This is a genomic window from Niveispirillum fermenti (genome assembly GCF_052474395.1).
The window spans coordinates 921,297-978,967 of sequence record NZ_CP156678.1 but is presented as its reverse complement, the minus strand read 5'-3'; the positions used below and the strand labels follow the sequence as shown (position 1 = coordinate 978,967).

General features: G+C 66.2%; 47 protein-coding genes and 1 pseudogene (2 of these 48 cut by a window edge). 23 read left to right on the top strand and 25 right to left on the bottom strand.

Annotated elements, in window-relative coordinates:
* From ABC728_RS03740 to ABC728_RS03725, 4 genes are all read left to right on the top strand, one after another.
* Nucleotides 1-1,091, top strand: partial view of an acetolactate synthase large subunit gene (locus ABC728_RS03740; protein WP_416619564.1) — the 3' portion only. It extends 460 nt beyond the left edge of the window; the window shows 1,091 of its 1,551 coding nt (coding positions 461-1,551); its start codon lies off the left edge, out of view; the stop codon is at nucleotides 1,089-1,091.
* A 184-nt stretch (nucleotides 1,092-1,275) separates the two neighbouring features.
* Complete coding sequence (locus ABC728_RS03735) at nucleotides 1,276-2,655, top strand: FAD-binding oxidoreductase (protein ID WP_416619565.1); 1,380 nt, start codon at nucleotides 1,276-1,278, stop codon at nucleotides 2,653-2,655.
* Nucleotides 2,656-3,046: 391 nt separating this feature from the next.
* Nucleotides 3,047-5,269: a TonB-dependent receptor gene (locus tag ABC728_RS03730; RefSeq protein ID WP_416619566.1), complete on the top strand. Its 2,223-nt coding sequence runs from the start codon at nucleotides 3,047-3,049 to the stop codon at nucleotides 5,267-5,269.
* A 107-nt stretch (nucleotides 5,270-5,376) separates the two neighbouring features.
* The gene (locus ABC728_RS03725) at nucleotides 5,377-6,555 is read left to right on the top strand and encodes an alpha-hydroxy-acid oxidizing protein (RefSeq protein WP_416619567.1); all 1,179 of its coding nucleotides are present in this window, start codon (nucleotides 5,377-5,379) and stop codon (nucleotides 6,553-6,555) included.
* 127 nt (nucleotides 6,556-6,682) lie between these two features.
* Here the strand turns inward: ABC728_RS03725 and ABC728_RS03720 are convergent, their stop codons facing one another.
* Nucleotides 6,683-7,879 (bottom strand): carboxymuconolactone decarboxylase family protein, encoded by a 1,197-nt coding sequence (locus ABC728_RS03720; RefSeq protein ID WP_416619568.1) that lies wholly within the window; start codon nucleotides 7,877-7,879, stop codon nucleotides 6,683-6,685.
* Between the two features lie 349 nt (nucleotides 7,880-8,228).
* On the opposite strand from ABC728_RS03720, the gene ABC728_RS03715 reads away from it, so the two are divergent.
* A complete protein-coding gene (locus ABC728_RS03715; RefSeq protein WP_416619569.1) occupies nucleotides 8,229-9,863 on the top strand; it encodes a fatty acid--CoA ligase in 1,635 nt (544 codons plus the stop codon).
* 26 nt (nucleotides 9,864-9,889) lie between these two features.
* On the opposite strand, the gene ABC728_RS03710 is transcribed toward ABC728_RS03715, so the two are convergent.
* The 9 genes from ABC728_RS03710 to ABC728_RS03670 all read right to left on the bottom strand — a co-directional run bounded on the left by ABC728_RS03710 (nucleotide 9,890) and on the right by ABC728_RS03670 (nucleotide 20,688).
* Nucleotides 9,890-10,792: an SDR family NAD(P)-dependent oxidoreductase gene (locus tag ABC728_RS03710; RefSeq protein ID WP_416619570.1), complete on the bottom strand. Its 903-nt coding sequence runs from the start codon at nucleotides 10,790-10,792 to the stop codon at nucleotides 9,890-9,892.
* A gap of 72 nt (nucleotides 10,793-10,864) precedes the next feature.
* Nucleotides 10,865-11,341 (bottom strand): PaaI family thioesterase, encoded by a 477-nt coding sequence (locus ABC728_RS03705; protein WP_416619571.1) that lies wholly within the window; start codon nucleotides 11,339-11,341, stop codon nucleotides 10,865-10,867.
* Nucleotides 11,338-12,303 carry an NAD(P)H-dependent flavin oxidoreductase gene (locus ABC728_RS03700; RefSeq protein ID WP_416619572.1) on the bottom strand — a complete coding sequence of 322 codons (966 nt, stop codon included), beginning with the start codon at nucleotides 12,301-12,303 and terminating at the stop codon, nucleotides 11,338-11,340. The genes ABC728_RS03705 and ABC728_RS03700 overlap by 4 nt, the downstream gene beginning before the upstream one ends.
* Nucleotides 12,300-14,012 carry a class I adenylate-forming enzyme family protein gene (locus ABC728_RS03695; protein WP_416619573.1) on the bottom strand — a complete coding sequence of 571 codons (1,713 nt, stop codon included), beginning with the start codon at nucleotides 14,010-14,012 and terminating at the stop codon, nucleotides 12,300-12,302. The genes ABC728_RS03700 and ABC728_RS03695 overlap by 4 nt, the downstream gene beginning before the upstream one ends.
* A gap of 35 nt (nucleotides 14,013-14,047) precedes the next feature.
* Nucleotides 14,048-15,289, bottom strand: coding sequence for a thiolase family protein (locus ABC728_RS03690; protein ID WP_416619574.1), 1,242 nt, complete (start codon nucleotides 15,287-15,289; stop codon nucleotides 14,048-14,050).
* Entirely contained in the window at nucleotides 15,286-17,001 is a 1,716-nt protein-coding gene (paaN, locus tag ABC728_RS03685) for a phenylacetic acid degradation protein PaaN (RefSeq protein ID WP_416619575.1), read from the bottom strand. The genes ABC728_RS03690 and paaN overlap by 4 nt, the downstream gene beginning before the upstream one ends.
* A 2-nt stretch (nucleotides 17,002-17,003) precedes the next feature.
* Entirely contained in the window at nucleotides 17,004-18,182 is a 1,179-nt protein-coding gene (locus ABC728_RS03680; RefSeq protein WP_416619576.1) for an acetyl-CoA C-acyltransferase, read from the bottom strand.
* 20 nt (nucleotides 18,183-18,202) lie between these two features.
* The gene (locus ABC728_RS03675; protein WP_416619577.1) at nucleotides 18,203-19,618 is read right to left on the bottom strand and encodes a carotenoid oxygenase family protein; all 1,416 of its coding nucleotides are present in this window, start codon (nucleotides 19,616-19,618) and stop codon (nucleotides 18,203-18,205) included.
* Between the two features lie 113 nt (nucleotides 19,619-19,731).
* Nucleotides 19,732-20,688 (bottom strand): DUF1295 domain-containing protein, encoded by a 957-nt coding sequence (locus ABC728_RS03670; RefSeq protein WP_416619578.1) that lies wholly within the window; start codon nucleotides 20,686-20,688, stop codon nucleotides 19,732-19,734.
* Between the two features lie 152 nt (nucleotides 20,689-20,840).
* Here ABC728_RS03670 and ABC728_RS03665 point away from each other — a divergent pair, with 152 nt between their 5' ends.
* The 6 genes and pseudogenes from ABC728_RS03665 (at nucleotide 20,841) to ABC728_RS03640 (ending at nucleotide 27,253) form a co-directional block, all read left to right on the top strand.
* Entirely contained in the window at nucleotides 20,841-23,213 is a 2,373-nt protein-coding gene (locus ABC728_RS03665; protein WP_416619579.1) for a TonB-dependent receptor, read from the top strand.
* A 7-nt stretch (nucleotides 23,214-23,220) separates the two neighbouring features.
* Complete coding sequence (locus ABC728_RS03660) at nucleotides 23,221-24,126, top strand: SDR family NAD(P)-dependent oxidoreductase (RefSeq protein ID WP_416619580.1); 906 nt, start codon at nucleotides 23,221-23,223, stop codon at nucleotides 24,124-24,126.
* On the top strand, nucleotides 24,123-24,629 hold the full coding sequence (locus tag ABC728_RS03655; protein WP_445376265.1) for a nuclear transport factor 2 family protein: 507 nt from the start codon (nucleotides 24,123-24,125) through the stop codon (nucleotides 24,627-24,629). Before ABC728_RS03660 ends, ABC728_RS03655 begins: the two co-directional genes overlap by 4 nt.
* Nucleotides 24,517-25,607 (top strand): annotated as a pseudogene (locus tag ABC728_RS03650) (AMP-binding protein); the annotation flags it as partial. The gene ABC728_RS03655 and the pseudogene ABC728_RS03650, both read left to right, overlap by 113 nt.
* Before the next feature lie 45 nt (nucleotides 25,608-25,652).
* The gene (locus ABC728_RS03645; RefSeq protein WP_445376326.1) at nucleotides 25,653-26,093 is read left to right on the top strand and encodes an AMP-binding enzyme; all 441 of its coding nucleotides are present in this window, start codon (nucleotides 25,653-25,655) and stop codon (nucleotides 26,091-26,093) included.
* Nucleotides 26,094-26,335: 242 nt separating this feature from the next.
* Entirely contained in the window at nucleotides 26,336-27,253 is a 918-nt protein-coding gene (locus ABC728_RS03640) for a winged helix-turn-helix transcriptional regulator (protein WP_416619582.1), read from the top strand.
* A 16-nt stretch (nucleotides 27,254-27,269) separates the two neighbouring features.
* Here the strand turns inward: ABC728_RS03640 and ABC728_RS03635 are convergent, their stop codons facing one another.
* The 4 genes from ABC728_RS03635 to ABC728_RS03620 all read right to left on the bottom strand — a co-directional run bounded on the left by ABC728_RS03635 (nucleotide 27,270) and on the right by ABC728_RS03620 (nucleotide 30,683).
* The gene (locus tag ABC728_RS03635; RefSeq protein ID WP_416619583.1) at nucleotides 27,270-27,566 is read right to left on the bottom strand and encodes a hypothetical protein; all 297 of its coding nucleotides are present in this window, start codon (nucleotides 27,564-27,566) and stop codon (nucleotides 27,270-27,272) included.
* Between the two features lie 206 nt (nucleotides 27,567-27,772).
* Nucleotides 27,773-28,090, bottom strand: coding sequence for a hypothetical protein (locus ABC728_RS03630; RefSeq protein WP_416619584.1), 318 nt, complete (start codon nucleotides 28,088-28,090; stop codon nucleotides 27,773-27,775).
* Nucleotides 28,091-28,184: 94 nt separating this feature from the next.
* A complete protein-coding gene (locus ABC728_RS03625; protein ID WP_416619585.1) occupies nucleotides 28,185-29,375 on the bottom strand; it encodes a M20 family metallopeptidase in 1,191 nt (396 codons plus the stop codon).
* A 45-nt stretch (nucleotides 29,376-29,420) separates the two neighbouring features.
* Entirely contained in the window at nucleotides 29,421-30,683 is a 1,263-nt protein-coding gene (locus ABC728_RS03620) for a Zn-dependent hydrolase (RefSeq protein ID WP_416619586.1), read from the bottom strand.
* A 160-nt stretch (nucleotides 30,684-30,843) separates the two neighbouring features.
* Between ABC728_RS03620 and xdhA the strand changes: the two genes are divergently transcribed.
* From xdhA to ABC728_RS03590, 6 genes are all read left to right on the top strand, one after another.
* Nucleotides 30,844-32,346 carry a xanthine dehydrogenase small subunit gene (gene xdhA, locus ABC728_RS03615; RefSeq protein ID WP_416619587.1) on the top strand — a complete coding sequence of 501 codons (1,503 nt, stop codon included), beginning with the start codon at nucleotides 30,844-30,846 and terminating at the stop codon, nucleotides 32,344-32,346.
* Nucleotides 32,343-34,670, top strand: a complete 2,328-nt coding sequence (gene xdhB / locus ABC728_RS03610; protein ID WP_416619588.1) for a xanthine dehydrogenase molybdopterin binding subunit — start codon at nucleotides 32,343-32,345, stop codon at nucleotides 34,668-34,670. Before xdhA ends, xdhB begins: the two co-directional genes overlap by 4 nt.
* Nucleotides 34,667-35,503, top strand: a complete 837-nt coding sequence (xdhC, locus tag ABC728_RS03605) for a xanthine dehydrogenase accessory protein XdhC (RefSeq protein ID WP_416619589.1) — start codon at nucleotides 34,667-34,669, stop codon at nucleotides 35,501-35,503. The genes xdhB and xdhC overlap by 4 nt, the downstream gene beginning before the upstream one ends.
* A gap of 199 nt (nucleotides 35,504-35,702) precedes the next feature.
* Nucleotides 35,703-36,086, top strand: a complete 384-nt coding sequence (locus ABC728_RS03600) for a hypothetical protein (RefSeq protein WP_416619590.1) — start codon at nucleotides 35,703-35,705, stop codon at nucleotides 36,084-36,086.
* A gap of 221 nt (nucleotides 36,087-36,307) precedes the next feature.
* Nucleotides 36,308-36,691, top strand: coding sequence for a hypothetical protein (locus tag ABC728_RS03595; protein ID WP_416619591.1), 384 nt, complete (start codon nucleotides 36,308-36,310; stop codon nucleotides 36,689-36,691).
* A 228-nt stretch (nucleotides 36,692-36,919) separates the two neighbouring features.
* Nucleotides 36,920-38,566: an alpha-glucosidase gene (locus ABC728_RS03590; RefSeq protein ID WP_416619592.1), complete on the top strand. Its 1,647-nt coding sequence runs from the start codon at nucleotides 36,920-36,922 to the stop codon at nucleotides 38,564-38,566.
* 32 nt (nucleotides 38,567-38,598) lie between these two features.
* On the opposite strand, the gene ABC728_RS03585 is transcribed toward ABC728_RS03590, so the two are convergent.
* From ABC728_RS03585 to ABC728_RS03550, 8 genes are all read right to left on the bottom strand, one after another.
* Entirely contained in the window at nucleotides 38,599-39,885 is a 1,287-nt protein-coding gene (locus ABC728_RS03585) for a virulence factor family protein (RefSeq protein ID WP_416619593.1), read from the bottom strand.
* Complete coding sequence (mprF, locus tag ABC728_RS03580) at nucleotides 39,882-42,473, bottom strand: bifunctional lysylphosphatidylglycerol flippase/synthetase MprF (RefSeq protein ID WP_416619594.1); 2,592 nt, start codon at nucleotides 42,471-42,473, stop codon at nucleotides 39,882-39,884. Before mprF ends, ABC728_RS03585 begins: the two co-directional genes overlap by 4 nt.
* Nucleotides 42,474-42,711: 238 nt before the next feature.
* Complete coding sequence (locus ABC728_RS03575) at nucleotides 42,712-43,824, bottom strand: 2OG-Fe(II) oxygenase family protein (RefSeq protein ID WP_416619595.1); 1,113 nt, start codon at nucleotides 43,822-43,824, stop codon at nucleotides 42,712-42,714.
* Nucleotides 43,825-43,852: 28 nt separating this feature from the next.
* Nucleotides 43,853-45,034: an OpgC family protein gene (locus ABC728_RS03570; RefSeq protein ID WP_416619596.1), complete on the bottom strand. Its 1,182-nt coding sequence runs from the start codon at nucleotides 45,032-45,034 to the stop codon at nucleotides 43,853-43,855.
* 79 nt (nucleotides 45,035-45,113) lie between these two features.
* Complete coding sequence (locus tag ABC728_RS03565) at nucleotides 45,114-45,896, bottom strand: anti-sigma factor family protein (RefSeq protein WP_416619597.1); 783 nt, start codon at nucleotides 45,894-45,896, stop codon at nucleotides 45,114-45,116.
* Entirely contained in the window at nucleotides 45,886-46,422 is a 537-nt protein-coding gene (locus ABC728_RS03560) for a sigma-70 family RNA polymerase sigma factor (protein ID WP_416619598.1), read from the bottom strand. The genes ABC728_RS03565 and ABC728_RS03560 overlap by 11 nt, the downstream gene beginning before the upstream one ends.
* 109 nt (nucleotides 46,423-46,531) lie before the next feature.
* Nucleotides 46,532-47,527 (bottom strand): inorganic phosphate transporter, encoded by a 996-nt coding sequence (locus ABC728_RS03555; protein WP_416619599.1) that lies wholly within the window; start codon nucleotides 47,525-47,527, stop codon nucleotides 46,532-46,534.
* Nucleotides 47,528-47,558: 31 nt separating this feature from the next.
* Entirely contained in the window at nucleotides 47,559-48,212 is a 654-nt protein-coding gene (locus tag ABC728_RS03550; RefSeq protein ID WP_416619600.1) for a DUF47 domain-containing protein, read from the bottom strand.
* Nucleotides 48,213-48,408: 196 nt separating this feature from the next.
* On the opposite strand from ABC728_RS03550, the gene ABC728_RS03545 reads away from it, so the two are divergent.
* On the top strand, nucleotides 48,409-48,837 hold the full coding sequence (locus tag ABC728_RS03545) for an NUDIX hydrolase (RefSeq protein ID WP_416619601.1): 429 nt from the start codon (nucleotides 48,409-48,411) through the stop codon (nucleotides 48,835-48,837).
* 262 nt (nucleotides 48,838-49,099) lie between these two features.
* Here ABC728_RS03545 and ABC728_RS03540 read toward each other — a convergent pair whose 3' ends face one another.
* From ABC728_RS03540 to ABC728_RS03530, 3 genes are all read right to left on the bottom strand, one after another.
* Nucleotides 49,100-50,131 (bottom strand): Rieske 2Fe-2S domain-containing protein, encoded by a 1,032-nt coding sequence (locus ABC728_RS03540; protein WP_416619602.1) that lies wholly within the window; start codon nucleotides 50,129-50,131, stop codon nucleotides 49,100-49,102.
* A 155-nt stretch (nucleotides 50,132-50,286) separates the two neighbouring features.
* Nucleotides 50,287-51,372, bottom strand: coding sequence for a LacI family DNA-binding transcriptional regulator (locus tag ABC728_RS03535; protein ID WP_416619603.1), 1,086 nt, complete (start codon nucleotides 51,370-51,372; stop codon nucleotides 50,287-50,289).
* A gap of 128 nt (nucleotides 51,373-51,500) precedes the next feature.
* The gene (locus ABC728_RS03530; protein ID WP_416619604.1) at nucleotides 51,501-52,856 is read right to left on the bottom strand and encodes a GH1 family beta-glucosidase; all 1,356 of its coding nucleotides are present in this window, start codon (nucleotides 52,854-52,856) and stop codon (nucleotides 51,501-51,503) included.
* Nucleotides 52,857-53,145: 289 nt separating this feature from the next.
* Here ABC728_RS03530 and ABC728_RS03525 point away from each other — a divergent pair, with 289 nt between their 5' ends.
* The 5 genes in view from ABC728_RS03525 to ABC728_RS03505 are tightly spaced (at most 46 nt apart) and all read left to right on the top strand, a layout consistent with a single transcriptional unit that may run on beyond the window.
* A complete protein-coding gene (locus ABC728_RS03525; protein ID WP_416619605.1) occupies nucleotides 53,146-54,327 on the top strand; it encodes an ABC transporter substrate-binding protein in 1,182 nt (393 codons plus the stop codon).
* 46 nt (nucleotides 54,328-54,373) lie between these two features.
* On the top strand, nucleotides 54,374-55,243 hold the full coding sequence (locus tag ABC728_RS03520) for a carbohydrate ABC transporter permease (protein ID WP_416619606.1): 870 nt from the start codon (nucleotides 54,374-54,376) through the stop codon (nucleotides 55,241-55,243).
* 2 nt (nucleotides 55,244-55,245) lie between these two features.
* The gene (locus ABC728_RS03515) at nucleotides 55,246-56,085 is read left to right on the top strand and encodes a carbohydrate ABC transporter permease (protein ID WP_416619607.1); all 840 of its coding nucleotides are present in this window, start codon (nucleotides 55,246-55,248) and stop codon (nucleotides 56,083-56,085) included.
* 5 nt (nucleotides 56,086-56,090) lie between these two features.
* Nucleotides 56,091-57,182 carry an ABC transporter ATP-binding protein gene (locus tag ABC728_RS03510; protein ID WP_416619608.1) on the top strand — a complete coding sequence of 364 codons (1,092 nt, stop codon included), beginning with the start codon at nucleotides 56,091-56,093 and terminating at the stop codon, nucleotides 57,180-57,182.
* A 7-nt stretch (nucleotides 57,183-57,189) separates the two neighbouring features.
* Nucleotides 57,190-57,671: the 5' portion of a gluconokinase gene (locus ABC728_RS03505; RefSeq protein WP_416619609.1), read on the top strand. The gene runs 34 nt beyond the window's last position; 482 of the gene's 516 nt are visible here — the first part of the coding sequence; its start codon is at nucleotides 57,190-57,192; the stop codon falls past the right edge of the window.

The window sequence follows — 57,671 nt, the reverse complement described above, 5'->3', positions numbered from 1 at the left end:
CCACGGTGATCGTGCCGGCCGACCATGCCTGGACCGACGGGGCGGCCCCGGCCGGCCCCCCTGCCCTGCCCGTGCCGCCGCGCAGCCCGCGGCCGGTGATCGGGCAGGCGGCCGATGCCCTGCGCGCGACATCTGGCCCCTGTTGCTTGTTCCTGGGCGGGCGGGCCCTGCGGGAGGATACGCTGGTACAGGCCGGTCGCATCGCCGCGGCCACCGGTGCCCGGCTGGTCTGTGAAACCTTTCCCGCCCGCCAGGCGCGCGGCGCCGGCCGCGTGGCGGTGGAAAAGCTGCCCTATTTCGGAGAACAGGCGGAGGCTTTCCTCCGGCAGTTCGACACCATTCTGTTCTGTGGCGCAGAACCACCGGTTTCCTTCTTCGCCTATCCCGGCAAGCCGGGTTGGCTTTCTCCCCCACAGGCACAATTGATCCGTCTGGCCGGGCCGGCGGAGGATGTGCATGCGGCCCTGGCGGATCTGGCGACGGCCCTGGACGCACCGGCTGATCCGGCCCTGGTCCAGCCGCCGGGCGAGCATCCGCCCCTTGAAGAGGGCCCGCTGACGCCGGCCAGTCTGGCGGCGATCCTGGCCGGCCTGATCCCGGAAAATGCCATCATCTCCGACGAGGCGGTGACGGCCGGCGTTGCACTGCAGGCCATGACGGTGGGCGCCCGGCCCCATGAGTGGCTGTCCTTGACGGGCGGCTCCATCGGTCAGGGACTGCCCGTGGCGGTGGGGGCCGCCGTGGCCTGTCCGGACCGGAAAGTCATTGCGCTGCAGGCCGACGGGTCCGGCATGTATACCAACCAGGCGCTGTGGACCATGGCGCGGGAAGGGCTGGATATCGTCACCATCATCCTGAACAACGGTTCTTATGCCATCCTGAACATCGAGCTGGCGCGCGTCGGCGTACGCGATCCGGGACCCAAGGCGCTGTCGATGCTGGACCTGACGCGGCCGGCGATCAACTGGGCGCAACTGTCCGAAAGCCTGGGCGTCCCCGCGACCCGCGTCGCCACCACCGGCGCATTCCGCGAGGCGCTGGCGCATTCCTTGGCGACGGGCGGGCCCCGCCTGATCGAGGCACTGCTCTGACGGGGTCCGGCAGGCCCCGGCAAATCCCTGATGCCAGTTCCCGGTTGAGAAACCGGGGTTTGGTAAGGCGGTGACCAATGCCATGCCGCCTGTGCGGCGCACGCCCGGGGCCAACGGATGGTGGCCCGGGCATTCAAGGCCGGTGATCGGTTCCGATCACCGCGATGTGGTATGAGGTGCTGAAATGACCCTTCTGGAACAGATACGGGCAATAGTCGGCGATGTCGGTCTGGTCACGGGCGCGGATGTCGCGCGCCGCCCGGCAGATTGGACGGGATCAACGCCGTGCCGGGCCAGGGCCGTGGTGCGGCCCCGGACCACGGCCGAACTGGCTGCCGTCATGAAGCTTTGCCACGCCGCCGGCCAGCCCGTCGTCCCCGCAGGCGGGCTGACGGGGCTGGTCCGTGGTGCGTCGGCGACGGATGAAGAACTGCTGGTCTCCTTTGAACGCATGCGGACGATCGAGGCCATCGACCCCGTCGGCCGGACCATGGTGGTCCAGGCCGGCGTCCCGCTGGAAGCCGTTCACGACGCAGCGGCGGAACATGGGCTGATCTACGGCGTCGATCTGGGGGCCCGCGGTTCCTGCACCATTGGCGGCAACATCGCCACCAATGCCGGTGGCAATACGGTGATCCGCTATGGCATGACCCGTGACAATGTCCTGGGGCTGGAAGCGGTGCTGGCCGACGGCACCATCCTGTCATCCATGAACGCCCTGTTGAAGAACAATGCGGGCTATGACCTGAAGCATCTGTTCATCGGCAGCGAGGGGACGCTGGGACTGGTCACGCGCGCCGTGCTGCGCCTGCATCCCGCACCGTCCAGCGAGGCGACGGCGATCCTGGCCATCGATGGGTTCGACGCGCTGACCGGCTTTTTCGCGCTGGCCGGGCGGCGGCTGGACGGCGGCCTGAAATCGTTTGAGGTGATGTGGAGCAGCTATTACGACCTGATCGCGATCCAGAGCGGCCGTCACCGGCCGCCGCTGCCCACGGGCCATGATTTCTATGTGATCGTGGAGAGTGCCGGCACCGACCCGGAGCGCGACGAGGCCCTGTTCGCCGGGATGCTGGGCGAGGCGCTGGAGCAGGGGCTGGCCCGCGACGCGGTGATCGCTGCATCCAAGGCGCAGCGCAACGCCATATGGGCCATCCGGGAGGATGTGGAAGGCCAGATCAAGATGCTGATGCCGGGCATCTCCCTTGATGTCAGCCTGCCCATTACGAAGATGCAGGAATATGTCGATGGTCTGTGCCGCTCCCTTCCCGATTTGTGCGGGAAGGACGCGATGATGGTCGTATACGGCCATATCGGTGACAACAACCTGCATCTGCTTGTCGCCCCACGCCCCTGGAACGCGAAGGCGAAGCACAATGCGGAGATCCTGGTCTATGGTCCGCTGGCCGTGCTGGGCGGGTCCGTTTCCGCCGAACATTGCATCGGGCTGGACAAGCGCGAATGGCTGCCCCTGTCGCGCTCGCTGGAGGAACTGGCGATGATGCGGCGGCTGAAGACGGCACTGGACCCGAAGGGCCTGCTGAACCGCGGCAAGGTCCTTTAAGAACCTTCAGGCAATCCCGGCCGTATCCAGCGCCCGCGCACGCCTGGTGGCGGGGCGGCCGAATTGTTCCCATGCGCCTGGACAATCCAGCAGCCGCCCTATACTCCGGCCGAATTGTTACAGTCGGTTTTTCGATTGGAGAAAGAATTCGCCGGCAACTATTTCGTTATGCGCGGGCACCGCTGATTGCCCAACGTTCCTGGAACGCACTGACAGACCACAACGCTGTCGGCCGGCCCGGTGATCACAGAATACGGCTGCAAAAGCCGGAGAAAGTCGGGGCCGGACACGGTCGTCCCCGCCGCAAACAGAGGAAGGCATGATCCCCGGCCGGGGATGTTCCGGGTCATGCCCTACCCGTTCATTCAAAATAACATGGGGAGGAAAAATCATGTCACGCGAAGGGATAAGGAGCCGCCGGCTTCTCGGCGCCTCCGTTCTCGCCCTTTCCTGCGTCGCCATGCCGGCGGCCGCACAGGATGCCGGCGGCAGGCAGGCCGGTGATGTGCTGTCGGAAATCATCGTCACGGCGCAGCGCCGGGCGGAAAACAAGCAGGATGTGCCCGTCACCGTGACGGTGCTGGGCGGCGATTTCATCCGCGATGCACGCATCCAGTCGGTGCAGGATATCGTGGCGCGCACGCCGGGCTTCGGCTTCGATACCTATCCGGCCAGCGAACCGCGCCTGTCGGTCCGGGGCATCGGCTCGTCCGCGCGTGGTGCCGGCGGCGACCCCAGCACCGCCATCTTCATCGACGAGATCTATTACGGCCGTCCCGCCGCGATCATCTTCGAAACCTATGATGTGCAGCGGGTGGAGGTGCTGAAGGGGCCGCAGGGCACCCTGTTCGGGCGCAACGTGGCCGGCGGCGCGGTCAGCACGGTCACCAACCCGGCCGATCCGCGCGGTTTCGACGCCGGTGCCGAGGGCACCTACGGCAATTACGACCGGGTCGATCTCGCAGGTTTCGTCAATGCGCCCATCGCGGACGGCAAGGGCGCCATCCGCGTCACCGGCACGCTGCACCGCCATGACGGCTATGTGGATCGTGTGGTGAACGGCGTGAAGGACGGCGATCTGGACGATCAGAACGCGAAGTACGGCCGTGCCCAGATTTACCTGGAACCGTCCGACACGCTGCGTCTGGACGTGAAGGCCGATTACGCACGCGACCGGGCCCATGGACCCGGCAACCGCCCCGTGATCGACCTGGGCGATGGCGGGTTGTCCGGCCTGCTGGCACCGGGCACGAAGCGGGGAGAGAACGCAGCCACGTTCAACGGCATCCAGGACCGTGACACCTGGGGCGTGCGCGGCAAGATCGAGAAGGACCTGGCCTTCGCCAGCATCAGCTATCTGGGTTCTTACCGCGAACTCGACTATGAGAGCTTTTACGATTTCGACGGGGCGGACCCGTTGCCCGGCCGCCCGACTTTCGATATCGATGGCGGCAACAGCGAGCGGACGGAGTTTTCCAGCCACGAGGTTCAGTTGCGTTCGCTGCCGGAAAGCGACCTGCGCTGGGTCGTCGGTCTCTATGCCTACAAGGCCGACACGTTCCGCGATTCCACGACCGACCTGCGCGTTGCCGGTGACGTCGCCGTGTCCGACTATGTCGTGCAGGACGCCACGACCGACAGCAAGGCGATCTATGCCGACGTCACGGTACCGGTGACCGACACCATCAATATCTTCGGCGGCGCGCGCTACACTTGGGACAAGAAGCGGTTGTCCGGCAGGGGTGAGACGAACGATCCCGGCACCTTCTTCACGGTCGGCGACCCGGATGAGGATGGCGATCCGTCCGGCTTCTACGAGGCGGCGGCCCGTAACAGTTGGGGGGCTTTTACCTGGCGGGCCGGTGCGGATTGGCACCCCACGTCCGACATCATGCTCTATGCATCCGTGGCCCGCGGCTTCAAGAGCGGCGGATATCAGGACACACCCACCGATTCCGCCGATGTCCGCGCCGGCATCAACCCGGAATATGCCACCAACTTTGAAATCGGACAGCGCGGGACCTTTCTGGATCGGCGCCTGATCTGGAACAATTCGGTCTATTTCACACGCTATACGGACCTGCAGACCCGCATGCTGACGGGCTTCGGCTATCGCGCCGACAATGCATCGGCAGAGATCTACGGGCTGGAATCCGAGCTGACCTGGCGGATGGGCAACGGTTTCGCCCTGGCTGGAAGCTATGCCTACACCCATACCCGCTACACCAAGTTCATCACCGTGGAGAATGGGGCGAACGTGGATTATGCCGGCAACCGCCTGACCCGCGTGCCTGACCACAAAGTGACCCTGACGCCGTCCTATACGCATGATCTAGAGTCCGGGGCCACGCTGGAACTGGCCGCGGACTATACCTATGAAAGCCGGATCTACGACGATCACAACAACAAGCCACCGGCCATCCGGGAACCAACGCATTTCATCGATGCACGGATGATCTATACGACACCGGATGGCAACTGGTCCGTCTCACTCTGGGGCAAGAACCTGACGAATGAGAAGACGGCCACCTACCAGGCGGTGTTCGGCGGGGTGATGTTCGCCGCCTACAATCCTCCCACGACCTATGGCGCCACCGTGCGCTGGAGCTACTGACCAAGGCGCCGGCCTTGCCGCCGGCGCGACATCCGGAAGAAAGGACGCCAGCGCCCCCAGGGGTCGCTGGCGTACTCCATTGCGCAACCCCATCAGGGAAGCAAGGCATGCCTCAATTCGGAGATTATCAGCTTGATATCTATTTCGCGGGCCTGAGCGGTGTCACACCCCGGCTGCCCGTGGATTTCGCAACCCTGGAAAGGCGGGCGGCGGCGGCGCTGCCCCCCGCCATCCTGAAATATGTCCAGGGTGGCTGCGGCGATGAACATACCCAGCGCCGGAATGTGGATGCCTTCCGGGAATGGGGCATCGTGCCGCGCATGATGGTCGATTGCACGACCCGTGACCTGTCCGTCGACCTGTTCGGGATGAGGCTGCCCAGCCCGCTGTTCATGGCGCCGGTCGGTGTCACGGCGCTGTGCGCGCAGGACGGCCATGGCGACCTGCAGGCCGCGCGGGCGGCGGCGGCCACGGGGGTGCCGTTGACCGTTTCCACCCTGACGAACGACCCGCTGGAGGATGTGGCCGCCGTCATGGGCGGCACGCCCGGCTTCTTCCAGCTTTACACGCCCAAGGACCGGGAACTGGCTGAAAGCCTGGTCCGGCGGGCGGAAGCGGCCGGATACAAGGCCATCATCGTCACGCTGGACACCTGGGTCACGGGCTGGCGGCCACGCGACCTCAATGACGCGAATTTCCCGCAACTGCGCGGCCATGTCCTGTCCAACTACACGTCCGACCCGCGCTTCCGCACCATGCTGGGCGCCGAGGCGGCGGGCCATGTTCCGGCCGTCGTGAAGACCTGGGCCGGCACCTTCGGGAAGGTGCTGACCTGGGCGGATATGCCCTGGCTGCGGTCCCTGACCAGACTGCCGATCATCCTGAAGGGCATCTGCCATCCCGATGATGCGCGGCGCGCCATCGATGAGGGGGCGGACGGTATCTATTGTTCCAATCATGGCGGGCGGCAGGCCAATGGCGGCATCGCAGCCATCGACCTGCTGCCGGGCATCGTCGAGGCCGCCGGTCCCGTGCCCGTCCTGTTCGACAGCGGCATCCGGTCGGGTACGGACGTGGCCAAGGCCCTGGCCCTGGGCGCCACGGCCGTAGGCGTGGGCCGCCCTTATCTCTATGGCCTGGCATTGGATGGAACCGCCGGCGTGGTGCACGTCCTGCGCTCCCTGCTGGCGGAGGCGGATCTGCTGATGGCGGTGGACGGCTTCCCCGATATCGCCACCTTGCGGGCCGCCGGGGCGGTCAGGATGACCGGCCGCAGCACGGGATAAAGGCAGCGCAGAAAGGCGCGGCCCGGTCTTCCGAACCGCCGCGCCCCTTGCCGTCGCACCCTGTCGCCGGTATCGCCATCCCGGCCGCCACCGCCACAGCCGGGGTGGCAACCGGGATGGCGAGTGGTCAGCGTTGCTGGCCGGCCCGCAGCGGTTCCAGTTCGGGCAGGTAGCCCAGGGAGTTCGGCTCCAGCGTCGTGCCGAAATTGCGGGCGACGCAGGATTGGATGATGTACAGCCCATAGACCAGCATCAGGTCCGTCACCCCCTCCGGTCCGAACTGGTCGAACTGTCCCCAATGCGCGTCGGACAGCCGGTTCTGGTAATAAAGCTCGTCGATGGCCGCCACCACCACCCGGTCGAAGCCGTTGAGCCGGGTGCTCCGCGGCCCCTCTGCCACACCCAGCAGATCCTCGTCCGTGACGCCCAGCTTCAGGCAGGCCTTGCGGTGCTGCGACCAGAGATATTCGCTGTCGCACAGCCAGACGGTGCGCATGCACGCCAGTTGCCAGACCCGGGGCGGCAGCGATGTATCATCGATGGCGCGCTTGCCGAAAGGCGCGATGGCCTTCAGGAAATCGACATAGTTGATCATGCATTTCTGCAGCTTCGATGTCGAAGGCAGGCCGCGGCGGCCCATGCGGTTGGCCTGTTCCTGCTGTTCTGGCGTCAGGGCGGCGTAATCGGCCTCCGTCACCCGCCCGGGCAGCGGTGTGCCCGGCTGTGGGGGCTTGTGGCCGGTCTGGTCTGCGGCCTTCAATGACAGCAGCGCGGGGGACCAGCCGGCAAAGCCATCTTCCAGCGCGACACCCGTACTGTTGCAGAACGCTGCCATGGTGACATAGAAGCCGTAGGTCGACATGACATCCATGACGGCGTTGGGGCCGAACCGGTCAAAGCCCGTCCATTTCCCGTCCCACAGGTAATGGGTGTAGTGCATCTCATCGACCGCTTCGATGATCAGCCGGTCCAGCCCCTGCAGCGTGCCGGTGACCGGTCCCAGCGCCACCTGGTGAAGTTCATCTTCGGTGATGCCCAGCGCCAGGCATTCATCCCGATGCCGCGCCCACAGATATTCGCTGTCGCACAGCCAGACGGTGCGCATGCAGGCCAGTTGGTAAAGCCGGGACGGCAGGCTGGTGGTCAGCGTCACACGGGTGGAAAGGCGACCGATCGAACGCGCGAATTCCGGATAATTCAGCATCGTCCGCATCAGGTTGGAGGCATCCGGCGTGCCGAATTTCCCCATCTTGGCACTGACCACGGTCTGCCGCGGCGATAGGTTTCTGTGATCGACGGGGCTGACGCGCGTCGGGTGTGTCATCGGTCTCTCTCCTTGGTTGACGGCGCCGGCCGGCAGACCGCCGGCGGCCGGGACCCACCCCCGTTCTCCGGGGGCTCCGCCTGTGCCGGGATGGCTCCTGCGGACCTTGTCGGCCCTCGCTCTCTTTGCTCCTCCCGGTCGGGGCCTCGGGGGCACCGACCGTGGACTGGAGATAGGTCCCGCCGCCCCGGCGCGCTAATGCTTTCATCAAATCGTTGGATACATGGGCGGCATGATCGGCGGTGTCCCATGGGCAGCCCGCATGGAATGATACGTTCTGTGAATTGGTGCTTCCGTCCCGCGGTTGCTACTCGATACAGCCTCCCCCGCCGTCGACCAGGAGAGGAAGATGCCCCTGCGCTTTGCGCCACCGACAGCCGAGGCCTACCGGTATCCGCTGACCATACGCCATCTGCTGGCCAATGTGCTGCTGACCGCCGCATCGCGGGAAATCGTCTATCGCGACAAGGTGCGCCTGACCTATGCCGATCTTGTCGGGCGGGTGGGGCGGCAGGCTTCCTTCCTGGCGGGGCTGGGCGTGGAGGCTGGCGCCACCGTGGCCGTCATGGACTGGGACAGCCACCGCTATCTGGAGGCCTATTTCGCGGTGCCGATGATGGGAGCGGTGCTGCTGACCGTGAATATCCGCCTGCCGGCGGCGCAGGTGGCCTACACGCTCGCCCATGCCGGGGCTGAGGTGCTGCTGGTCCATCGGGATTTCTTCCCCCTGGTGGAGGCCATCCTGCCGTCCCTGCCGGATGTGAAGGCGGTGGTGGCGATCCTGGATGGGGAGGAAAGCCCCCTGCCCGCTTGGGCGACCGGCGAATATGAGGCGCTGTCTGCCGCCGCCGACCCCGGCTTTCCCTTCGCCGATTTCGACGAGAACGCCATCGCCACCAGCTTCTACACAAGCGGTACGACGGGGGACCCCAAGGCCGTGTGCTTCAGCCACCGGCAACTGGTGCTGCACACGCTGGCGGCATCGGGACCGTTCGGCGCCTCCCCCGTGGCACCCCTGTTCGGCTATGGCGATGTCTATATGCCGCTGACGCCGATGTTCCATGTCCATGCCTGGGGGGCACCCTATGTCGCCACCATGCTGGGGCTGAAGCAGGTCTATCCCGGCCGGTATGAGCCGGAGATGATCTGCCGCCTGCGTCAGGAGCATCGCGTCAGCTATTCGCATTGCGTGCCCACCATATTGCAGATGGTGCTGGATGCGGCCGCCCGCACCGGCGCCGACCTTTCGGGCTGGAAGATGGTGATCGGCGGATCGGCCCTGACGCGGGCCCTGTGCGTCGAGGGCCGCCGGCGCGGCATGGTGGTGGTCGCCGGTTACGGCATGTCGGAAACCGCCCCCATGATCGCAATGGCCCGCCCGGCGCCGGACGGAGAGGAGCAGGAGGAACGGGCCGTGGAGGCGCTGACGGCGGCCGGTGTGCCGGTGCCGCTGGTCCATGCGCGGATCGTGGATGCGGACATGCGCGACCTGCCACATGACGGCGTGGCACGTGGTGAGCTGGTGCTGCGGGCCCCCTGGCTGACCCCGTGCTACGTCGGCAACGACCAGGCCTCCGCCGACCTGTGGCATGGCGGCTGGATGCATACCCAGGATATCGCCACGATCGATGCCGATGGCCGCATCCGCATTCGCGACCGGTTGAAGGATGTCATCAAGACGGGCGGTGAATGGATCGATTCCATCCATCTGGAAGAACTGGTCGCAACGGCCCGCGGCGTGGCCCAGGCCAGCGTCGTCGCCGTGCCGGACGAAAAATGGGGGGAACGGCCATTGGCCGTGATCGTGCCGGATGCGGGCGCCAGTCCGGACCTTGCCGACCTGAACGCCCCCATCGAGCAGGCCATCGCCACGGGGGTCATCACCCGCTTTGCCCGGCTGGACCGGTTCCGGATCGTCGATGACCTGCCCAAGACCAGCGTCGGCAAGATCGACAAGAAACGCCTGCGCGCGCTGTTCGCCTGAGGAGGATCGGGACGGCCGCGGCCGCCCTATCCCCGGTCGATGGCGGCCAGCACGTCACGGAAGGCGGCCTCCCCATCGGTGAACGGGCGTAGCCCGTCCAGGTCGGCCGCCGCCGCCGCGATGGCGCCGCCGTCCCGCGGCCCGAACGCCGGCACGGTGGTTCCTTGCGTCTCCACCGTCATGGCGCGACGAAAATGTCCGCCGCCGGCAATCCACATCTCCCCGGTCGCCTGACATTGCGGGCTGGTCAGCCACAGTGCCGCGGGTGCCACCTTGTCGGCGGCGAAATGCGCCATGACCGCGGCCCCGACATCTTCCGTCATTGCCGTATCGGCATAGGGCAGCAGCAGGTTCACGCCGATGCCCCTGCGCCGCAATTCGGCCGCCAGGGTCAGGGCGAAGGCGTTCATGGCCCCCTTGGAGGCGGCATAATGCGCCCGGCCGTAGAGCCCGTGCAGTCCCGCGCTGGACGAGACGAACAGGATGCGGCCGGCCGCACTGCGTTCCAGCAGGGGCAGCAGGGCCTGGACAAGCGCCACATTCGCCGTGAAGTTCACCGCCATGACCTGGGCGAATGCCGCCGGGTCCATGCTGGCGATCCGGCTGGCGGTGCCGTTGATGCCGGCATTCAGGACCAGCGTGTCAAGCCCGCCATACCGTTCCTCCAGCGCGGAGCGGATGCCGGCCGCGGCGTCGGGCGCGTCGATGGCGTGCAGGTCGGCGGTGGCATCCCACCCTTCCGCGCGCAGGCTGCGCGCCACCTTTTCCGCTGACGGTTCCCCCTCGCGGCGGTGGCGGTTGTTGACCATCACCCGCGCGCCGGCCCCGGCATAGTGCCGGGCGAGCGTGGCGCCCAGTCCGGCACCGGCACCCGTGACCAGCACGGTGCGGCCGCGATGCAATTCCGTCCAGTCACCGGTATCATCCATTCCGGTTCCCTCCCTGTTGCGCGTCGACATGTCGTACCGTTCCCGGAGAGTTCTATTCACCGGGAACGGGCATCAAAGGCCTGGCGCCGGCGGGCGTATCGATACGCCCGCGGTTCCCATGACCACGATCTCCGTGCCCAGGCGCACGCAGACATCGGCCACGACCTTCCGGTTGTCATGGTGCAGCACCCGGCCTTCGGCCAGCAATTCACCCCGGCCGGTGTGAACCGGCCGCAGGAACCGGACATTCAGGTCCGTGGTCAGCAATGTCTCTCCCGGTTTCAAGCAGGACATGGCGGCCGCACCGCCGACAATATCGATCAGCGCCGCCCCCACCCCGCCATGCACCAGGCCGACGAAATTCACATGCCGGTCGTCGGGCCGGCAGGCGAACAGCACCCGCCCGAATGCGGCTTCCAGCGGATAGGAGCACAAGGTGCCGTTCAGGCCGGCCACCGGCCCCATCTCGATCCAGCGATGCAGCAATTGCAGGCCGCTTTGTGACCGGTCCAGCGGAAAGACCGGCAGATTGCCCGGGCCGTCCATCATGCCGGCCCCCGCGCGAAGGTCTGGAACCGGCGGCATGCCGCCTCGTACTGATCCGCCAGCCCATCCACGATCCCGGCCACCGGCTGCACATCCTTGATGGATTGCAGCCCCTGTCCGGCCGCCCAGACATCCTTCCAGCGCTTCTGGCTGCCTGCTCCCGACGTGTAATTGCGTTCACCCGCCGGCTTTTGCATGTTGTCGGGGTCGAAACCGCAGGCGATCAGGCTGGGCCGCAGCCAGGAGGCGGGCGTGCCGGTGACGGCATCGCTGACGATCAGGTCGTCCGGCCCGTGATCAACGATCATCTGCTTGTACGCATCGGCCGCCAGACTTTCCCGGGTCGCGATGAAGCGCGTGCCCAGATAGGCCAGATCAGCCCCGGCCGCGATGGCACCCGCGATCCCGGCCCCGTCGCTGATCCCCCCGCCTACGACGATCGTGCCGTCAAACATCGACCGCACGGCGGACACGAAGGCGAACGGTGACAGATAGCCGGTATGCCCTCCGGCCCCGGCCGACACGCAGACCAGCCCGTCCACCCCCGCTTCCACGGCCTTGCCGGCCAGCCGCATGTTGATCACATCGGCGAAGACGCGGCCGCCATAGCCCTTCACCACCTCCATCACGGGCTTGGGCGAGCCCAGCGCCGTGATCACGATGGGGGGGCGGTATTTTTCCAGCAGACGCAGTTCGTCACCCAGCCGTGCATTGGAACTGTGGGTCACGACATTGGCGGCCCAGGGCCCCACAGCCCGCGGGCTGGACGCGCGGGCCCGGTCCAGCCGCGTTGTGATGTCCTGCATCCAATGGTCGAGGTCGTCGATGGTGCGGCAGTTGGGCGTGGGGAAACTGCCGACGATGCCGGCCTCGCAGGCCGCGACCACCAGATCGGGGCCGGACACCAGAAACATGGGTGCCGCAATGGCGGGCACCCGCAGGGAAGAGAAAAGAGGCTCGGTCATTCGTCACCATTTTCAGAAAAGACTGCGCGCAATTCACGTTTGAGAAGCTTGCCCACCGGGTTGCGCGGCAGTTCGTCGAGCAGTTCCAGGCGTTCGATCTGCTTGAACAGGGCGATCTTCTTCTCTTCGACCAGGAACCGGTTCAGTTCCTCCATCGTCGGGCCGTCGCCGGCCGGCACGATACAGGCCAGCAGTTTCTCCCCCAGGATGTGGTCGGGATAGCCGATGACCGCCACGTCGCGCACGGCGGGATGTTCGATGAGATAGCGTTCGATCTCCTCGGCGGAGATATTCATGCCGCCGCGGATCACGATATCCTTCAGCCGGCCGACGAAGCGGTAATACTGGTTGTGGTTGCCCGCAATGGCAAACAGGTCGCCCGTACAGAACCATCCCTGCTCGTCGAAAGACCGGGCCGTGACCTCCGGCGCCTGCCAGTAGCCGGAAAAGATCCCCGGCCCCTTCACGCGCAGTTCCCCCGGCACGCCGGGCGACGATATCTCGTGACCGGTATCGGGATCGACCAGCCGCGTCCAGGTACGGTCGGCCAGCGCATAGGTCCAGGTGAAGCCATGGTCGCCCAGCCGCGGGAAATGGATGGCCCGATCCCTGGGGTCGGGCACATCCTCCAGGCAGGCCGCGAAGGAGGCGCCCTCGTTGGAGCCGAAGATATTGATGACCTCCACCCCGTGGCGTTCATGGAAGGTCCGCACCATCCAGTCCGACAGGGGCGCCGAACCGGACCCCATGCGCCGCAGCAGCCCGAAATCGATGCCTTTCAGCAACTGGTCATTGGACAGCAATGCGGTCAGAAGGGCCGGTGGGGCCACGGTATAATTGATGCGTTCCTCCCGGATCTGGGACAGGAAGACCGGCAGGTCGAACGGATGGTGCTGGACCAGGGTGCCGCCGAATTCCAGCCAGGTGCAAAGCCCCGTGGAAATGCCGGCCATGTTCACCATGGGAAACGGATTGAGGGTGCGATCGCCCGGCCGCAGTTTGGCGCAGGCCATGCACCCCTGCCCCATCACGATCCATTCATTGTGGTTGCGCGGCACGCCCTTGGGGTCTGCCTCCGTACCCGATGTCCAGCAGATGGTGGCGACATCGTCCGCCGTGGGCGGATCCTGTGCGACGGCCGCCTGCATGGAGGCCACATCCGCCGGCACCACCGCCGCCAGCGCCTGGGCAAGGTTGATCCCATCCCCGCCGCCGGGGCCGACCAGGAAACAATGGCGCAAGCCGGGAGAGCAGGCCCGCACCGCTGCCATCAGGGCTGCATGGTCATGCCGGCCGATCCGTTCGGCCATGATGAGGCCCGACGCCCCGGTGCGGCGGACGATGCCGGCCAGTTCGTTCTGCCGGTATTGCGCCGGGGCGGGCGAGGCGATCACGCCCAGCCGGAAGCAGGCAAGCAGGGCCAGGGTCAGATCGACGCTGTTGGCAAGCTGGATGACGATCACGTCATCCTTGCGGAACCCGTGCCGGTAAAGCAGGGCCGCCCGCTTCTCCACCCCATCACGCACTTCCTGCCAGGTCAGGCGGCTGGGCGTGATGCCGGCGATCTCCGCCAGATTGGGCGGATCGACAAGCGCCTCTTCCTGCGGCCTGGCATCGGCATGGGCGTTCATCTTGTCGATGAGCGTCGTGTCGCCCCACCAGCCCCTGGCCTTGAATTCCGCGATGCGTGCGGCCTCGACGATGATCATGACTGCCTCCCTTCGGCGCTCTGCGGCGCCTGTCGCTATGCTGAAAGACGTTCCAGGATGGTAACCGCTGTTGCCCCTTCCTCGCCCCCCAGAAAGCCGCCGCCATTCTCGGCGATGCCGATACGGGCGCCGTCAACCTGTGCCGCTCCCGCCTCGCCGCGCAACTGCTCGCACAGGTCGTGAAGCTGGATCAGGCCGGTGGCACCCACCGGATGGCCCTTGGCCAGCAGGCCGCCGGATGCGCTGACCGGCTGGCGGCCGCCCAGCGCGAAATCGCCGCGGCGCAGCCGCTCCCCGACCGTGCCGGGCTCGGCCAGGCCCAGATTCTCGATCTGCTGCAGCTCGGCATAGGCGGTGGCGTCGTGGACCTCGGCCAGGTCGACATCCGCTGGCCCCAGTCCCGCCGCCTCATAGGCGGCCCGCGCCGTCAGCCGGCCGATATGCCGGTCGAAGGCCGCTGGCGCGCGCACCGTGGCGGAACGCAGCACACTGGCCCTGATGCCCACCGCCCGCCCGGCCATGCCCGACAGCCGCCGCAGTCCCGCCGGAGAGCAGACCACGGCTGCCGCGGCCCCGTCGCTGACCGGGGCGCACATGGCGCGGGTGAAGGGATAGCTGATCAGCCGGTCGGCCATCACCTGTTCCACGCTCATGGGCGTGCGGAACTGGGCACGCCTGTTGTGCCGGGCATGGGTGTGGTTCTTGGCGGCAATGCGGGCGAAATCCGTCTGCGCCGTGCCGAAATGCTGCATATGCAGGCGGGCCTGCGCGGCGTAAAGGTCCATGAAGATGCTGCGCCGCCCGTTGCTCTCGTCATCTACATCGACACCAAGCGCGCGGGCATATGCCTTGGTATTTTCCAGGTCGTGGATGTCGGTGCCGCCCAGAAACGCGGCGGCAACCGCATCGGGGCGGTCGGGAAAGACCATCTTCTCCGCCCCCACCACCAGGGCGATGTCCACCATGCCGGCCCGGATGGCGGTCATGGCCTGGATCAGGGCGCTGGAGCCGCTGGCGCAGGCATTCTCGATATTCACGACCGGAATGCCGCAAAGGCCCAGCGGGCGCAGCGCGATCTGCCCCCGAATGGCGTTCTGGCCTTCCAGCATCGGCTGCCGGGTGTTGGAGAACCAGGCCGCCTCGATCTGGTCGGCCCGCGCGCCGGCGTCGCGCAATGCTGCACCGACGGCTTCGGCCACGAGATCCTTGACGCTGTGCGCCGGGCGCTTGCCCAGCGGCGTGCAGGAGATGCCCGCGATGAGGACCGGGACCGTCATGCCACGGCCGCCGGCCAGCGCCGCTGGACAATCCGGAACCGTGACGCCACGAAGGCCAGATCGGCCAGGCAGGCATTGCCGGCGGGGTTCAGCCCCGTGACATGATAATCACTATAGGCGGCCGCGAAGTTGATCCACATCGCCCCGTGCAGGTTGATGGACAGGTTCGCCCCGGCCGCGGCATAGGCATCGACCGATCGTTCGACGAACGCCTCGTCGGTGGAATAAAGATAGGCGGAGATGGTGCCTTTTTCCTTGGCCAGGGATGTGGCCAGCCCTACCGCCTCATCCGCGTCCGCCGTCTCCACGATGAAAAGGACGGGGGCGAACTGTTCCTCCGCATAGATATGGCTCAGCGCCGCGGGCACGACCGCCACCAGCGCGGTCATCGTGCGGGCATCGGGATGGTCGGGATGGGCATAGGGGCGGGCGTCACGCAGGATGGAGACGCCGGGCTGTTGCGGCAGGGTCTGCCGCAGCGTCTCGATCACCTTGATGCTGACCTCTCCCTGGATGGCGCCCATGATGCCCGCGGCCGTGGCCGGGTCATCGGCGATGGCATCGATCTCCGCCGCGACGGCCCGGGCGAAGTCCATCGCCCCCATCGGGCCGGCCGGCGTGCGCACACCACCGGCCGGGATAAAGATCGTCTGCGGGCTGGTACACATCTGGGCGGAGAAAAGCGAGGCCGACCGGGCAATGGCGCGCACGGTGGCGGTCGCATCATCGGTGGATTCCACCACCACGCTGTTCAGGCCGGCGGTTTCCGTGAACAGAAGCTTGCCGACGATGGTCCGTTCCAGCACGGCGCCATAGCGCGGGCTGCCCGTGAAATCGATGATCTGGACGGCCGGATCATCGATGAAGGCCTGGGCCACCGGTGCGTCCGGCGTATCGACGGCCAGGGTCACCAGATCGGGGTTCTGGCCATATTCGGCCAGAACCTGGCGTGCCACATCCACCACGATGGCCATGGGCAGGATGGCGATGGGGTGCGGCTTCACGATGGCGGCATTGCCCGTGGCCAGATTGGCGAAAATGGCCGGATAGGCATTCCAGGTCGGGAAGGATGCACAGCAGATGACCAGCCCGATGCCGCGCGGCACCAGGGTATAGCGCTTTTCCAGCCGTACATCGTCCCGGCCGAACGGCCGCCGCCACTGCACCCTCGGGGTCACGTCGCGCATGGCCTTGGCGGCATAGGCCAGCGCCTCGATGCCGCGATCCAGCGCGTTCGGGCCGCTGCCGCTGAAGGCCTGGACATAGCTTTGCCCGGCCACATGCATGACCGCATGCGCCATCTCGAAATTGCGGTCGTAAAGGCGCCGGGCCATTTCCAGGCAGAGGGCGATGCGTGCCTCCGGATCGACATGCCGCCATGTCGCCATAGCCCCCTGCGCCGCCGCGACCAGCGCGTCGGGGGCGCTGCGCGGATAGGTGATGCCCAGCGGCTGGCGCGTGAAGGGGGAGGTTTCAGCGCCCACCCAATCCACGATGCCCGGCTGTTGCAGGTCGAAGCGCCGGCCCAGCCGGGCTTCGAACGCCGCCTTGCCGGCCACCGGCTTTTCAGCGCCATGGATCTTGGTGGAAGGGCTGTCGGCAAACGGGCTCCAACTGTTGCGCGTCTCCACCGCCTTGATGGCATCCGCCAGCGTGCCGGCATGGGCGGCGACCAGTGCTTCCAGGGCCGGGTTCGGGGAATGCGTAGCCATGGTCAGAAATCTCCCCGTTCGATCAGGATCGCGGCCCCGACGCCGGACCCGCCGGCCCCCACGGCCAGACCATACCGGCCATCGCAGGCCTCCAGCGCATCCAGCAGCGATGACAGCAGGACACCGCCGCTGGCCCCCAGCGGATGGCCGCGCGACAGGGCGCCGCCGGCCACATTGACCCTGGCGGCATCGACGGGATAATCGCGCAGGAACCGCGCCACGGTCACACCGAACGCCTCCATGAACTCGATCCGGTCCATGTCGGCCAGGGTCAGGCCGGCTTGCGCCAGGCACTTTTCCATGGAAGCGAAGCCGGCGGTCAGCGAGGCGTGCGGATCGCCACCCGCCTCGGCGAAGGCGACCACGCGGGCCCGTGGCGCCACGTCGAAGGCATCCCGCGCGCCGACCAGCGCCAGGGCCGCCCCGTCGCACATGGGCGGGGTGTGGGCGATGGTGTGAACCGGCGCCACGTTCTCCCCCTCCAGGGCGGCGGCGAAGGTCCGGGCCAGGTCACCGAAGGCCGGGGCCAGGCCGGCCAGCTTTTCCGGCGTGGTGGGCCGGATGCATTCATCGACCTGCAGGATCACGGCTCCCGTCGTGTCGCGCACGGGAATGCGGGAACGCGACAAAGCCGGATCGTCCTCCGCCGCCACGGCCCTGGACTGGGATGTCAGGGCCGCGGCGTCCAGCAGGTCCCGCCCCACGCCCCAGGTGGCGGCCAGCCTGTCGGCACCGATCGCCACGGGCACGAACCGGCTTTTCACGGGATAGGTCATGTCGCGGTAATAGCTGGCCTTGTCGCCCATCATGGGGACCAGCGACATATGTTCCACACCCCCGGCCAGCACGGCGCGGTCATTGCCCAGGGCAACGCGGGCCACGGCCATGCCGATGGCCGAAAGGCTGGAGACACAGAAATTATTGACCGAGATGGCGGTGGCCGCGTCGGGCAGGCCGGCCCGGAACTTTGACAAGAGGGCAACATGGCCGCCCTGCGCCCCCGTCTGCGTCACACAGCCCAGGATCAGGGCGTCGGCCTTGCCGACGGCGCCGGCGACCCGCCCGTCCAGCGCCTGGGCCAACTGTGCTACCAGCCCGGCCGGCTCCACCCCGGCCAGCGGGCCGTCGGGCCGGACCTTGCCGCGCGGCGAGCGGACGGCATCGAAGATGAAAGCTTCCATCGGAATATCCCGCCCTTCGTTCAATTGCGGATCAGGTCGCCGGCCGCCCAGGTACCGTGGAACCCGGCCGGTACGCGGCCCGGCAGGGGGATGCGGGCGATGGGACCGTCGGCGAAGTTCTTCGCGGCGATGACATGCACCTCCGACCTGCCATTGACCGGATCGGTGACGAAGGAGATGACATAACCGTCATCCTCGTCCACGGCGCCGATGCGCGGCGCGAAGCCCGCCTCCGACCCGCCCCAGCCGGCCGGGTGCATGCACACCTCGCTGTCGCCCGTCTCCAGGTTGTATTTGATCAGGCCGTCGAAGCGCTGAAGCTCCTCCGGCGCCATGGAGACATTGTATGACCACCGGCTCTTCCGGCCTGTATATTCCTGGTTGATGATGGGAAATTCACCCAGCCGGTCATCAAGCTGGCGCTGGCGGATCTCGCCGGTCGCCATGTTCATGCGCCATTCGAACGGCACGGCATGCAGCGCCATCACCGTCACCATGGTGGCATAGGCACCATAGGCCGGATTGGGCTTCAGCCCGTTGGGCACCATGCGGCAGGCATGCATGACCACCTCGTCGCCTTCCTCCCAGGCATTGGCGACATGGTAGATGTAGCAGGGATCGGTTTCGAACCAGCGGACCTGATCACCGCTTCCGTTGCGTGGCACGACGCCGAAACGCGCCCCCCGGTTCTGCGTCTGGATCTGCCACATGCTGTTACGCAGCCCCGATTCCGTGAATACCACGGGCAGGTCATGCAGGATGATGTAGTTTTTCGTCAGGCCCATGTCGTGGGGCAGGCGCGGGCCCGGCAGATCGACTTTCGCGAAATGGGTCAGCTCATTGTCCTTCGACACCACGCCGAAGCTCATCCACGGCTCGTAAAGCGAATAATCGAAGAAGACGAACTCTCCGGTCAGCGGATCGACCTTGGAATGGGCAGAGACATGGCGCGGAAGGTGGCCGCCGAATGTCTCTTCCCCCAGCGTTTCCAGCGTGCGCGCGTTCAGGCGCACCGGCGTGCCGGAAATGTACCACAGCGCCATCAACTGGCCGTTATGCAGCACCAGATCGGTGTTGGCCGTGTCCTTGTAGACCTTTTCACCGCGCGATCGGGTGGCCGGCAGCAGCACGCCCCCGGCGCCGCAGCCACCGGTCCGGTCGGCCAGATGATCGGCCGATCCGACATAGCGATTGCGGTATTCCGCCTTGCCGTTTTCGAAATAGATGGCGTGGATCATGCCATCGCCGTCGAACCAATGGTGCGGCCCCTGCGGATCGTTGAACGGATTGGGACCGTTGCGCACGAAGGCGCCATGCAGGTCCTTGGGCAATTCCCCGATCACGGGCAGGTCCAGCGCCGTCAACTCCCGCCGCTGCGGCGCATAGAAGCCGTGGATATAGGGGTTCAGATCATTGATATTGGGTTGGGCTGTCATCTGTTTCCTCCTGCCGGAAAGTCCGGCCCGCTAACTGTGCATGTCGGGTTCGATGGGGGTGCCGGCGGTGTGATGCGGCGCACAATCAGTCCATTATAAATATCTAATTTGACTCAAGAACCGATATTGTCAGCTGCCCTGGGGCGTGGCCACGGGAAGAAACGGGGGGTGCGCCGGCAATAGGCCTGCCACGCTTCGCCCCGGGTGCGCGCCATGTGCCGTTCCTTGAAGGGCCCCGCCGAACCGAAGCCCATGAACCATGTGGCGAAGATCGGGGCACCGATCGATATCCAGCCCAGCGGATGCGCCAGCGCACAGATGAAATAGCCCCACCACATGACGGCTTCCCCCAGATAGTTCGGCTGCCGGACAAGGGCCCAGACGCCTTGATCCAGGATGCGGCCCCGTCCGCCGCCGGCAGCGCGGAAGCGGGCAAGCTGTCGGTCAGCGGCGGTCTGCAGGGCAAAGCCGCAGGCCCAGACCGCAAAGCCCAGCCATGGCATTGCCCCGCCATCGGGCGCCATGACCGCGAAGACCAGGGGCGCGGACCAAAGCCAGATCATGGTGCCTTGCAGCAGATAGACCTGGAACAGGCTCCAGAATCGCCAGCGGGAACCGCCCCTGGCCCGCCAGGAAGCATAGGGTTCACGTTCCTGGGCATGATTCTGGCCCAGTGTCTGCCATGACAGGCGCCCACCCCAGAGCGTGACGGCCAGCAATGCCAGTGCCGCCGCAACGGACATTTCGCCCGCCAGAATCCAGGCGGACCAGGCGATAAAGGCGGGCGCGATCGGATACACGATGTCCATGAAGCCATGGTTGCGCGCCAAGGATCCCGCCGTCCATGTCAGCAGCAGCAGCGAAAGGGCCGCCACACCGCCCCCGATCCACGCCGCGCCCATCGAGCGCAGCGGTCCCGGCGACAGGGCCCAGATACCAAGCGCGACCACCAGCGGCACGGGCGCCAGCAGGTAATGCCATGCCTTGCCCCGCGCGTCGCGCGGCAGCAGGATCAGCCATGCCGCCATCACCACGGCCGCCGCCACGGCGGCTTCCATTTCCCATTCCATCGGCTCCCCCCTTTTGGCCAGGGCCCATAACTTGTTTTAATGGACCTTACATCCCGCTTGCTTTTTTAGTCCAGTACTAATATCAATCTCGGACAACTATTCGCCCGCCGATCGGCCCATGGCGAAACAATCAATGAAATTGGGGAGGTACCATGAAGATGCACGCCGTTGCCGCGCTGGGCGTTTCCGCCGTCGCGCTGGCCGCCACGCCCGCCTTCGCGGCCGAGGAACAGGCCGCCGCCGCCGCATCGGGCGCCGGGTCGACCGGTATCCTGCTGGAGGAGATCATCGTCACGGCGCAGAAGCGCGAACAGTCGCTGAGCCAGGTGCCGATCTCCATCTCCGTGCTGGGCGGCGAGGCCCTGGCCGAAAAATCGGTCAGCAACCTGCAGGACATGGCCGTCACGGTGCCGAACTTCCAGATCACGAAGACCGGCCTGACGACACAGACCTTCATTCGCGGCATCGGGTCGGGCAACGACCCCGCCTTCGAGCAGTCGGTTGCCCAGTATGTCGATGGCATCAATTACGGCCGCGCCGCCCTGACGCGCGCACCGTTCTTCGATACGCAGCGGGTGGAAGTGCTGCGGGGCCCGCAATCGATCCTGTTCGGCAAGAATTCCACCGCGGGTGCGCTCAGCGTGATCGCGGCCCGGCCGACCGATTTCGTGCAGGCGGGGCTGACCACCACCTATACACCGGCCTTCGACCAGTTCGAGACGACGGCCTTCGTTTCCGGCCCCGTCGCCGATAACCTGTCGGCCCGTGTCGCTGTGCGCCATGCCAAGGGCGGCGGCTACGTCCGCAACCTGACCAAGGACAAGGACGAGCCGGACGGTGAGGACATCGCCGCCCGCGCCACGCTGCAATATGGTGGTGACGGGTTCAATTCCACCTTCAAGGTCGAATATTCCAAGTTTGATGTGACCGGCCGGGAACTGGAGGTCATCGCCGACAATGCCACACGCACGATACCGGCCGGCCCCACGGCCGGTCAGCCCCTGACCTTCGCCAGCGCGCTCGCCCTGCAGGGCCTGCCCGGCGTGCTGACGGATACCAGCTTCGATTTCAAGCGCCAATCCGATCTTTACGAAACGGACAGCACCAAGCTGTATAAAATCACCTGGGCGAACGATTTCGAGGTGGGTGACGCAGTCGTCAGCGCCATTACCGGTCTTGTCGATTATCAGCGCGCCTTCCATGTCGACCTGGACTTCACCGAGGCCAACATGCTGGGTGGCCTGACCGACGAATCCTTCCGCCAGATCAGCCAGGAACTGCGGCTGGCCTCGGCGGAGGACGGTACCTTCTCCTTCATCGGCGGCCTTTATTTCGAGCATAACAAGATCGATTACGCCGACGCGACGGAGTTCGGGCGCGATCTGGTCAGGTTGGGCTATGGCGCCATCGCCGATGTCAGCGCCGCGCGTACCTATCGCCAGTCCAGCACCACCTATGCCGCCTTCGGCCAGGTGACGGCCCGCGCCACCGACGATCTGCGCCTGATCGGCGGCCTTCGTCTCTCCCGCGATGAAAAGGAAGCCGCGCGCCGGGTGTTCGCCATTCAGGGCCAGGGTGCCCTGAACGGCACGCTGGTAACGTCGGCGGCCACCATCGCCACCCTGCAGGCGGGGCTGGGCTTCTCCCTGGACAATCCCGGCGGCGCCGGCCACGACATCAATGCCAGCCGCGGCCAGACCCGTCTGGTTCCCTCCGTCACGGTCGAATATGACGTGACGGACGACACGATGCTCTTCGCTTCCTACAAGGAAGGCTACAAGGGCGGTGGCTTCAACGTCCGCGCCAACAACAATGCGAATTTCGAGTTCGATGACGAAACAGTGGAAACCTGGGAAGCCGGCGTGCGCTCCAGCTTCCTGGGCAACCGCGGCTCGATGAGCCTGACGGCCTACCGCTCCACCTATTCCAACCTGCAGATCAGCCAGTTCGACGGCACGGTCGGCTTCAATGTCGGCAATGCCGGCCGCACGCGCGCACAGGGCGTGGAGGCAGAGGCGCGCTATGCGCTGGCCCCCGGCATTACCGCTGGAACGTCGGTATCCTATCTTGATTTCGAGTATCTGGAGTTCCGGCGCGGCAATTGCGCCTTCGGCGAGACGCCGGATGGCGACGTGGTCGGGGGCGTGCGCCTGTGCGATTATACAGGCCGGCGGGGACGGTTCACGCCCAAGCTGAACCTGATGGGCAATCTGACCGTCAACCAGCCGCTGACCGACACGATCGACCTGCGCAGCGGCCTGGACGTGTCCTATCGCAGCAGCCATCAGGTTCACGACAATCTCGACCCGCTGGGCCAGGTGAAGGGGTATACGCTGGTCGACATGCGCATCGGCATCGGCACCGACACCTGGGATCTGGCCGTGCTGGGCAAGAACCTGCTGGACAAGCACTACCTGACCTATTCGGCCAACGTGCCCTTCGCATCGTCGGTCGGAGCCAATACGCAATATGCATCTGTCGCCCGCGGCCGGGCGATTTCGTTGCAGGCGAGCCTGAAATATTGAGCCGGCGATGAAAGCGCTCAAATTCTATGCCCGTTTCCTGCCCTCCTTCACAGCCATCGGCTTCGTGGCGCGCGGGCTGTCCCGCCGCCCCGTGCGGGCGGATTTTTCCGGCCAGACCTGGATGGTCACCGGTGCGACGGGCGGTATCGGGCGGGCCGTCGCCCTGGCCGCGGCGGCGGCCGGGGCTCATGTCATCGCCGTCGGCCGCCGCCCTGCGCTGCTGGAGGCGCTGGCCGCATCGGCAACGGGCACCATCACCCCGGTTGCGGCCGACCTGTCTTTGGTCGCCCGCAACCGGGAACTGGCCGAACGGCATCCGGAAATCGATGTCCTGGTCAATAATGTCGGGATTCTCGATACCGGATACCACCGGACGGAAGAAGGCTTCAGCCGCATGTACGCCACCAACCTGCTGGGCCATTTCGCCCTGACGGAAGGGTTGCTGGCCCGGGGCAGACTGCGGCGCGGTACGGTCATCAATGTCACCTCGGGCGGGGCTTACAATGCCCCGCTGAACCTGCCGGGGCTGGACGCGCGGGAAGCCGATTTTAACGGCTTCGCCGCCTATGCCTCGCAGAAACGGGCGCAGATCGCCCTGGCCGACCATTGGAATGCAGCGGTTCCGGGGCTGCGTGCCTATACGATGCATCCCGGCTGGGTTCGCACCGATGGGGTGCGTTCCGCCCTGCCCTGGATGGATCGCTGGATCGGCGCCGTCCTGCGCACGACGGCGCAAGGTGCTGACACGATCCTGTGGCTGGCGGCAACGCAGCCCCCGCCCCAGGCGGATGTCATCTGGTTCGACCGTGCGCCCCGGCCGGCGCACATGTTCGCCACGACCCGCGAGGCGAAGACGACGATCCCGGCCCTGGCGGCGCGGTTGCAGCATGATATGGAAGGGGTGACGGGATGAGCGGCGATGATCTTGTCGAAGCGATCTTCACTGCCTGGCGGGCGGGCCGGATTGAGGAGATCGTTGGCCTTTTCACGCCGGACGCCGTCTGGCATTTCTCCGCTGCCACCAAGCCGCCGGCCATCGGTCACGCTGCCATCCGCGATTTCCTTCTCCGCTATTCCGGCATGAGCCGGGAGAACCGCCTGCGCCTGTTACGCCAGGTGCGACAGGGGGATACGATCTTTTTCGAGGCGGTGGAGGATTTCACCACCGTCCAGGGACGTGACGTGAAGGTTCCTTATGCGGGCTGCATCACGCTGCGCGACGGGCTGATCGCGGATTGGCGCGACTATTTCGACCGGGGCCTGATCGATGGGCAGATCCAGGGCACGGCCGTCCTGCCCGATTATGCGATGCCGTTGCTGGACGATACCTTCCCCGTCCCGGCCCCTTCCCCCCTCCCCCGTGGAAGGTGGACGGGTCGGCGACATCATCCTGACGGCCCTGGCCCGCTTTGGTGACCGGATTGCCTTCATCGACGGGGACCGGCAGGTCAGCTATGGCAGCCTGGGCCGGCGGATCGCCCAGGCGCTGGCGGCCTTCACCCGGCTGGGGCTTGAGCCCGGCGATACGGTCGCCCAGATATCGGCCAACAGTCCCGACATGTATGCGGTCATGGCTGCCGCCTATATCGGTGGCTACCGCTCGCTGACCCTGCATCCACTGGCCGGGCGCGATGACCAGCAATTCATCCTGGCCGATGCCGGGGCCGGCATCCTGATTGCGGATGCGGCACATGCGGCCCGCGCGCGCGAACTGTCGGTTACCGGCTTGCGGCTGCTGGGCCATGAGGCGGCGGGCGGGCTGGATGGTTTCTGGATGCCGGACGATGGGAATACCGCCCTGCCCGCCCAGGCAAAGGGTGGGGCGGAAACCATCGTGCGACTGGCCTATACGGGCGGGACGACGGGCCGGCCCAAGGGTGTGATGCTGTCCAACCGGGCGTTGGTCGCCAACACCATGATGGCGCTGGCCGGCATCCCCTGGCCGTCGGACGATATCCGCTTCCTCTGTCCGGCTCCCCTTTCGCATGGGGCCGGTTCCCTTATTCTGCCGACGCTGGCACGGGGGGGACGATCATTCTGCAGCAGGGGTTCGAGCCGGAGCGGTTCTGCGCGGCCCTGGAACGGTACAGGGCGAATGTCACCTGGCTGGTCCCGACCATGATCATCGGCCTGCTGGACGATGCCGTCGCCGCATGCCGCGATTTTTCCAGCCTGCGAACCCTGGTCTGGTCGGGCGCGCCCATGGCGCCGGACCGCGTCCGCCAGGCGATCGATCGGTTCGGGCCGGTCCTGGTGCAATGCTATGGCCAGACAGAGGCGCCGAACACGGTTCTAACCCTGGCGGGCACCGATCAGGCACGCAAGCCCATGGCGGCCGGCCGGCCCTTCCCCGGCCTGGAAGTGGCGCTGCTGGACGAGGATGGACAGCCCGTTCCCGCCGGCACTGCGGGGGAGATCTGCGTCAGGGGCCCCTTGGTGATGAGCGGTTACTGGCGGATGCCGGATGCCACGCGGGACGCTTTCGCCCATGGCTGGCTGCATACGGGTGACATCGGCCGGATCGACGCCGATGGTGACTGGCACGTCATCGACCGCAAGAAGGAAATGGTCATTTCCGGCGGTTTCAATGTGTTCCCGCGGGAGGTGGAGGACGTGCTGACCGCCCAGCCCGGCGTCGCCGCGGCCTGCGTCTTCGGCGTGCCGCATGACAAATGGGGGGAAGCGGTGGTGGCCCTGGTTGTGCCCGCCCCCGGTGCCAGCCCGGTGGCAGACGACCTGATCCGGGCTGTCCGGGATGCCAAGGGGCCGGTGCAGGCGCCCAAGCTGATCGAGTTTTCAGCTTCCATCCCCCAGACGGGGTTGGGCAAGCCGGACCGGAAGGCCCTGCGGCTGGCCTTCGCCGACAGGATGCGGGCATAGGGCCCCCGGGGGGCGGCAGCCCCGTTTCCCGCTTGCTACCGCTTGTCGTGACCTTGCACTCTTTACCTTGGGAAGGATCGACAGCGGGCCGGGGCACATGATATGGCCTGCCGTCAGTATCCGGAGTGTTACCGCTCCGGACCGGGAAGATGGATAGACGATGTTCCGGGCGGTCGCCGTGGTCTCGCCAGACCGCCCGAAAGGGAGCCGTTGTGACAGGTGATGTGTCGAGCAGGGCACTGGTGACCGGCAATCCGGTCGCACTTGCGCATGCCGTTTTCGGCGATGCGTGGAGCCAGCTTATCCTGCGCGAAGCTTTTTTCGGTGTCCGACGCTTTAACGAGTGGAGCGAGAGCCTGCGCGTTCCGCGCAGTGTGCTGTCGCAACGGCTGACCCACCTGTGCGAGGTGGGGATCATGGCATCCGTCGTTCCGCCCGGTCGCAAGCGGGCGGAATATGTCCTGACCCCCATGGGTCTGGACCTGTTCGGCGCAGCACTCATCCAGGGCCAGTGGGAACGCAAGTTCGCGCCCTCGGCCATGCAGGAGCGCTATTCCCTCACCTTCTTCAATGCCCTGACCGGCAATGTGGTCGAACCGGTCGTGCTGGACCGGGAACAGGGCAACCCGATCGGCATCGATGATGTCATCTATGCCATCGGCCCCGGCCTCGTGGAGCGGCCCCCACCTCCCCTGCGGCGTGCGGCGGTGGCCCGTGTGCAACTCGAACGCCCGATGATCGAGCGGTCGGTGACCATCGTCGGCGATTACTGGACCTGGTCCATCGTGGCCTGTGCCTTCCTGCGATTCCGGCGGTTCGATGCATTGCTGGAGGCCACGGGCATGGCGCCCAACATGCTTTCCGACCGTTTGGGCCGTCTGGTGGATTTCGGCCTGCTGCGGAAAAGCCAGTACCAGTCAAGCCCGGCACGCCACGAGTATCGGCTGACCGATGTGGGGCTGGCGCTGCATCCGCTCGTACTGGCCATCCATGGCTGGAGCGAGCGCTGGCTGTGCAATTTCGACGACCCGCCCGTGCGGCTGATCCGGCGCAGCACGGGGGAGCGGATCACCCCCGTGGTCTGTGACCGGACCACAGGCAAGGTCATCAGCGCGAAAAAGACGGGCTGGCGGATGGAAGCACCGGTCCGCGTGCGGTGAGCCCATCGCGGGCCCGTCATCCCTGCGCGCGTTTCCGGCGCGTTTCCCAGCCCTTCCGGGCCGCGGCGGACCGTTTCTCGTGGCTTTGGCTGGACCCGCCGCGACGACCGCCTTTCCGGGAGGATTCATGGGTGTCCGGATGGCCGCGGCCTGAGCCGGACTTGTTGCCGCCGCCGGATTCCTTGTTCACCGTGGCCCAGGCCCGCCGCTCGGCCTCCTCATGGCTGACGCCGCGTTCCTCATAGCTTTCCGCTATATGGTCGGCCTTGCGCTTCTGCTTGTCCGTATAGCTGGATTTGTCGCCGCGGGGCATTGCATCCTCCGTCGCTGGCTGTATGGAACGCAGGCAGCCAGGCAAACCCTTTCACGCCTGCGCATGCCCTTGAACGCCAACCGGACGCCATTGTTCCCCAGCCGCGTCCCCGGGCAGCGGCTGTCCTGAAAGGTTGCCCGTCCGTTGGCAGGGCATCGGCACCCGCCGCCTCTGCCGCCATGATTGATCATCATCCCGCCCCCTGATCAGAACGGTGCGGTCGCCGTGAACCAGACACGCGGGTCGGACGTGCTGCCGTCCGGGTTCAGCCGCAACGCAAGCCCGCCATCCAGCACATAGCCGGCATCGATGACGCCGAACAGGTCCAGCCCACGGGCCATTCCCTCCGTGACGGGGCGGTGCAGTTCAAGGTTGGCCGGGAGCCTGCTGTCGCCCGATCCCTCGCTGACGGGATCGGCAGGCACGCCCGCGGGACCGCCGAGGGGGAATTGTTCCGAACTGTCCAGGTTTGTGCTGCTCCATTGCCCTGCCAGGGCACCGCGCAGGAAGAAGTGCCTGATCACGCCGTATTTGGGCCGACAATTTGGTGAAATCGCCATCGGTGTGGGCCGTCGCCGCGTCGATGGCGGCATCCTGTCGGCTGCTGTACGCGCCTTTTCAACGTGTCATCGCCCGCCGGGCGAGGGCCCGATCAGGCTTACCCGGCAGCCCCAATGTCCGTTCCACCAGTCCTTCCAGGATCGCGGTGGTGGCCAGAAGCTGGTCCAGGGGCACGAACTCGTTCGCACGATGTCCCTGCCAGCCGGCGCCAGGGCCGAAATTCACGATCTCGATCCCGTCATCGGCGAAATAGCGGCCGTCGCTTGCCCCCGTATCCGGCAGGAAACGGGCCGGGGTTCCCGTCACCGCAGCGATGGATGCGCACAGGGCCGTGACCAGCGGCCCGTCATGCGGCGCGCGAAAGCCGTTGGTGCCCGTCAGCAGCCGGCAGGACAGGTTATCCGCCTCCGGATGGGCCTTGACCAGTGCTTCGATCTCCGCGAAGGCGGTTTCCACCTTCTCTTCCGGCAGCAGACGGCGATCGATTTCCACCCGCGCGGCACCGGGGACGACGTTGGTATTCTCGCCACCGCGGAAAAGACCGACATTCAGGGTCGATCGCTGCTCCCCCGATACTCGTGCCCGGAGCCGGCCCGTCATCTCGGCATCGACATGGGTGACAAGCCGCATCAGGCGCAGGATGGCGTTGTCGCCTTCCTGCGGGTTGCCCGCATGGGCTGACCGACCGCGCGCGGACAGTTCCACCCACATCACCCCGCGTTCGGCCGTGATCAACTGGTTTTCCGTCTGCGTGCCCACGACCAGCATGTCGGGCTTCACGACCCCGCTTTCGCGCAGATAGCGGGCGCCGTCGGGCCCCAGATTCTCCTCATCCCCGCAAAAGGTGAAGACCAGACGGCCCCGCGCCGGTCCCCCACGGCGTGCGACCTCATCGGCCAGCCAGAGCTGGGCCGCCATGGACCCCTTGCAATTGCCCGCACCCAGCCCGTGGACACGGCCGTCGATGATCGTGGCGGCCAGGGGGTCGGTCTGCCAGGCCGACCGCTCCCCGATGCCCACGGTATCGGCATGGGCGTTGAACATCAGGCAGGGGCCGGGCGCGGGCCCATCCCATTCCGCCACGACATTCGCAATCTCCGGCCGGTCACGGTGCAGGACCTGCACACGGTAGCCCGCCTTCTCCAGCCGGTCGGCGGCATAGGCCGCGATGGCGACCGTGTCGCCCGGTGGAAAGGCGGACGGAATGGCGATCAGGTCTGACAGGATGGACAGGACGGGATGGGTCATGGGCTCCTGGCGGGCGGATGGGGTCGGTTGCAAGGGTCGCTCGGCCTATCGGGCCAGCCGGTACAATGTCTCCGCCAGCACCGCGGCACCGGCATGGCAATGGCCGGGGGAGGCATATTCCACCTCGTTATGGCTGATCCCGTCACGGCAGGGGATGAAGATCATGCCGGTGGGGCAGCGCGGCGCCATGAACTTGGCATCGTGGTTGGCGCCCGATGGCATGTCCATATGGCTGTAGCCAAGGCCGACGGCCGCCGCGCGCACGGCATCGATGACGGCAGGATCGAAATCGACAGGGGACGTGGTGGATGTCTCCTTCACCGCCACGGTGCAGGGGGCGGCCAGTGCCTGGATCAGTGGCGTGATCGCGTCGCCACGCGCCTTCACCATCGCGGCGTCGGGATGGCGGAAATCGATGGTGAAGATCACCTTGCCAGGCACCGTGTTGGGGGAACCGGGCAGCACCTCGAACCGGCCGAAGGTGCAGCGGACGATGTCATCTGGATCGGCCATCAGGTCGTTCAGGGCCGACACCATGCGCAGGGCCGCCTGAAATGCATCCTTGCGGGCGCCGTGCGGGGTGGTGCCGGCATGGGCCTCCTGCCCTGTCACCTCCACCTGGAACCAGCGGCTTCCCTGGATGCCGGATACGACGCCGATGGTCCGGTCCTCCGCCTCCAGACGCGGCCCCTGCTCGATATGCGCCTCCACATAGGCGGCGGCGGGTCCGCCGAACGGGCGGACGGGCATGGCGGGGGCCAGCGCCAGGGTCTGCGCCAGCGCGTCGCGCACGGTTACGCCCTGCGGATCGGTGCAGCCCAGCACCATCTCCAGGTCCATCTTGCCGGCGAACAGCGCCGATCCCATGCAATAGGGCTGGAAGCGGGACCCTTCCTCGTTGGTCCAGGCCACGACCTCGACCGGATGCCGCGTGGGCAGGCCCGCATCCTCCAGCGCCTCCAGCACCTCGAACCCGGCCAGAACACCATAAACACCATCGTAGCGGCCCCCGGTGGGCTGGCTGTCCAGATGGCTGCCCGTCATCACGGGCGCCAGCGCCGGATCGCTGCCGGCGCGGCGGACGTAAAGATTGCCGATCCCATCGGTTTCCACCGAAAAGCCGCGCGCGGCCGCCCAGGAGGCCAGCAGGGCACGGGCCAGCCCGTCTTCCCGCGACAGGGCCGGCCGGTTGACGCCACCCTTCACCGTCGCCCCGATCCGCCCCATATCCGCCAGACGTTGCGCCAGCCTTTCCTGGCGGACATGGCCGGCGATAGTGCCGAAGGCGGGGGCGGCGAGCATGGTCATGCTGGTGTTCCCTGGTGGTGGGTGCCGGGGCCTGCGGTACTGCGTCGGCGGATGCCTGCTGCCCCGCTAAAATGTTGCACTGCGTCAAACTTCTGTAAAGCGGCTTGACAGGCGGCAATTCCTGATTTGCGATACTGTCTTTGGGAACGAATGGAACACCATGCCCGAAAGCATCCGCTTTGTTCACAAAGGACAGGTCCGGCACCTGTCCGGCTTCGCCCCGACCCGCACCGTGCTGGACTTCCTGCGCGAGGATTTAGGACGGCGCGGCACGAAGGAGGGATGCAACGAAGGGGATTGCGGCGCCTGCACGATCGTTCTGGGTAGCGCGGAGGGGGGGCGTGTGCGCTATCGCACGGTCAATGCCTGCATCCTGTTCCTGTCCGCCCTGGACGGCAAGGAACTGGTGACGGTGGAGGATCTGGCGGCACCCGATGGCACGTTGCATCCGGTACAGCAGGCCATGGTGGACAGCCATGGCAGCCAATGCGGCTTCTGTACGCCGGGCTTCGTCATGTCGCTGTTCGCGCTTTACCATGAAGACAGGGCCCCCGACCGCCGGCGCATTGATACGGCCCTGGCCGGCAACCTGTGCCGCTGCACCGGCTATCGCCCCATCGTGGAGGCGGCGGTCAATGCGGGGTGCGGCCGGGACGGCTTCGATGCGGATCAGGCGCAAACCCTTGCCTTGCTGCGTTCCATCACCCGCGACCGGACGCTTTCGCCACCCGGGGCCGGCCTGCACGTCCCGGCCAGCGCCGACCAGTTGGCCGACCTGCTGCTGACCCATCCCGATGCCACCCTGGTGGCCGGTGGCACCGATGTAGGGCTGTGGGTGACCAAGCAGTTCCGCGATCTGGGTACGATCATCCATATTGGCGGCATCGCAGACCTGTCACGCATCGACAGGCAGAGGGACAGGCAGGGGGACTGGATCGATATCGGCGCCGTGGCGACCATCACGGACGTGGCGGCAGCCCTTTCCCCACTCCATCCCGACCTGGACAGCCTGTTCCGCCGCTACGGATCGGAACAGGTGCGCAATTCCGCGACGATGGGCGGCAATATCGCGAATGCCTCTCCCATCGGCGACACTATGCCCGTGCTGATCGCCCTGGGCGCCCGTCTGCGGCTGCGCCGGGGTGGGGAGGTGCGGGAGATGCCGCTGGAGGATTTCTTCCTGGCCTATCGCCGCACGGCACTGCGCTCGGGGGAATTCGTGGCCGGCATCCGCATCCCTGTCCCGAAACCCGGCCGGCTGTTCGCCTGCTACAAGATTTCCAAACGCTTCGATCAGGATATCTCCGCCGTCATGGCCGGTTTCGGACTGGATGTCCGCGGTGGCGTGGTGGTGGAGGCCAGGTTGGCCTTCGGCGGCATGGCCGGCACACCGAAACGGGCAGCGGCGGCAGAGGCGGCCCTGACCGGCCGGCCTTTCGACCCGGCCGCCGCCCAGGCGGCGGCGGCCGCGCTGGCCACCGATTTCCAGCCTTTGTCTGACATGCGGGCCAGCGCCGCATATCGGCTGGCCGTCGCAGGCAACCTGATCACGAAATTCCAGATGGAGCAGGACCGGATGGGGCCCGGGCGCCCCGTCATGGCGACGCGGGTGACCGACTTCACCCTGGGCGCGCCCCCCAGGGTGGGGGGAAGTCCGGCATGAGCCGCCCTCCGCCCCCCACCACCGCTGTCCCCTTCCCCGCCGTCCATCGGGAGATCATGCACGACAGCGCCCACCTGCATGTCACAGGGGCCGCGCGCTATACCGATGACATGCCGGATCCCGCCGGCCTGCTGCATGTGGCCATCGGGCAGAGTGCCAAGGCCCATGCCCGCATCCTGTCGATGAACCTTTCGGCCGTCTCCGCCTTTCCCGGCGTGGTCGCGGTGCTGACGGCGCGGGACGTGCCGGGCCGGAACGATGTCGGTCCCGTCCTGCCGGATGATCCGATCTTCGCCGAGGGGCTGGTTGAATATGTCGGACAGAGCCTGTTCGCCGTGGCGGCGGAAACCCGACAGGCCGCCCGTGCCGCCGCCCGTCTGGCCCGCGTCGTCTACGAGGAACGGCCGGCCCTGGTGACCATCGCCGACGCGCGCAAGGCAGACAGCCATGTCCTGCCTCCGCGGCGGCTGGAACGCGGCGACCCGGACGGGGCCATCACGGGTGCGCCGCATCGCCTGGCGGGCCGGCTGGCCATGGGCGGGCAGGATCATTTCTATCTGGAGGGCCAGGTCTCGCTGGCGACACCGGGAGAGGATGGCGACATGCACATCCTCTGTTCCACCCAGCACCCGTCGGAGGTGCAGCATCTGGTGGCCCGCGCACTCGGCCGGCCGGACCATGCCGTGACCGTGGAGGTCCGGCGCATGGGCGGCGGCTTCGGTGGCAAGGAGACGCAGGCCAGCCTGTTCGCCGCCGTCGCGGCACTTGTCGCCGACCGCACGGGCCGGGCCGCCAAGCTGCGCCTTGATCGCGACGACGACATGGTCATGACCGGCAAGCGGCATGATTTCGAGGTGGGATACCAGGTCGGCTTCGATGATGCCGGCCGCATCCTGGGCCTGGACATCACGCTGGAAAGCCGGTGCGGCATGTCGGCCGACCTGTCGGGCGCCATCAACGACCGTGCCATGTTTCATTGCGACAATTGTTATTTCCTGCCTGCGGTTCGCATCACATCCTATCGCTACAAGACCCATACCGTGTCCAACACGGCCTTTCGCGGGTTTGGCGGGCCACAGGGCATGCTGGCCATCGAACAGGTGATCGACGATGTGGCCCGCCATCTGGGGCGTGACCCGCTGACCGTCCGCTGGGCCAATTTCTATGGCGGGCCGGGACGGGACCTCACCCCCTATGGCATGCAGGTGACGGACTTCATCGCGCCGGACATCATCGACCGGTTGGAGGCATCCAGCCGTTACCGGGAGCGGCGGGCGGCCATCGCCGCCTTCAACGCGGCCAGCCCGGTGCTGAAGCGCGGCATTGCGCTGACCCCCGTGAAATTCGGCATTTCCTTCACCACCAGCTTCCTGAACCAGGCGGGCGCACTGGTGCATCTCTATGCCGATGGTTCCGTCATGCTGAACCATGGCGGTACGGAGATGGGCCAGGGGCTGTTCACGAAGGTGGCGCAGGTGGTGGCCGATGTCTTCGGCATCGGGCTGAAAGGGGTCAGGATCACCGCCACCCGCACCGACAAGGTACCCAACACATCCGCCACCGCCGCGTCTGCCGGTGCCGACATGAACGGCATGGCCGCCTTCAATGCCGCCCGCACCATCCGCGACCGGCTGGCCGCGTTCCTGGCATCCCGCTGGGAGGTGGCGGTGGAAGACCTGTGCTTCGCCGATGACCGTGTAACAGCAGGTGACAGGACCATGGATTTCGCCGATCTGGCGCGGCAGGCCTATCTGGCCCGCCTCTCCCTGTCGGCCACGGGCTTCTATGCGACACCGAAGATCGAGGTGGACAAGGAAACCCTGATCGGGCGCCCCTTCTACTATTTCGCCTATGGTGCCGCCGTGTCGGAAGTGGTGATCGACACCACCACGGGAGAGAACAAGCTGCTGGCCGTGGACATCCTGCATGATTGCGGTACATCGCTCAACCCGGCGCTGGATCGCGGGCAGGTGGAGGGCGGGTTCATCCAGGGCATGGGCTGGCTGACCATGGAGGAACTGGTATTCGACGCCCAGGGCCACTTGCGCACCCATGCGCCCAGCACCTACAAGATCCCCGGCTGCGGCGATGTGCCGGCGCATTTCAGGGTGGAATTGATCAACCGGCCCAACCCGGAAGAAACGATCCACAGGTCGAAGGCCGTTGGTGAGCCCCCTCTCATGCTGGCCATCTCCACCTTCCAGGCCATCCGGGATGCCGTCGCGGCGGCGGGGGGCGGCGGCCCGGTGATGCTTGATGCGCCGGCCACGCCGGAACGCATCCTGATGGCTGTGCAGGCACGCCGGAACCCGGGGGCGCCATGAACGGCGCGTGGATCACGGCACTGGCAGAATGTGACCGCCTGGGCCATCCGGCTGTTCTGGTCACAATGCTGGATGCCGCCGGCTCCACCCCGCGGGCCGCCGGCACGAAGATGCTGGTGACGGCGGACGGGCTGGCCGGTACGATCGGCGGCGGCGCACTGGAATTCACCGCCATCGAAACGGCTCGCGCCCTGCTGGATGGCGATGTAACGGAATTACGGACGGAAACCTATCCGCTGGGGCCCCGGCTGGGCCAATGCTGCGGCGGGCGTGTCAGCCTGCTGTATGAGCCTTTGTATCCGCCCCGGTTGCGCATCGGTCTGTTCGGGGCAGGGCATGTGGCCAAGGCGCTGGTGACGCTGCTGGGGACCCTGCCGGCCCGTGTCACCTGGGTCGACAGCAGGCCGGACCTGTTCCCGGCCACGGTCCCGGCCAATGTGACGGCCTGCGTGGCGGCGGCACCGGAAAGCCTGCTGGTGCCGGGGTTCAGCCATATCCTGATCATGACGCATGACCATGCGCTGGATTATCGGCTGACGGTCGCCGCGCTGCGCCTTTCGGACCAGCCGTTTGTCGGCGTCATCGGATCGCAGACAAAGCGGGCACGCTTCGCCAGCCGGCTGGCCGTCGCCGGCCAGGATGCGGCACGGCTGGTCTGTCCCATCGGCCTGCCCGGCCTGACGGGCAAGCATCCGGGGGAAATCGCCGTGGCCGTGGCGGCGCAGATCCTGTCGAGCCCGCAGCCCGTCCCTTCCCCTCCTTTGTCCGCCCCCCTTCCCCTGCCCGCCGGTTGTGGCGGTTGCGACGGGCGGTGCGATGGAAAAGGGATATGAATTGATGGCGTTACAAAAAATTGTTTCCATCGAAAAACGCATGGATAGAGGCCTGTACGTAATGGAATTACCGATCTAGACTTGCAGATATAAACCCACTGCCGGCACGTACCGGTGGTGAAAATCCGTGGGGGAAGCGAACGAACAAGGCAATCATGACGGTGGCGCCGCCGCTGCTGTCCGGCTTTGTGAGGACGCGATGAAGAAGCTCATTTCCGCCCTGATCCTCTCCACCCTGGCCCTGTTCACCAGCCCTGCCCTTGCCGATATCGCCGCCCTGAACCAGGCCTGCGGCGGACTGCCCGATGCACCGGCGCGTGTCGCCGGCAACAGTGCCGATGATGATGCCATGCGCCGGTACGGTGCCGAGATGCGTGATTACACGGGCCGGCTCATGGCCTACCTCACCTGTCTGGACGAACATCCGGTGTCGGATACGGCGCTTGCCTCCGCAAGCTATCGCCGCGATGTCATCAATCATCGCCGGCAGGTCGCCGACCGGCTGGAGCAGGATGTCAGTAATTTCAACGCCGAACTGCGGCGCTTCAAATCCCGTCAGGCCCAGATCGCGTCCGTCGATTGATGCCGTCCGATGATCGGCCATGCGAATGGCGCATGGCCGATTCCCATGCCAACGGTGTCAGTTAACCATCAAAAATGCTTCCGTTGCATCGCAACATAACTATACTGCGACGCACAAGAACACGGTTTCGGCACCGACCCGGACCTTATGAAAGGGAGCGAACGTACAAGGCCCGAAATGCCGGTGGCATCCCGCCCCGCTTCAGCTTTGTGAGTATCGCTATGAAGAAGCTCTATTCCGCCCTGTTGCTTTCCGCTCTGGCCCTGCTGGCCGCCGGCCAGTCCCAGGCGGCCCACCCCGCCGTCAAGCGGGCCTGCGGTCAGGCTCCTGCCGCACCGGGTCTGATTGATGGCAAAAGCGCCACCGAACAATCCATGCGCCTGGTGGCCGGCTCCGTCCGCGGTTTCGCCGACGAGTCGCTGAAGTATCTGACCTGCCTGGACAATCAGCCCATTTCCACCGCCTATATGGCGCAGCCTTCCTTCCGCGCCGCCCTGGCCGCCCACCGCGAGGAAGTGGCCGACAAGCTCGAAGTGACGGTCAACGCCTATAACAGCCAGCTCCGTTCCTTCAAGTCGCAGCAGGCCCAGGTCGCCCAGAACTGATCCCCGCCCCTTTCGGGGGTCGGCCAGGCCGGCAGATGAACCGGTCCGGTGCCCTTGGGTGCCGGGCCGGTTTTGCATTTGCCGCCCCCTGTTGCGTGGCACCAACCACTAAATACGTATGCGTCGCAGCGCAGCATGCCCGCGCATACGTATGTGAGGAATATCCGTCCGGCGCAGCCAAATCTACCATGCCCCGACAACAAGCGCTGTGTCCGGGGGGAAGTTCAAATGACGATGGCGGCGGAAACGGGTCGGGCCGGCGGGCTCTCCGGACAGGGAGAGGGCGTGTCCCCGCCCTGGTGGCAGGGCGCCGTCATCTACCACATCTATCCCCGCAGCTTTGCCGACAGCAATGGTGACGGCGTCGGTGACCTTCAGGGCTTGCTGGCGCGACTGGACCATGTGGCCGGGCTGGGGGCAGACGCCGTCTGGATTTCCCCTTTCTTCAAGTCCCCTATGGATGATTTCGGATACGATATTTCCGATTATTGCGATGTCGATCCCATCTTCGGGTCGATGGCGGACTGCGATGCGGTGATTGCCAGGGCCCATGCGCTTGGCCTGAAAATCATCATCGATCAGGTCTATTCCCACACATCCATCGAGCACCCCTGGTTCCAGGAAAGCCGCCGCGACAGGTCCAATCCCAGGGCGGACTGGTATGTCTGGCACGATGCCAGGCCCGATGGCACGCCGCCCAACAACTGGCAGTCCGTGTTCGGCGGGCCGGCCTGGACCTGGGATGCCCGCCGCCGGCAATATTTCATGCATAATTTCCTGTCCACCCAGCCCGACCTCAACCTGCACCATCCGGCAGTACAGGCGGCGATCAAGGATGTGGCGCGGTTCTGGATGGACAGGGGCGTGGACGGGCTGCGCATCGACGCCGCCAATTTCTTCATGCATGACCGCAGCTTCCGCGACAATCCGGTGAACCGGGAGGCGACGGCCCCCAAGCGGCCCTATGAGTTCCAGCAGCAGATCCACAATATCTCCCAGCCTGAGAATCTGGCCTTCATCGAGGATCTGCGCCGCCTGCTGGATCTTTATCCCGACCGGTTCATGGTAGCCGAACTGGGGGAGGCGCCGTTCGACATGGTGGCCGATTATACGGTGCCCGGCCGGCGCTGCCATACGGCCTATAATTTCTCCTTCCTGTACCAGAAAAGCCTGGATGCCGGCCTGCCGCGCCGGATCATCGGAGGCTGGAATCAGGCGGCGGGCGGTGCCTGGCCGTCCTGGACCTTCTCCAACCACGATGCCCCGCGCGCCCTGTCGCGCTGGGGTGGGGATGTGCCGCCTCCCGCCCTGGCCCGGTGCCTGAACACGCTGCTGCTCTGCCTGCCGGGTTCCGTCTTCCTTTATTACGGGGAGGAATTGGGCCTGCCGCAGGCGCGTGTGGCGTTCGAGGATCTGGTCGATCCCGAGGCCATCGCCAACTGGCCCCATACATTGGGCCGTGATGGCGCACGCACGCCCATGCCCTGGACCAGCCAGCCTCCCCATGGCGGGTTCACGTCCGGCCGGCCCTGGCTGCCCCTGGACCCCAGGCATCTGGCGCTCGCCGTCGATGTGCAAGCACCAGACCCCGACAGCACGATGAATGTCACGCGCCGGCTGCTGGCCTGCCGGCGGGCCGAACCTGCCCTGCGTCTGGGAGACATCCGGTTCCACCCACCATCGGACCCTGTGCTGGCGTTCGAGCGGGGATATGCCGGCACGGACCTACTGGTCGTGGTCAACCTGTCCGACACGGCCCAGCCGCACGGGATCGGCGACCCCGCGGCGTGGCATGTGCTGGAGGGCATCAATGGCGCCGATCTGTCCGGTACCGGCCTGCCGGCCTATGGCGCCCTAATCGCGCGCCGCTTGTAGGTGTCACGGCCGGCCGGCGCGGTTACCCGCCGTCACCTTTCCACAGCGGGCGCAGTGGCCAGCCGTTGTGCCAGCCGGTCCAGGATATGCTGTGCCAGGGCGTCATAGTCGCCATCGAAATGATGTCCGCCCGGCGTGGTCACAACGGATACACCCCGGCCACCCAGGCTGTCGCAGATCGCATCCCCATCGTCCCGCCCCTGGAAACATTGCAGCATTGCGGGATCGATCCGCTCCAGATCGGGCCGTACAGGCTGTGCCCTGTCTGTCTTCGCTGACAGGAAACTCCCCACCGTGACCTCGAAATCGGCACTGGCGGACAGGGCCAGCAGGGATATCTGTGCCACATGGGTCCGATCTTCGGGCGGCAGCAGGTTGTACAGCGCCGGCATCACGTCGGCCCCGAAGGAATAGCCGACCAGCACGACCCTGTCGATGCCCCAGGCTGCCCGGTAATGGCGGATCAGGCGCGACAGGTCGGCGGCGCTGTCGGCCGGTGATTTCCAGGTCCAGTAATAGCGCAGCATGTCCAGGCCCACGGTGGGCACGCCGTGGGCTGCCAGATACTCGGCAATGCTCTTGTCCAGGTCCCGCCAGCCGCCATCCCCGGAATAGACGATGGCCAGCGTATTCCGGTCCGCTGCTGCCGGCAGTTCCGTCACCGGCAGGTCGGCCAGTTCGGCTTCCGTCCCCGATGGCGCGTCGGCCCGTTCCGACAGGGCCCGGAACAAGCCACCCTGCCCGTCACCCGTGCCCGTCGGCAGGCGGGTGACGGGCGCCCCCAGATGATCGTCACCCGTATTGCAGATGGGCCGCCCCAGGGCGGGGACGGGATCAACCACAATCGCGCCGCCCAGGACGGCCGGTGTGGCGCTTTCTGCGATACGTGCGGCCAGATCGCCGCCCGCCCCGACACCGGCCAGGATGGGCAGGCGGTACCGCGGCAGGCTCAGGGCGCGCTGTATCTCATGCGACAGATGCTGCACCCGCCATTGCGGATCGACACAGTCGCCCGCCGCCTTGGACAGAAGCGGCAGGGCTGCCTTGACATCGATCCCGACCACCGTGATCCCCGCGCCGGACAGCTGTTCGGCCAGGGTGGCCGCGTTGCTGTCCCAGCCGTCCAGGCCGGAGAAAAGGAAGACCACGGCGCGGCTGTCACCCTGGGCCGGCACCAGATGCGGCGGCCCCAGCAGGGGGTCGGCGATCAGGGTGGCCCGCAACCTGTCGGCGTCGGGATTTCTGTAAAGCGTTGCCGCAACGGCCAGCAGGACGAGACCCAGGACCAGCCCGCCGGATATCAGCAGTCGCCATTTCATTTGCGCACCACGCCCCACAGGCCGCCGCCGATCAGCATCGTGATGTCGGCCAGCGCCAGCATCGGATTGAGCCCGCCAGGCACGGCCATGTATCTGGCCTCCCAGTCCGGTCCGAACTTGGACTTGAAAGCCCGCAGCCCGGCGAAATTGTAAAACCGGTCCCCGCGTTCGTAAACGGCCCGCCCGACCTGCTGCCACAGGCCGACTGCACTGGCCGACAGGCCCGACAATGGCGCCATGCCCAGGTTGAAGCGCCGGTAGCCGGCCGCCTTGAAATGCAAGATCAGCTTCAACATCAGATATTCCATGGTTGCCGGAGGTGCCGCGGCGGAAAAGCGCATCAGGTCGATGCCCGCCTCTTCCGTCATCCCCGTCAGCATCAGGCTGGCAAAGGCCACGATCCGGCCTTCATGGCGGATCACCGCGACGGGACGCAACAAAAGATAGTCGGGAATGAAGGCCCCCAGCGAGAACCGCTTTTCCCGGACGTTATGGGCCGCCATCCATTCATCGGACACGGCGCGCAACGCCTCCATGATGGCCGGCACGCCTTCGGGCGGGACCAGGGCGAATTCCAGGCCCGACTTTTCGCAGCGGTTGTAGCCGTTGCGGAGATTGGCGCGTTTCGCTCCCTTCAATTCAAAGTGGGCCAGATCCACCTGTGCCTCTTCCCCCAACTTGAAGGCGACCAGCCCGGCATCGGCGTAAAGTGCCAGGTTGTCCGGTGCGACCTGATAGAAGACGGCCCGGCCGCCCACGGCCCGCGCCATTTCCACGAACCGCCAGATGAGGGGGGGCCAGGCCTCCTGCGGGCCGACCGGATCGGACAGCGCAATCCAGGAGCGGCCATGCCGCGCATACATGATGAAAGCCGATCCATCCTCCGCGAACAGCAGGCTCTTGTCGCCCAGCAGGGCCAGTTGTGCCCCGGGGCGCGGTTGTGCATCCACGATGGCCAGGGCGCGGGCCCGGTCCGCGGCGTCGGGCGGGCTTTCCGGCTTCAGCCGTGCCGGACGCAGCAGCACCCAGGTGGCACCGACCCCGGCCAGCAGCGTCACCCCCAGCAGGGCACGCAGGCCGCGCGGTGCCTCCGCGGAGAATTCGAACCGCCACCAAAGGTCATGGACATAGGCAATGTCCTTGTAAACGAAGAACAGGATGGCCAGCGCGGAGATCAGCAGCAGGCCCATGGCCACCAGCCAGGGTGGCGTCAGGGACTGGTGCAGCAGGGATGTATGACGTGTGAATTCCCGCCGCGTGATCAGCAACAGGATCAGCAGCAAGGTCAGCAGCAGCATCTCGGTCAGGGCCAGTGCCTTGGCCAGCGCGAGGAAGATCGCCACGGGCACGATGCAGACAGCCGCCCACCATGCGCCATCCAGGCGATAGGTGATGCCGCGCGCCGCCACGAACAGGACCAGACCCAGGACCGACGACAGGAAATGCGCCGCCTCAAGCAAGGGTAACGGCATCCAGCCGGCCAGCAACGCCAGGCGGGTGTCATCGGCCGGCGTCACGCCGGAAAAGACCAGCATGGCGGACAATAGCAGCGTGAGCGCCCCCAGCACGGGCGGTGCCAGTCTGGCACCGGCCTGTACCGCCCGGCTCGACGCCACAACCAGTGCCACACGCCGCGTTTCCAGCAACCCCACCAGCAGGCCCGCCAGCAGCAACGGCACCACATGGTAGATGATGCGATAGAGCAGCAGCGCCCCCAGCACCTGTTCGGTATCCGCCCGTCCGGCCAATGCCGCCAGCACGATCGTCTCGAACACACCCAGCCCGGCCGGAACATGGCTGAGGACCCCCAGCCCCACGGCCACGGCATAGATGGCGATGAAAGCCGGCAACCCGACGCCGGTGGCGGGCAGCAGCACCCACAGCACCGTGCCGGCCGCCGCGATATCGACCAGCGTGGCGGCGAACTGTACCAGCAGCAGGCGCGGCCGGGGCAAATCCACCCGCCAGCGGCCCAGGGGCAGGCTGGCATGCCGGCCGGCCAGCACAAGTAACCCTGCCAGCACCAGCAGGCCCGCGGCCCCGGCGGCATGCCCCAGCCAGCCGGGCAGGCTCAGGCCCGTCACATCGCCCGCTACCAGCAATCCCAGCGCCGTCACCCCGGCAACGCCCAGGCCGAAGGTCGCCGTGACGAAGCCGACGATCCGCGCCACCTCCTCCGGCTCCAGCCCGTGCGGGGTATAGAAGCGATACCGGATCGCCCCGGCCGTCAGCGGCCCAAAACCGACCGTGTTGCCCACGGCATAGGCACAGAAGGAGGTGAGGCCGACAACCGGATACGGCACCCTGCGGCCCACATAGGCCAGGGCCGTCCAATCATAAAGCGTCAGTGCCAGAAAGCTGACGCCGGTGGCCGCCAGGGCCAGGCCGATGGCCCAGAGCGGCGTGGCCCGAAGGGCCACGACCACTTCCGCATATGAAATCTCGGCGGCCAGCCGCGACAGGGCTGTCCAGGCCAGGGCCGCCACGGCCAGGATGACCAGCCCCGTCAGCCCGCCCTTCACCCAGGTCCGCCAGGGCATGGCCGCACCGTCTTCCGTCACGCTTTCCATCATGGCACCGCCCGTCACCGCGGGAGCGCCCTGGGCCCGGCGGCCGGCACGGGTGCCGGCCGGGGTCTGGCATTCCCGTTCTTCCCAACGGTGTCATCTGCCAAGATCGGTCCGGCCGCAAGGGGCTTGCAATGATCCTTTGGACAGGTTGGAAACGGCCTGCGACCTGGAATATACCGGCGGGCGGCATTTCCCGCCGCAGGCCTGGCGTTTCCCGGCGGGGAACGGCCAGGACGGGGTTCCGGGAAAGGCGGGGTCAGCCCCCGGGAAGGGGGGCCGGCGTCGCCGGCGGTTTGGATTGTGCCTGATAGCGTGCGCTGCCGTCGCCCAGATAACGGACATTCTCCTCCCGCTGCTTCGCCCCCTCCTCATCATAAAGGAATGGCAGGAAGGCATAGCGCGTGCCGCTGGTCACCGGCATGGCGCCATGCAGCAGGGAGCAGGAGAAGACCACGGCCCCGCCTGTGGGCGGGCGGTAGGAACGGCTGCCGAACTCCGGGAAATGCAGATCACCGCCTTCGAACGCCTCTGCATTCAGGTTGATGCTGACGGCCAGCCGGCGATGCGCCGTGGCGCGGGTCGTATTGTCCCGGTGCGGGCTGAAAAAGCCCTGATCGTCACCGTCGTAGCAGGCGACGATATAGCGTTCCATGCGGGTGACCCGGAACTGCAGGGACCGCGCGATGACGGGCAGCAACCGGCGTTCGATCCGCTGACGCGCGGCGATACGGGTCTTCTCGTCCTGGATGTCCATGTCACGCCGACGTTTGAAACCATGGTCGATGATGCCCACGGTCTTGCCACCGACATCGCGCATGAAGCCCGAGTCCGTACCGCCATCCTGCCTGTACAGTGCGATCAGGTACTGGCAGAAGGCCGGTTCGAAGATGTCAGGCACGATCAGGACAGGGGCCAGCCCCTCGGTTGTGGCGGACCCCGCCGTCCGCTGCGCGGCTTCCGCCAGCAGGGACGGGCCGTCATCCAGCGGGCCGCGCCGCACAACGCGGAGCATGGGGTCGATCAGGATGAAGCCCCCCTCCCGGTCGACGCCGTAAAGCCGCCGGATCTGGCCCTGGCCATCCTCGAACAGGTTGAGGGCCGGGAAACGATCACGCAAGACCCCGATATCCGCCGGTCCGACCACGCCGAAGCAGGCCAGCCTGCCCACCGGCCGGCCGGCCGCAAGCTTCCCCATCATTTCGATGGATAGCATGGATCGTGCCCGGTCGACCCCCGGAAAGAACAGCACGATATGCCGGCCCCCCATGCTGCCAAGCTGGAACTGCGGGTTGCCGCCGCAGGGGGCGACGAACAAGGGGGCGGGCTCACCGGGACCGGGACGGTCGGTGTCGGGAAGCAGGAAGTCCATGATGCTTCAGGCCTTCAGATACGGAATGTCATGACAGGGCGCTATCCCGCCGGGCCGGCTGCAGGCTGACTGGCAGCCACAGCCCCTGGCGAAGGGCAACAGGTTGAGACAGGTTGCCGGCGCGCCATTCCTTCAGCAGGGCCAGCGCCACCAGCAGCGACGCTCCACCGAGATTGACCAGCAGGACCCGGGCCCAGGACGGATCGGGCCATAACACCAGCGCGCAGTAACCAACGAAACTGAGAATGGCGCCGGCAGCGAAGACCGGCAGCGGCTGCCGGCCCATCAGCGTCAGCGGCACCAGCCAAGGCTGGCGCAGCCAGGCGGCGTCCCGGGAGATGAACCGCTGTACCAGATGGGCCAGGGCCAGAATGTGGAGCAGGCGCTGCCAGGCGAGGTCGTTCTTGGCCCCCAGCGGCATCTCCCCTTCCATGGGGAAGCCGAACGTGATGCCCAGATGGCGCCATGGGGTCGCTGCCACGAGACCGGCCAGCACCCACAGGATGGCGGCCGCGTCCAGCAACCGGTGCCGGGGCCAGGACCAGCCCCGCCGGGCGCCAAGGCCGATTATCATGCCGATACAGAACAGCAATTGCCAGGCCAGCGGGTTGAACATCCAGCCCTGTCCGTCGAAGCCGGACGGCAGGTTCCGGCCCGTCACCTGCACCATCAGCCACAGCAGCAGCGAGGGCACCAGCACCAGGGCCGGGTGCCGGCCGGCCAGCGGCAGCAGGAAGGCGCTGAACAGCACCAGCGGCACATAGGTGGCCAGGATGTCGGCATATCCGGGCAGATATGACAGGGCGAACATGGCCGGCAGGGCCGCCACCGTATTGTCGATCAAGGGGGTGATGCCCAGGTGCCACAGCACGGCACGGTTGTCCGTCACCGCGAAGGCGAAGGCCCCGCCGGCCGCCAGCGCCATGGCCAGCAGCAGATAGGTGCGGTACAGCCGGAAGGAGCGCGAGGCCAGCCGGGCAGCCAGCGTCACCCAGCCATGCCTGGCCTGGTAATTGGCATAGCCGATGGCCAGGGACACACCGGCCAGCAGCATGAACACTTCCGCCGCATCGGAAAAGCCCAGCCAGCCCCAGGTCAGGTAGCGTGCCGGATTGGTCGGAATATGGTTGATGAAGATGGCCAGCAGCGCCAGACCCCGCAGCATATCGATGCGCAGGTCGCGGGCTTGCGATGGCGGGTTCTTCGACATGGGCGCTTGGGTCTTTGCGGCTGTTGACCCTTGAAGAACGTGCGCCCTTCCACTTTCATCCCGGCAAGGGATGCGTTTTTCACAGACCCGGGTCGTCGGCAACGCCGTCGATGGTCGCCACCAGCTTGTCGAGCGCGATGGGCAGGCTGCTGGACACCACCACCAGCGCGAAATCCTCATTGCGCCAGTAGCCCACCTCCATCCCTTCATATTCGGCCAGCGTGGGCCGGTGGGGGGCCAGGGTTTCGTCGGCGTTCAGGGACAGGGTCATGTGCCGCCCCAGCGCATCCTCGTAGAAAAGCTGACCCATGGGGCCCTGCTCGCTGTCGATGACCCGCGCACCGACCAGTTCCAGGCCGATAAGGTGCAGTTCGGGAATGGTCACCGCTTCTCCCAGGCGGGCTGACAGCCAGTGACGGATATCGTCCGGCCGCTTTCCGGACAGATCGGCGGAAACAGCGGTATCATTCCCGAAATCGCCATGCAGGTTGGCGGCCTCCTGCGCATAGGCCGGCAGGCCCGCGAAGACGGGAAGGCGCAGCAGGTCGTTCGCCCCCCAGCCGACCGCGACCATCAGGATCATGGCCGCGACGCGCGCCATGCGGCGGCGCCAGAGACCGCGGCGCAGACCCCGTTCCAGCGCCTGCACCAGCGGGGCCGGCAGACGCGGCCGGTCGGGCTCCGCCCGCGCCGCGACCAGCGCGAGCTGCTGCTCGGCATAGCGTGCCAGGCGCTCATGTTCCTCGGGCCGGACGGCCAGCCATTCACGCACCGCGGCCTCCCGTGACGGGTCCAAGGCCCCATCCAGGAAAGCATGCAGGTCGCTTTCCTCGATCCCGTCTCGCTGTTCGTCACCCATCATGGCGCCCCCCCTTCACCATTTTGAGAACCGGCTTCTCCACCCCCTCCAGTGCCTGCCGCAAGGCCTCGCGCCCCCGCGAGATGCGGGACATGAAGGTTCCCACCGGGATGCCCAGCCGGGTGGCGGCCTCCTCGTACCGCAGGTCCTCCACGGCGACCAGCAGGATGGCCTGGCGTTGTGCTTCCGGCAGCTTGTCCAGCGCCGCCAGCACCCGGCCCGCCTCCACCCGCGCCAACTGGTCGGGCTCCCGCGCACCGTCGCTGCCCTCATCCGCGTCGGCGATGATCCGCTGGTGAACCTGCTGCCGGCGCCGCCGGCTGATATGGCAGGTGTAAAGAATGCGGAACAGCCAGGCGCGCAGGTCGGTTCCCGGCTGCCATTGCGCGGCCGATGCCACCGCCTTGGTCAGGCAGTCCTGTAGAAGGTCCTCCGCCTCGTCCGACGCGCGCGTCAGCACGAAGGCGTAGCGGCGCAGCGCTGCCAGGTGCGAGGTCAGTTGCTGGTTGAACGGGTCGTCACTCATCATGATGCCGGCCGGAGGCTCCAATCACCCAGGAGAACGCGCAGGGCCCGGGTTTCATCCCGGGCCCTGCCACGAAAAATGGTCCTGGTTGCGCTTTCCGGCAAGCGGCCGGTCAGAGCAGGCGCGTCAGGGCGAAGAAGGTGGCGGAGACCAGGGCCGCCGCCGGCATGGTCAGAACCCAGGCCACCAGGATGCCCTTGGCCAGCCCCCAGCGCACCGAGGACGCACGGCGGGCCGAGCCCACACCGACAATGGCCCCCGTGATCGTGTGCGTCGTGCTGACGGGCACGCCCATGGCCGTTGCCGTGAACAGGGTGATGGCGCCCGCCGTTTCAGCGCAGCAGCCATGGACCGGCTTCAGGTCGGTCAGGCGCGACCCCATGGTCTTCACGATCTTCCAGCCGCCGAACAGGGTGCCCAGCCCCATGCAGGCTTGGCAGGAGATGACGACCCAGAAGGGCACGTGGAATTCGTTGCCCAGATAGCCCTGGCTGAACAGCAGCACGGCGATGATGCCCATGGTCTTCTGCGCGTCGTTGCCGCCATGCCCCAGCGAATAGAGCGAGGCGGAAACGATCTGCAGCCCGCGGAACACCTTGTCCACCTTGAAGGGCGAGAAGCCGCGGAAGATCCAGGAGACGATGGTCATCAGGATGATGGCCAGGATGAAGCCGATGGTCGGCGACACGAAGATGGCGACCGCCGTCTTGATCAGCCCGCTTTCCACCACGCCCGCCCCCGCCTTGGCGATGCCGGCCCCGACCAGCCCCCCTACCAGCGCGTGGGAGGAGGATGACGGAATGCCGCCCCACCAGGTGATCAGGTTCCATGTGATCGCCCCCATCAGCGCCGCGAAGATGACCGAGGCGTCGATGATGTCGGCGCTGACGATGCCCTTGCCGATGGTCGTGGCCACATGCAGGCCGAAGAACAGGAAGGCGATGAAATTGAAGAAGGCTGCCATGATCACGGCATTGCGCGGTGACAGCACGCGCGTGGATACCACCGTGGCGATGGAATTGGCGGCGTCATGCAGCCCGTTCAGAAAGTCGAACGCCAGCGCCAGGGCGATCAGCCCGATCAGCAGCGGCAGGGAGATCAGTTCCATGGGATCATTCCAGGGGATCGCGCGCGCGGGATCAGACGTTGTCGACGATGATGCTGTCGATGATGTCGGCGACATCCTCGCCCGCATCCAGCACGGCTTCCATGAGTTCCAGGATTTCCCGGATCAGCGCCTGGCGATAGGTGATGGGTGCGTCCAGTCCACCGCTTTCCTGGCGCAGGCGCGTCTTGGCGGCCCGCAGTATCTTGTCGCTGTCGCTTTCCAGTTCGGAGATTTCGCGCGTCATGCGCGTCATCTCCGTCACGTGGCGGGGGATGTTGCGCAGCTTGGGCAGGCATTCCGGCAGAATGGCGGCGCAGCGCACGATCAGGTCGGCCAGCGCATGCATTTCCGCCGTATATTCCATCGGCCCCGCTTCGGTGATATGCCGGGCAACATCCTGGATCAGGTCCACCATGTCGTCCATGCGCTTGGCCAGATCCTGGATGTCCGGCCGGTCGAACGGGACGATGAAGGAACGGTGGACCGCGGCCTGGATCTCCTTGGTGATCTTGTCGGCGTCGTTCTCGGCCTGATGGATGCGCTGGAAACGCATTTCCAGCTCATCCCCGTTGCGGATGAGATCCCGCAGCGCCTCCGCGGCGATGAGAATCTGGCGCGCATGATCGTCGAAATGGTCGAAAAACCGTTCTTCGCGGGGCATCAGGGCCCGGAACAGGCTCAGCATCTTGGGCTTCCGGATAACGCATGGCAGGGGCGGAGGAAGACCACCCGGTTGGCCCCCTCCTACCATTGAACGGCGTCAGGATGTAATGTAATTGTCACAAAACGGTCATGTTGAACCAAGATACTGGATGATTATCCGTCTGTGCCGACAACGGATAGCTACCCATCCGTCGCGTCCGGGGTATAGACTTAGTTTCATGGGCGAACGAAAAAACAGTGTGCAGTACGCGGCCCTGCCCTATCGTCTGGCCGCGACCGGCCCGCAGGTGCTGCTGGTCACCTCGCGGGAGACGCGGCGTTGGATCATCCCCAAGGGTTGGTCGAAAAAGAATGTCGCGCCGCACGACATGGCCGCCATCGAGGCGTTCGAGGAGGCTGGCGTCCGCGGCAAGGTCAAGAAGAAGCCTGTCGGGGACTATATCTATGACAAGCGGCTGGAGGACGGATCGGTCCTGGCTTGCGATGTGACGGTATTCCCGCTGGAGGTCTCGACCGAACTGGCGGATTGGCCGGAGCGGACCCAGCGGGAGCGGCGCTGGCTGTCCCCGGCGGAAGCACTTGAACTGATCAGCGAGCCGGGCCTGGTCCCGATCCTGAAACGCCTGGCGGGCCGGTGGGAGGCCTGAAGCCGTTCTGATGCCGGCCGAGCCCAGGGCCGTCTGCCATCTCAAGGCCGCCACATGGCGGGAGACGGCACCGGGCCGCGGGATCATCTCCCACCCCACCAGACCACCGGTTCCTGATCTGCCCCCCCCGCGCTGCGCTGCGGGCCGCCCATGTCCAGCGGTGCCTCCTGCAGGGGTGATCAGTCGGTCGCCGGCAGGTGACGGCGCTGTTGCCTGCCCTGCGCACCCTGACCTATTGCGCGGGAAAGCGTCTCCGGAACCGTCACTGACTGGGGGCACTGTCGGCTGCTTGTTCCTGTGCGATCAGCCGGTCCAGCTTGCGGCGGGCCAGCACCGCACCGGCGTCGATCGGCAGCAGCATGGGGCGCAGGCTGGAAAGGTCGGCGGTGCCGATGCGCCGTTGCTGGTCCTCCAGCATCGGCTTGTCCTCATGCTCGAACGCGCGCTGCAGCATCGCCCGCAGCCGCGTCGAATATTCGGCATCATCCATGCGGTCACGCCTTGTCCCGCAGACGAAGTAGTGGGTGCTTTGCGCTGTTTCCGGCGTCATGCTGTGCAGGGCCCAGACCTCGTCTTCCCGGCTGCGGCCGCGATCGGCCGGCGTCAGGGCGGTCTTGATGACCATGACGGCCGGGGCCTGCCATTCCGCCCGGGTCCAGGCATTCGCCCGCTGCGAGGCGGAAATGCGTTCGTGGAACCGGGGCGGCGGCACAACGTCCCGGTTCTCCCATTCCACGGCCAGACCGGCATCGGTCTCGGCCACGGCCGGCCGCACCCCCGTCATGACACCGCCCAGGCTGTCTGGATGCAGATAGTCGGCGTGGCTGAGGTCCAGGAGATTGTCGGTGACCAGGCGATAGCTGGCCCGGATGGCGAGGGTGAAATGGATGCGCGCCGTTTCCGGCGTCTCGTCGATGAACGACAAATCGGGGATCAGGCCCGTGTCGGCCTGTCGGGCATCACCCATCCATATCCAGATGGCGCCGTGGCGTTCCTCAACCGGGAAGCTTTGCACGCGCAGCGCCGTGGTCGCCCGCCCATGCGGATTGAGCGCGCAGCGCCCCGACCCGTCGAACGCCAGCCCGTGATAGCCGCAGACGATGCGGTCCTGTTCGATCGTGCCCGTGGAAAGGGGGGCGAAGCGGTGTGGGCACCGGTCCAGCAGCGCGCTGATGCCGGTGGATGCGCGAAAGGCCACGACCGGGATGTCGATGATCGTCCGGGCAAGCGGAACATCACCCAGCTCATGGCTGAAACCAAATTGATACCAGCGATTTAGCAGGAAGTTTTCCATGCCGCCTTCCCTCCCGATTGATGCCGTTGTTCCGGTTCCCATCCTGATGAGGGTCCGGCTTCCGGCAAGTATCGGCGGGTGGTCAATCATGCGTCAAATGACTTGAAGTCCGTCATTATTCCACCTATGAATGCTAGGCGTGTCCGGGCCTGTCATCATCCTTCTTCCATGGGTTGCTGGCTGTCGCGGGCTGCCGCCTGGGCGCGCAGTTCAATGCGGAAGCGCTGCAAATCGTCGATCCGCTGATAGGGCAGAACCGTCTGCAGGCTTTCCGCCGGCTCTCCGCCCAGCAGGGCCAGGATATGCCGTGCCAGTTCCTCGCCATCGCGGCGCTGCGGCTGGTAATAATAGGTGACACCCTGTTCGAACGGCATGCGGAAGGGCATGCCGCCGAAGCCGACGATGCGCAGCCCGTCGCGGGTCGGGTCCATCCCATGTTCCAGGGCCGCCTCCATGGCGCCGAACATGGATAGTTGGTTGGCGCACAGGATGGCGGTGACGGTGCTGTCACGCCGCAGCAGGTCACGCACGGCCGCTTGGCTGGCCCAGACCGACAGGTTGCCGCTGACCAGCAGCGATTTGTCCCAGGGCAGGCCCAGTTCCGCCAGGGCGCGCTGGTATCCGCGCAGGCGGAAACTGGCATAGGTGAGGCCACCGGTGGGGTTGAACAGGGCGATCCGCTTGTGTCCCTCCGCTGCCAGGCGGATCATGGCGTCATAGACCCCGCCTTCGTCATCATGATCGACGAAGGCATGGGGACTGTGCAGTTCGGTACGGCCGAAACTGACGAAGGGAAATTTGAATTCCAGGCAGAAACGGGCCCGCTCATCCATCGGCGTGGTGCGGGAGAAGATGATCCCATCGGCCAGACGCTGCTGAAAGACGCGGCGCACCATTTCCAGGGGCGGTTGCGTGGCCGTCTGCGCCAGGACGATCAGGTTGTAGCTGTCCGTCTCCAGCGTGCGGGACACGCCTTCCACCTGTGCCAGGAAGCCGGCATCGCCATAATCCGCCACTTCGGGCGCGAAGAAGATCGAACAGATCTTCATCGTCCGCCCCGTGCGCAGATAAACGCCACCGGCATCGGGCAGATAACCCAGGCTGGCCGCCGCCTGCTTTACCCGCGCGACCGTCTCCGGCTTCACCTCCGGCCCGTCTTTCAGCGCCCGCGATACGGTCGTAATCGACAGCCCCAGATGCTCGGCAAGGGTTTTCAGGTTGGTGCGCTGGGTGGGTTGCATGGCAGGCGGCTCGTCTGTTCACCTTTACAAGGGCCGCGAGGTTATACCAACTTGCGATGAGTAGAACTCATCGCAAGTTGGTCCAGTGGCGACCGCCACAGCACCGCTCGTGCGGCGTAGCCAAAGTATTATGGGCAATCGGCAGCCGGCGGCACCTCATTCTCATGCATGACCCGGCGCATGAAATCGAAGGACGCCTTGGGCGTGCGTTTCAGGGTTTCATAATCCACATGGACCAGACCGAAGCGCTTATTGTACCCGTGCGCCCATTCGAAATTATCCAGCAGGGACCAGGGCATGTAGCCCTGCACATTGGCGCCCGCTGTGATGGCACGGTGCATGCCGGCCAGATAATCCCGGTAGTAGGCGATGCGGTCCTGGTCGTTGATGCGGCCGTCCGGGCCGGGAATATCCAGGAAGGCCGCCCCGTTCTCCGTCACGAAGACAGGCGGATTGTCATAGTCGCGGCGAAGCCCGTCCAGGATTTCATAAAAGGCATGCCCGTCGATGCCCCAGTTCATCTCCGTCCGGCGCAGATATTTCTCCGGCTCCACGATGCGGAACGGCCAGGCGGTTCCTTCCGCAGGGGCCAGATAGGTGGGGAAATAATGGTTCACCCCCTGGAAATCCACGGGCCGGTGGATTTCCGCCATATCGCCCGCCTGGATATGGGGGGCAAAACGATCCAGTACGCTGTCGGGATAGTGGCCCCGATGGACCGGACCCAGAAACACGCCGTTCCATTTATCTTCAAACAGCCCCACCAGATGGCGGTCGCGGTCGGCGAATTGCGGCAGGGGGCGGCCCTTGTGGACAGGCAGAACGAAACCGACCGGCACGCCGGGCGCCAGGTCCCGCACCACCTGAACGGCGCGGCCATGGGCCAGGTTCAGGTGGTGGGCCACGCGCACGGCGGCACGCGGATCGGTCAGGCCGGGGGCGTGGCGGCCCTCCTCGTTGCCCACCCAGGCGCAGACGGACGGCTCGTTGAAGGTGACCCAGGCGCAGGCGCGGTCACCCACACGACGCACCATCAGGTCGGCGTAATCGGCGAACCAGCCGGCGCTGTCACGGTTGACCCAGCCGCCCTGGTCCTGAAGGGCCTGCGGCAGGTCCCAATGATATAGGCAGGGCCAGGGCTCCAACCCCCGTTCCAGCATGCCATCCACCAGCCGGTCATAGAAATCCAGGCCCTTCTGGTTGACAGCCCCCAAGCCATCCGGCAGCACGCGGCCCCACATGATGGAAAAACGGTACTGACGGGCACCAAGGTCGCGGATCAGGTCCAGATCGCCCGCCCAGCGATGATAATGGTCGCAGGCCACGGTGCCGGTATCGCCATTGGCAACCCGACCGGGTGTTGCGCAATAGGTGTCCCAGATGCTGGGTCCGCGCCCGTCATCGGGCGCCCCCCCTTCGATCTGATAGCTGGAGGTGGAGACACCCCACCGGAACCCGTCGGGGAAACGCATTGTCGCCGTCATTTACTGCCTGTCGGAAAAGGAAGTCAGCCGATGCCGCTGCACATCGCCAGGGCGCGCAGGCGGTCGGATAGATGGCTCGTGAGCATCAACAGAAAAATCGTAACGTTACGGAAATAGCATGTCTAGAAAGAATCTCCGTCAAAACGTGTTTTTACAGGTTTGACATTGAGGGCATCCTGCCCATACTCACGACAAATCGAAACGTTTTGGATTGTGCGGCGCAATGAGATCAGGGATCAAAACATGCTGCGCTGCCGCACAATTCGCGGCAATTTCCTGGCTGGCTCTGATGGGCGCCGCCGCACAGGCGCAGGAACTGGAGGTCATGCACTGGCTGACCTCTGGCGGGGAATCTGCGTCGCTGGCCGTCGTGCGCCAAGCCTATCAGGATCAGGGTGGAAGATGGCGTGATGCGCCGGTGCCCGGCGGCTCATCCGCCCGTGCTGCTGCCGTCAATCGTATCCTGGGGGGCAACCCGCCGCCGGTCTTCCTGTTCTCCGTGGGGACGCAACTGACGGAACTGTCGGCACATGGTCTTGTCATGCCGGTACCAGGGGCAGGGCCGGAATGGGACCGGGTCCTGCCCCCGCTGCTGGCGCGGTCGGCCAAATATCAGGGGCATTACATGGGTGCCCCGCTGAATATCCATGGCGAGAACTGGATGTTCTACAACGCCGCCCTGCTGCAACAGGCCAGTCTGGCCGTGCCGCGGACCTGGGCGGAGTTCCTGGATGCGGCGGCGCGGTTGAAAGCCATGGGCAAGATACCCATCGCACTCGGTGGCCAGCCCTGGCAGGAAAGGCTGCTGTTCAACGCCGTTGTGCTGGGTGTCGGCGGGCGCGATTTCTACCGTCAGGTCTATGAACAACTGGACCCGGCGGCCCTGGCAAGCCCCACCATGCTGGAAGCGTTCCGCGTGTTCGCCAGCCTGCGCCCCTTCGTGGATGAGGGCAGCCCCGGCCGGCGCTGGAACCAGGCGACGGCCATGCTGATGCGCGGTGACGCGGGGTTTCAGTTCATGGGCGACTGGGCCAAGGGGGATATCAGGGCGGCCGGGTTGGAACCGGGGGTGGAGATCGGCTGCGCCCTGGCCCCTGCCCGCGACCAGGCCTACATCATGGTGGTGGACGCCTTCGCCTTCACCCCCCCGCGTGATGCCGCCACGGCGGCGGCGCAGCAGCACTTCGTCACAGTCATGATGGACAGGGATGTGCAGGCCGGGCTGAACCAGGCCAAGGGTTCCATCCCCGTCCGCACCGATGTGCCGGAAGATGGCTTCGACGCTTGCGCGAAACAGGCCATGGCCCTGATCCGCGATCCGGCCACCAATCTGGCATCGACGGGCATGGGCCTGCCCGGTGGGGTGGCGGGGGCCCTGGATGACGCCATCTCCCATTTCTGGAACGATCCACGCCTGAGCCCGGAAGAAGGGCAGGAACTGCTGCGCAAATCGCTGCTGGCATTTCGCTGACCCCGCCAGAAACGGCCATAATGATCAAGGATAAGGGAGGACGGGGATGAAGGCATCGCATCGGGCACCCACCATCGCCCTGTTGCCGGCAGGGTTGATCACCTTCGTCTGTTTCTATCTGTTCATCGGCTGGACCTTCGCCATCTCACTGACGGGCTCGCAATTGCTGCCCAGTTGGGATTTTGTCGGCCTGCTTCAGTATGAGCGCCTGTTCGCCAGTGCGCGCTGGTGGACGGCGCTGGGCAATATGGTCCTTTACGGGGCGCTGTTCATCACGGGCTGCCTGGCCCTGGGCTATCTGCTGGCCATCCTGATCGACCGGGGCGTGCGGGCGGAGGGCCTGTATCGCACCATTTTCATGCTGCCTTTGTCCATGTCCTTCATCGTCACGGGCATCATCTGGCAATGGATGCTCAATCCCGGCCTGGGCATCCAGCAGGCCGTGCGTGGGCTGGGATGGGAGGAATTTGCCTTCAACTGGCTGGTGCGGGCCGACCGGTCCATCTACACCGTGGCGCTCGCCGGCATCTGGCAGCAATCGGGCCTGTGCATGGCCCTGTTCCTGGCGGGCCTGCGCGGGGTTGACCCCAATATCTGGAAGGCGGCGAAGGTTGACGGCATTCCCACCTGGCGGGTCTATGCCTCCATCATCACACCCATGCTGCGGCCGGTTTTCTTCACGGCGGGCATTCTTCTCTTCTCGCTGGTGGTGAAATCCTTCGATCTGGTGGTGGCGCTGACGGGCGGGGGGCCGGGCTTCTCTTCCGACCTGCCGGCCCGCTTCGTCATGGAGCATATCCTGAACCGGCAGGAACTGGGGCTGGGGGCGGCGGGTGCCTGCATGATGCTGGCCACCATTGCCGCCGTCGTCGGCCCCTATCTCTATGCCGAAATCCGGCAGAAGAAGGGGAATTGAGAATGCGGCGCCTGCCCCTTTACCTGATGCTGTCCATCGCGGCGATTGTGGTGCTGTTCCCGCTGCTGGTCATGCTTTCCACCTCGCTGAAGCCACTGGCGGAGATCAATAATGGCAGCCTGTTCGCCCTGCCGCAGGAACCGACTGTCGATGCCTGGACCAAGGCCTGGGGTGGGGCCTGCATCTCCGGTGATTGCCGGGGCCTGTCGGTCTGGTTCGGCAATTCCTTTGCCATTGTGCTGCCGGCGCTGTTCTGCTCCCTCGGGCTTGGGGCGCTGACGGGCTATGCGCTCAGCCTGCGCACGGCGCGGTGGGTGGACTACCTGTTCGCCGCCCTGCTGATCGGCCTGTTCATCCCGCCGCAGGTCACGCTCTATCCCATGATTGCACTGGTACGCGAACTGGGCCTGTTCGGGACGCGGGGCGGGCTGGTCTTTGCCCACACGGTCTGGGGTCTGGCCTTCGTCACCCTGCTGTTCCGCAACTTCTTCCTGTCGGTGCCGCGCGACCTTCTGAAGGCGGCGCGGATCGACGGGGCCGGGTTCCTGGCCACCTTCTGGTATGTGATGCTGCCTTTGTCGCTGCCGGTCTGTGCCGTCGCCCTGGTGCTGCAATTCACCTATATCTGGAACGATTTCATCCTGGGCCTGACCTTCGCGGGGCCGGGGCAGCAGCCGGTGACGGTGGCGCTGAACGTGCTGGCCGGGTCGCAGCTCGGGCCGCAGGAATATAATGTCAACATGGCGGCGACCATGATCGCCGCCCTGCCCACCATCCTGGTCTATCTCCTGTCCGGACGGCTGTTCGTGCGCGGGATCGCGGCCGGGGCCGTGAAGGGATGATGAGGATGCAACGGGTCCGCCTGCATGAAATCGCCAAGCGCTTCGGGACCACGGTGGTTCTGGAAAAGATCGACCTGGATATCGAGCCGGGGGAATTCCTTGTGCTGCTGGGCCCGTCGGGTTGCGGCAAGTCCACGCTGCTGAACATCGTGGCGGGGCTGGAGGAGCCGAGCGGCGGCACACTGCATTTCGGCGACCGCGACGTGACGGCGCTGGAACCCGACCAGCGCGACATTGCCATGGTGTTCCAGTCCTACGCGCTTTACCCGACCATGTCGGTCGCGCGGAATATCGGTTTCGGGTTGAAGATGCGCGGGCTGGACCGGGCCGGGATCGAGGCGAAGGTGGCGGATGTGGCCCGGTTGCTGCAAATCGAACATCTGCTGGACCGCAAGCCGTCGCAGCTTTCCGGCGGGCAGCAGCAGCGGGTGGCCATCGGCCGTGCCCTGGTGCGGGAACCACAGGTGTTCCTTCTGGACGAGCCGTTGAGCAACCTGGATGCAAAGCTGCGCGCCGACATGCGCGTGGAATTGAAACGCCTGCATGAGCGCTCCCGGCGCACCACCCTCTATGTGACCCATGATCAGGTGGAGGCGATGACGCTGGCCAGCCGCATCGTGGTGATGAACAAGGGCCGTGTGCAGCAATGCGACCGGCCGGAACTGGTCTATGCGAAGCCGGCAAACCGCTTCGTGGCCGGCTTCGTCGGTGCGCCGACGATGAATTTCCTGGAAGGGGAGCTGGCGGCGGCGGGTGACTTGCCGGGATTGCGGCTGGGGGAGGCCATCCTGCCCTTGCCGAGGCTGCCGGCGGCCACCGCACGGCACATGGGACGCCCGCTGGTGCTGGGCCTGCGGCCGGAACATCTGGCTCTGGCCCCGGCTCCGACGGATAGGGCCGGCACCTGCCGGGGTCAGGTACTCATGACCGAGCCGACCGGGCCCGACACCTATGTGTTGATCCGGCTGGCCGGCCGGGAGGTCACGGCCCGCATGCCGCCCGGTGTGGCCCTGTCGCCCGGACAGATGGTGGACCTGCGCCTGGACGGTGCGGCCGCCAGCCTGTTCGACAGCGGCGACGGCCAACGCCTGGATTGAGGGTCGGATGATGGTGACACCAAAGCCCCTGGTGCTGGTGATGGGCGTGTGCGGTTGTGGCAAGTCCACCTTGGGGGCGGCATTGGCCGAGGCCTTGGGCACGGGCTTTCTGGAAGGGGACAGGCTGCATCCCCCGGAAAATGTCGCCCGCATGCAGGCCGGCATTCCCCTGACGGATGGGGACCGGCAGGGCTGGCTGACGGCGATCGCCGCGGAAATCCGGGCCGCGGCAAGGGCCGGGACCGGGTTGGTCGTGGCCTGTTCGGCCCTGAAACGGCGTTATCGCGAGATGCTACGCGCCGGTGGGCTGCCGCTTGCCGTCATCCATCTCCATGGTCCGCGCGAAATCCTGGCCGACCGGATGGCCGCGCGACCCGGCCATTTCATGCCGGTATCCCTGCTGGACAGCCAGCTTGAAACCCTGGAGTTACCGACAGCGGAGGCAGGCGCCGTGACGCTGGACCTGCGGGAGCCGATGCCGGTATTGCT

Excerpts from the sequence above, each read along its gene's own strand:
- ABC728_RS03735 (WP_416619565.1), top strand. The coding sequence starts at position 1,276 with ATGACCCTTCTGGAACAGATACGGGCAATAGTCGGCGATGTCGGTCTG.
- ABC728_RS03730 (WP_416619566.1), top strand. The coding sequence starts at position 3,047 with ATGTCACGCGAAGGGATAAGGAGCCGCCGGCTTCTCGGCGCCTCCGTT.
- ABC728_RS03725 (WP_416619567.1), top strand. The coding sequence starts at position 5,377 with ATGCCTCAATTCGGAGATTATCAGCTTGATATCTATTTCGCGGGCCTG.
- ABC728_RS03720 (WP_416619568.1), bottom strand. The coding sequence starts at position 7,879 with ATGACACACCCGACGCGCGTCAGCCCCGTCGATCACAGAAACCTATCG.
- ABC728_RS03715 (WP_416619569.1), top strand. The coding sequence starts at position 8,229 with ATGCCCCTGCGCTTTGCGCCACCGACAGCCGAGGCCTACCGGTATCCG.
- ABC728_RS03710 (WP_416619570.1), bottom strand. The coding sequence starts at position 10,792 with ATGGATGATACCGGTGACTGGACGGAATTGCATCGCGGCCGCACCGTG.
- ABC728_RS03705 (WP_416619571.1), bottom strand. The coding sequence starts at position 11,341 with ATGATGGACGGCCCGGGCAATCTGCCGGTCTTTCCGCTGGACCGGTCA.
- ABC728_RS03700 (WP_416619572.1), bottom strand. The coding sequence starts at position 12,303 with ATGACCGAGCCTCTTTTCTCTTCCCTGCGGGTGCCCGCCATTGCGGCA.
- ABC728_RS03695 (WP_416619573.1), bottom strand. The coding sequence starts at position 14,012 with ATGATCATCGTCGAGGCCGCACGCATCGCGGAATTCAAGGCCAGGGGC.
- ABC728_RS03690 (WP_416619574.1), bottom strand. The coding sequence starts at position 15,289 with ATGACGGTCCCGGTCCTCATCGCGGGCATCTCCTGCACGCCGCTGGGC.
- paaN (WP_416619575.1), bottom strand. The coding sequence starts at position 17,001 with ATGGCTACGCATTCCCCGAACCCGGCCCTGGAAGCACTGGTCGCCGCC.
- ABC728_RS03680 (WP_416619576.1), bottom strand. The coding sequence starts at position 18,182 with ATGGAAGCTTTCATCTTCGATGCCGTCCGCTCGCCGCGCGGCAAGGTC.
- ABC728_RS03675 (WP_416619577.1), bottom strand. The coding sequence starts at position 19,618 with ATGACAGCCCAACCCAATATCAATGATCTGAACCCCTATATCCACGGC.
- ABC728_RS03670 (WP_416619578.1), bottom strand. The coding sequence starts at position 20,688 with ATGGAATGGGAAATGGAAGCCGCCGTGGCGGCGGCCGTGGTGATGGCG.
- ABC728_RS03665 (WP_416619579.1), top strand. The coding sequence starts at position 20,841 with ATGAAGATGCACGCCGTTGCCGCGCTGGGCGTTTCCGCCGTCGCGCTG.
- ABC728_RS03660 (WP_416619580.1), top strand. The coding sequence starts at position 23,221 with ATGAAAGCGCTCAAATTCTATGCCCGTTTCCTGCCCTCCTTCACAGCC.
- ABC728_RS03655 (WP_445376265.1), top strand. The coding sequence starts at position 24,123 with ATGAGCGGCGATGATCTTGTCGAAGCGATCTTCACTGCCTGGCGGGCG.
- ABC728_RS03645 (WP_445376326.1), top strand. The coding sequence starts at position 25,653 with ATGAGCGGTTACTGGCGGATGCCGGATGCCACGCGGGACGCTTTCGCC.
- ABC728_RS03635 (WP_416619583.1), bottom strand. The coding sequence starts at position 27,566 with ATGCCCCGCGGCGACAAATCCAGCTATACGGACAAGCAGAAGCGCAAG.
- ABC728_RS03625 (WP_416619585.1), bottom strand. The coding sequence starts at position 29,375 with ATGACCCATCCCGTCCTGTCCATCCTGTCAGACCTGATCGCCATTCCG.
- ABC728_RS03620 (WP_416619586.1), bottom strand. The coding sequence starts at position 30,683 with ATGACCATGCTCGCCGCCCCCGCCTTCGGCACTATCGCCGGCCATGTC.
- xdhA (WP_416619587.1), top strand. The coding sequence starts at position 30,844 with ATGCCCGAAAGCATCCGCTTTGTTCACAAAGGACAGGTCCGGCACCTG.
- xdhB (WP_416619588.1), top strand. The coding sequence starts at position 32,343 with ATGAGCCGCCCTCCGCCCCCCACCACCGCTGTCCCCTTCCCCGCCGTC.
- xdhC (WP_416619589.1), top strand. The coding sequence starts at position 34,667 with ATGAACGGCGCGTGGATCACGGCACTGGCAGAATGTGACCGCCTGGGC.
- ABC728_RS03600 (WP_416619590.1), top strand. The coding sequence starts at position 35,703 with ATGAAGAAGCTCATTTCCGCCCTGATCCTCTCCACCCTGGCCCTGTTC.
- ABC728_RS03595 (WP_416619591.1), top strand. The coding sequence starts at position 36,308 with ATGAAGAAGCTCTATTCCGCCCTGTTGCTTTCCGCTCTGGCCCTGCTG.
- ABC728_RS03590 (WP_416619592.1), top strand. The coding sequence starts at position 36,920 with ATGACGATGGCGGCGGAAACGGGTCGGGCCGGCGGGCTCTCCGGACAG.
- ABC728_RS03585 (WP_416619593.1), bottom strand. The coding sequence starts at position 39,885 with ATGAAATGGCGACTGCTGATATCCGGCGGGCTGGTCCTGGGTCTCGTC.
- ABC728_RS03575 (WP_416619595.1), bottom strand. The coding sequence starts at position 43,824 with ATGGACTTCCTGCTTCCCGACACCGACCGTCCCGGTCCCGGTGAGCCC.
- ABC728_RS03570 (WP_416619596.1), bottom strand. The coding sequence starts at position 45,034 with ATGTCGAAGAACCCGCCATCGCAAGCCCGCGACCTGCGCATCGATATG.
- ABC728_RS03565 (WP_416619597.1), bottom strand. The coding sequence starts at position 45,896 with ATGATGGGTGACGAACAGCGAGACGGGATCGAGGAAAGCGACCTGCAT.
- ABC728_RS03560 (WP_416619598.1), bottom strand. The coding sequence starts at position 46,422 with ATGATGAGTGACGACCCGTTCAACCAGCAACTGACCTCGCACCTGGCA.
- ABC728_RS03555 (WP_416619599.1), bottom strand. The coding sequence starts at position 47,527 with ATGGAACTGATCTCCCTGCCGCTGCTGATCGGGCTGATCGCCCTGGCG.
- ABC728_RS03550 (WP_416619600.1), bottom strand. The coding sequence starts at position 48,212 with ATGCTGAGCCTGTTCCGGGCCCTGATGCCCCGCGAAGAACGGTTTTTC.
- ABC728_RS03545 (WP_416619601.1), top strand. The coding sequence starts at position 48,409 with ATGGGCGAACGAAAAAACAGTGTGCAGTACGCGGCCCTGCCCTATCGT.
- ABC728_RS03540 (WP_416619602.1), bottom strand. The coding sequence starts at position 50,131 with ATGGAAAACTTCCTGCTAAATCGCTGGTATCAATTTGGTTTCAGCCAT.
- ABC728_RS03535 (WP_416619603.1), bottom strand. The coding sequence starts at position 51,372 with ATGCAACCCACCCAGCGCACCAACCTGAAAACCCTTGCCGAGCATCTG.
- ABC728_RS03530 (WP_416619604.1), bottom strand. The coding sequence starts at position 52,856 with ATGACGGCGACAATGCGTTTCCCCGACGGGTTCCGGTGGGGTGTCTCC.
- ABC728_RS03525 (WP_416619605.1), top strand. The coding sequence starts at position 53,146 with ATGGGCGCCGCCGCACAGGCGCAGGAACTGGAGGTCATGCACTGGCTG.
- ABC728_RS03520 (WP_416619606.1), top strand. The coding sequence starts at position 54,374 with ATGAAGGCATCGCATCGGGCACCCACCATCGCCCTGTTGCCGGCAGGG.
- ABC728_RS03515 (WP_416619607.1), top strand. The coding sequence starts at position 55,246 with ATGCGGCGCCTGCCCCTTTACCTGATGCTGTCCATCGCGGCGATTGTG.
- ABC728_RS03510 (WP_416619608.1), top strand. The coding sequence starts at position 56,091 with ATGCAACGGGTCCGCCTGCATGAAATCGCCAAGCGCTTCGGGACCACG.